This is a genomic window from Carnobacterium sp. ISL-102 (genome assembly GCF_018612935.1).
Classification (GTDB): domain Bacteria; phylum Bacillota; class Bacilli; order Lactobacillales; family Carnobacteriaceae; genus Carnobacterium_B; species Carnobacterium_B alterfunditum.
The window spans coordinates 55,263-112,933 of the sequence record NZ_JAGGRF010000006.1 but is presented as its reverse complement, the minus strand read 5'-3'; the positions used below and the strand labels follow the sequence as shown (position 1 = coordinate 112,933).

Annotated in this window: 57 protein-coding genes and 1 pseudogene (2 of these 58 cut by a window edge); 10 read left to right on the top strand and 48 right to left on the bottom strand. The window is 35.4% G+C overall.

The features are described from left to right. From J7E16_RS05995 to glgB, 6 genes are all read right to left on the bottom strand, one after another. Window positions 1–462, bottom strand: partial view of a glycoside hydrolase family 13 protein gene (locus tag J7E16_RS05995; RefSeq protein ID WP_214889867.1) — the beginning only. Its footprint begins 1,398 nt before the window's first position; only the first 462 of its 1,860 coding nucleotides appear in the window; the start codon lies at window positions 460–462; its stop codon lies beyond the left edge, outside the window. Between the two features lie 44 nt (window positions 463–506). After that, window positions 507–2,942, bottom strand: coding sequence for a glycogen/starch/alpha-glucan phosphorylase (locus J7E16_RS05990; protein ID WP_214889865.1), 2,436 nt, complete (start codon window positions 2,940–2,942; stop codon window positions 507–509). A 122-nt stretch (window positions 2,943–3,064) separates the two neighbouring features. Beyond that, window positions 3,065–4,501 carry a glycogen synthase GlgA gene (gene glgA / locus J7E16_RS05985; protein WP_214889863.1) on the bottom strand — a complete coding sequence of 479 codons (1,437 nt, stop codon included), beginning with the start codon at window positions 4,499–4,501 and terminating at the stop codon, window positions 3,065–3,067. Between the two features lie 3 nt (window positions 4,502–4,504). Further along, the gene (gene glgD, locus J7E16_RS05980; protein ID WP_214889861.1) at window positions 4,505–5,677 is read right to left on the bottom strand and encodes a glucose-1-phosphate adenylyltransferase subunit GlgD; all 1,173 of its coding nucleotides are present in this window, start codon (window positions 5,675–5,677) and stop codon (window positions 4,505–4,507) included. Then, complete coding sequence (locus tag J7E16_RS05975) at window positions 5,667–6,815, bottom strand: glucose-1-phosphate adenylyltransferase (RefSeq protein WP_214889859.1); 1,149 nt, start codon at window positions 6,813–6,815, stop codon at window positions 5,667–5,669. Before J7E16_RS05975 ends, glgD begins: the two co-directional genes overlap by 11 nt. A 54-nt stretch (window positions 6,816–6,869) precedes the next feature. Beyond that, the gene (gene glgB / locus J7E16_RS05970) at window positions 6,870–8,789 is read right to left on the bottom strand and encodes a 1,4-alpha-glucan branching protein GlgB (RefSeq protein ID WP_214889856.1); all 1,920 of its coding nucleotides are present in this window, start codon (window positions 8,787–8,789) and stop codon (window positions 6,870–6,872) included. Window positions 8,790–9,409: 620 nt separating this feature from the next. Between glgB and J7E16_RS05965 the strand changes: the two genes are divergently transcribed. The 3 genes from J7E16_RS05965 to J7E16_RS05955 are packed head-to-tail and all read left to right on the top strand — an operon-like array spanning window position 9,410 to window position 11,603. Continuing rightward, window positions 9,410–10,015 carry an NfeD family protein gene (locus tag J7E16_RS05965; RefSeq protein WP_214889853.1) on the top strand — a complete coding sequence of 202 codons (606 nt, stop codon included), beginning with the start codon at window positions 9,410–9,412 and terminating at the stop codon, window positions 10,013–10,015. Further along, entirely contained in the window at window positions 10,012–11,013 is a 1,002-nt protein-coding gene (gene floA / locus J7E16_RS05960; protein WP_034545853.1) for a flotillin-like protein FloA, read from the top strand. The genes J7E16_RS05965 and floA overlap by 4 nt, the downstream gene beginning before the upstream one ends. After that, window positions 11,013–11,603, top strand: a complete 591-nt coding sequence (locus tag J7E16_RS05955) for a hypothetical protein (protein WP_214889850.1) — start codon at window positions 11,013–11,015, stop codon at window positions 11,601–11,603. The genes floA and J7E16_RS05955 overlap by 1 nt, the downstream gene beginning before the upstream one ends. A 207-nt stretch (window positions 11,604–11,810) precedes the next feature. Here J7E16_RS05955 and J7E16_RS05950 read toward each other — a convergent pair whose 3' ends face one another. Together J7E16_RS05950 and J7E16_RS05945 are read right to left on the bottom strand one after the other, a co-directional pair. Further along, on the bottom strand, window positions 11,811–13,568 hold the full coding sequence (locus J7E16_RS05950; RefSeq protein WP_214889848.1) for an ammonium transporter: 1,758 nt from the start codon (window positions 13,566–13,568) through the stop codon (window positions 11,811–11,813). A 145-nt stretch (window positions 13,569–13,713) separates the two neighbouring features. Then, window positions 13,714–14,613: an ROK family protein gene (locus tag J7E16_RS05945; RefSeq protein ID WP_214889845.1), complete on the bottom strand. Its 900-nt coding sequence runs from the start codon at window positions 14,611–14,613 to the stop codon at window positions 13,714–13,716. A gap of 331 nt (window positions 14,614–14,944) precedes the next feature. Here J7E16_RS05945 and J7E16_RS05940 point away from each other — a divergent pair, with 331 nt between their 5' ends. Continuing rightward, window positions 14,945–16,492 carry a M23 family metallopeptidase gene (locus tag J7E16_RS05940; RefSeq protein WP_214889843.1) on the top strand — a complete coding sequence of 516 codons (1,548 nt, stop codon included), beginning with the start codon at window positions 14,945–14,947 and terminating at the stop codon, window positions 16,490–16,492. Window positions 16,493–16,625: 133 nt separating this feature from the next. On the opposite strand, the gene J7E16_RS05935 is transcribed toward J7E16_RS05940, so the two are convergent. From J7E16_RS05935 to J7E16_RS05925, 3 genes are all read right to left on the bottom strand, one after another. Then, window positions 16,626–17,165, bottom strand: a complete 540-nt coding sequence (locus J7E16_RS05935; RefSeq protein ID WP_214889840.1) for an ECF transporter S component — start codon at window positions 17,163–17,165, stop codon at window positions 16,626–16,628. Beyond that, window positions 17,152–17,565, bottom strand: a complete 414-nt coding sequence (locus J7E16_RS05930) for a DUF4430 domain-containing protein (RefSeq protein WP_214889837.1) — start codon at window positions 17,563–17,565, stop codon at window positions 17,152–17,154. Before J7E16_RS05930 ends, J7E16_RS05935 begins: the two co-directional genes overlap by 14 nt. A 240-nt stretch (window positions 17,566–17,805) precedes the next feature. After that, the gene (locus tag J7E16_RS05925; protein ID WP_214889835.1) at window positions 17,806–18,459 is read right to left on the bottom strand and encodes a CAP domain-containing protein; all 654 of its coding nucleotides are present in this window, start codon (window positions 18,457–18,459) and stop codon (window positions 17,806–17,808) included. 604 nt (window positions 18,460–19,063) lie between these two features. Here J7E16_RS05925 and J7E16_RS05920 point away from each other — a divergent pair. Further along, entirely contained in the window at window positions 19,064–19,672 is a 609-nt protein-coding gene (locus tag J7E16_RS05920; RefSeq protein WP_214889832.1) for a DedA family protein, read from the top strand. A gap of 88 nt (window positions 19,673–19,760) precedes the next feature. On the opposite strand, the gene gcvPB is transcribed toward J7E16_RS05920, so the two are convergent. From gcvPB to gcvT, 4 genes are read right to left on the bottom strand one after another with little or no spacing between them, the layout of a single operon-like run. Further along, a complete protein-coding gene (gcvPB, locus tag J7E16_RS05915) occupies window positions 19,761–21,218 on the bottom strand; it encodes an aminomethyl-transferring glycine dehydrogenase subunit GcvPB (RefSeq protein ID WP_214889829.1) in 1,458 nt (485 codons plus the stop codon). After that, complete coding sequence (gcvPA, locus tag J7E16_RS05910; protein ID WP_285439378.1) at window positions 21,215–22,561, bottom strand: aminomethyl-transferring glycine dehydrogenase subunit GcvPA; 1,347 nt, start codon at window positions 22,559–22,561, stop codon at window positions 21,215–21,217. Before gcvPA ends, gcvPB begins: the two co-directional genes overlap by 4 nt. A 4-nt stretch (window positions 22,562–22,565) precedes the next feature. After that, window positions 22,566–22,964, bottom strand: a complete 399-nt coding sequence (gene gcvH, locus J7E16_RS05905) for a glycine cleavage system protein GcvH (RefSeq protein ID WP_214889821.1) — start codon at window positions 22,962–22,964, stop codon at window positions 22,566–22,568. 31 nt (window positions 22,965–22,995) lie between these two features. Then, window positions 22,996–24,117, bottom strand: a complete 1,122-nt coding sequence (gene gcvT / locus J7E16_RS05900; protein ID WP_214889819.1) for a glycine cleavage system aminomethyltransferase GcvT — start codon at window positions 24,115–24,117, stop codon at window positions 22,996–22,998. Between the two features lie 243 nt (window positions 24,118–24,360). Here gcvT and spxA point away from each other — a divergent pair, with 243 nt between their 5' ends. Then, window positions 24,361–24,765, top strand: coding sequence for a transcriptional regulator SpxA (gene spxA, locus J7E16_RS05895; RefSeq protein WP_214889817.1), 405 nt, complete (start codon window positions 24,361–24,363; stop codon window positions 24,763–24,765). Window positions 24,766–24,843: 78 nt separating this feature from the next. Here the strand turns inward: spxA and J7E16_RS05890 are convergent, their stop codons facing one another. Further along, window positions 24,844–26,166, bottom strand: coding sequence for an FAD-dependent oxidoreductase (locus tag J7E16_RS05890; RefSeq protein ID WP_214889815.1), 1,323 nt, complete (start codon window positions 26,164–26,166; stop codon window positions 24,844–24,846). A gap of 185 nt (window positions 26,167–26,351) precedes the next feature. Between J7E16_RS05890 and J7E16_RS05885 the strand changes: the two genes are divergently transcribed. Continuing rightward, window positions 26,352–27,158, top strand: a complete 807-nt coding sequence (locus tag J7E16_RS05885; protein WP_214889813.1) for a MurR/RpiR family transcriptional regulator — start codon at window positions 26,352–26,354, stop codon at window positions 27,156–27,158. Window positions 27,159–27,345: 187 nt separating this feature from the next. Here the strand turns inward: J7E16_RS05885 and J7E16_RS05880 are convergent, their stop codons facing one another. Continuing rightward, the gene (locus tag J7E16_RS05880; RefSeq protein ID WP_502756791.1) at window positions 27,346–28,038 is read right to left on the bottom strand and encodes an N-acetylmannosamine-6-phosphate 2-epimerase; all 693 of its coding nucleotides are present in this window, start codon (window positions 28,036–28,038) and stop codon (window positions 27,346–27,348) included. A gap of 179 nt (window positions 28,039–28,217) precedes the next feature. Continuing rightward, window positions 28,218–28,580: a YrhK family protein gene (locus tag J7E16_RS05875; RefSeq protein WP_214889807.1), complete on the bottom strand. Its 363-nt coding sequence runs from the start codon at window positions 28,578–28,580 to the stop codon at window positions 28,218–28,220. A 201-nt stretch (window positions 28,581–28,781) separates the two neighbouring features. Between J7E16_RS05875 and J7E16_RS05870 the strand changes: the two genes are divergently transcribed. Next, window positions 28,782–30,443: a peptide ABC transporter substrate-binding protein gene (locus tag J7E16_RS05870; RefSeq protein ID WP_214889803.1), complete on the top strand. Its 1,662-nt coding sequence runs from the start codon at window positions 28,782–28,784 to the stop codon at window positions 30,441–30,443. A 75-nt stretch (window positions 30,444–30,518) separates the two neighbouring features. Here J7E16_RS05870 and J7E16_RS05865 read toward each other — a convergent pair. The 3 genes and pseudogenes from J7E16_RS05865 to J7E16_RS05855 all read right to left on the bottom strand — a co-directional run. Further along, window positions 30,519–31,457 (bottom strand): annotated as a pseudogene (locus tag J7E16_RS05865) (dipeptidase); the annotation flags it as partial. Window positions 31,458–31,583: 126 nt separating this feature from the next. Then, the gene (locus J7E16_RS05860; RefSeq protein ID WP_353049866.1) at window positions 31,584–32,855 is read right to left on the bottom strand and encodes an MFS transporter; all 1,272 of its coding nucleotides are present in this window, start codon (window positions 32,853–32,855) and stop codon (window positions 31,584–31,586) included. Continuing rightward, window positions 32,855–34,147 carry an alkaline phosphatase family protein gene (locus tag J7E16_RS05855; RefSeq protein ID WP_214889797.1) on the bottom strand — a complete coding sequence of 431 codons (1,293 nt, stop codon included), beginning with the start codon at window positions 34,145–34,147 and terminating at the stop codon, window positions 32,855–32,857. Before J7E16_RS05855 ends, J7E16_RS05860 begins: the two co-directional genes overlap by 1 nt. Before the next feature lie 668 nt (window positions 34,148–34,815). On the opposite strand from J7E16_RS05855, the gene J7E16_RS05850 reads away from it, so the two are divergent. Beyond that, complete coding sequence (locus J7E16_RS05850; RefSeq protein WP_214889794.1) at window positions 34,816–35,241, top strand: hypothetical protein; 426 nt, start codon at window positions 34,816–34,818, stop codon at window positions 35,239–35,241. A 462-nt stretch (window positions 35,242–35,703) separates the two neighbouring features. On the opposite strand, the gene gloA is transcribed toward J7E16_RS05850, so the two are convergent. The 3 genes from gloA to J7E16_RS05835 all read right to left on the bottom strand — a co-directional run bounded on the left by gloA (window position 35,704) and on the right by J7E16_RS05835 (window position 37,095). Beyond that, the gene (gene gloA / locus J7E16_RS05845; protein ID WP_214889791.1) at window positions 35,704–36,084 is read right to left on the bottom strand and encodes a lactoylglutathione lyase; all 381 of its coding nucleotides are present in this window, start codon (window positions 36,082–36,084) and stop codon (window positions 35,704–35,706) included. A 76-nt stretch (window positions 36,085–36,160) separates the two neighbouring features. Next, a complete protein-coding gene (gloA2, locus tag J7E16_RS05840; protein ID WP_214889787.1) occupies window positions 36,161–36,541 on the bottom strand; it encodes an SMU1112c/YaeR family gloxylase I-like metalloprotein in 381 nt (126 codons plus the stop codon). A gap of 20 nt (window positions 36,542–36,561) precedes the next feature. Then, window positions 36,562–37,095: a GNAT family N-acetyltransferase gene (locus J7E16_RS05835; protein WP_214889784.1), complete on the bottom strand. Its 534-nt coding sequence runs from the start codon at window positions 37,093–37,095 to the stop codon at window positions 36,562–36,564. A gap of 625 nt (window positions 37,096–37,720) precedes the next feature. Here J7E16_RS05835 and J7E16_RS05830 point away from each other — a divergent pair. Beyond that, the gene (locus tag J7E16_RS05830) at window positions 37,721–37,963 is read left to right on the top strand and encodes a hypothetical protein (protein WP_214889781.1); all 243 of its coding nucleotides are present in this window, start codon (window positions 37,721–37,723) and stop codon (window positions 37,961–37,963) included. Window positions 37,964–38,152: 189 nt separating this feature from the next. Here J7E16_RS05830 and J7E16_RS05825 read toward each other — a convergent pair whose 3' ends face one another. From J7E16_RS05825 to J7E16_RS05710, 24 genes are all read right to left on the bottom strand, one after another. Further along, window positions 38,153–38,752 carry a hypothetical protein gene (locus tag J7E16_RS05825; protein WP_214889778.1) on the bottom strand — a complete coding sequence of 200 codons (600 nt, stop codon included), beginning with the start codon at window positions 38,750–38,752 and terminating at the stop codon, window positions 38,153–38,155. Next, window positions 38,739–39,173: a DUF6941 family protein gene (locus tag J7E16_RS05820; protein WP_214889775.1), complete on the bottom strand. Its 435-nt coding sequence runs from the start codon at window positions 39,171–39,173 to the stop codon at window positions 38,739–38,741. The genes J7E16_RS05825 and J7E16_RS05820 overlap by 14 nt, the downstream gene beginning before the upstream one ends. A gap of 117 nt (window positions 39,174–39,290) precedes the next feature. Beyond that, window positions 39,291–40,334, bottom strand: a complete 1,044-nt coding sequence (locus tag J7E16_RS05815; protein ID WP_214889772.1) for an N-acetylmuramoyl-L-alanine amidase — start codon at window positions 40,332–40,334, stop codon at window positions 39,291–39,293. 1 nt (window position 40,335) lies between these two features. After that, on the bottom strand, window positions 40,336–40,599 hold the full coding sequence (locus J7E16_RS05810) for a phage holin (RefSeq protein ID WP_214889769.1): 264 nt from the start codon (window positions 40,597–40,599) through the stop codon (window positions 40,336–40,338). Window positions 40,600–40,601: 2 nt separating this feature from the next. Then, window positions 40,602–40,853: a hemolysin XhlA family protein gene (locus J7E16_RS05805; RefSeq protein ID WP_214889767.1), complete on the bottom strand. Its 252-nt coding sequence runs from the start codon at window positions 40,851–40,853 to the stop codon at window positions 40,602–40,604. 96 nt (window positions 40,854–40,949) lie between these two features. After that, window positions 40,950–41,726 carry a hypothetical protein gene (locus J7E16_RS05800; protein WP_214889764.1) on the bottom strand — a complete coding sequence of 259 codons (777 nt, stop codon included), beginning with the start codon at window positions 41,724–41,726 and terminating at the stop codon, window positions 40,950–40,952. 110 nt (window positions 41,727–41,836) lie between these two features. Continuing rightward, entirely contained in the window at window positions 41,837–42,112 is a 276-nt protein-coding gene (locus J7E16_RS05795) for a hypothetical protein (protein ID WP_214889761.1), read from the bottom strand. A 1-nt stretch (window position 42,113) separates the two neighbouring features. Continuing rightward, window positions 42,114–42,587 carry a DUF1617 family protein gene (locus J7E16_RS05790; RefSeq protein ID WP_214889759.1) on the bottom strand — a complete coding sequence of 158 codons (474 nt, stop codon included), beginning with the start codon at window positions 42,585–42,587 and terminating at the stop codon, window positions 42,114–42,116. After that, on the bottom strand, window positions 42,584–46,330 hold the full coding sequence (locus tag J7E16_RS05785; RefSeq protein WP_214889757.1) for a phage tail spike protein: 3,747 nt from the start codon (window positions 46,328–46,330) through the stop codon (window positions 42,584–42,586). The genes J7E16_RS05790 and J7E16_RS05785 overlap by 4 nt, the downstream gene beginning before the upstream one ends. Continuing rightward, window positions 46,327–47,070, bottom strand: coding sequence for a hypothetical protein (locus J7E16_RS05780; RefSeq protein WP_214889756.1), 744 nt, complete (start codon window positions 47,068–47,070; stop codon window positions 46,327–46,329). The genes J7E16_RS05785 and J7E16_RS05780 overlap by 4 nt, the downstream gene beginning before the upstream one ends. Further along, window positions 47,067–51,065 carry a phage tail tape measure protein gene (locus J7E16_RS05775; RefSeq protein ID WP_214889754.1) on the bottom strand — a complete coding sequence of 1,333 codons (3,999 nt, stop codon included), beginning with the start codon at window positions 51,063–51,065 and terminating at the stop codon, window positions 47,067–47,069. Before J7E16_RS05775 ends, J7E16_RS05780 begins: the two co-directional genes overlap by 4 nt. A gap of 18 nt (window positions 51,066–51,083) precedes the next feature. After that, window positions 51,084–51,251 carry a hypothetical protein gene (locus J7E16_RS05770; protein WP_214889752.1) on the bottom strand — a complete coding sequence of 56 codons (168 nt, stop codon included), beginning with the start codon at window positions 51,249–51,251 and terminating at the stop codon, window positions 51,084–51,086. A gap of 23 nt (window positions 51,252–51,274) precedes the next feature. Next, window positions 51,275–51,592, bottom strand: a complete 318-nt coding sequence (gene gpG / locus J7E16_RS05765) for a phage tail assembly chaperone G (protein WP_214889749.1) — start codon at window positions 51,590–51,592, stop codon at window positions 51,275–51,277. Between the two features lie 73 nt (window positions 51,593–51,665). Next, window positions 51,666–52,229, bottom strand: a complete 564-nt coding sequence (locus tag J7E16_RS05760; protein ID WP_214889747.1) for a major tail protein — start codon at window positions 52,227–52,229, stop codon at window positions 51,666–51,668. Between the two features lie 21 nt (window positions 52,230–52,250). After that, a complete protein-coding gene (locus J7E16_RS05755; protein WP_214889745.1) occupies window positions 52,251–52,673 on the bottom strand; it encodes a hypothetical protein in 423 nt (140 codons plus the stop codon). Further along, the gene (locus J7E16_RS05750; RefSeq protein WP_214889743.1) at window positions 52,673–53,038 is read right to left on the bottom strand and encodes an HK97-gp10 family putative phage morphogenesis protein; all 366 of its coding nucleotides are present in this window, start codon (window positions 53,036–53,038) and stop codon (window positions 52,673–52,675) included. Before J7E16_RS05750 ends, J7E16_RS05755 begins: the two co-directional genes overlap by 1 nt. Next, complete coding sequence (locus J7E16_RS05745) at window positions 53,035–53,382, bottom strand: phage head closure protein (protein WP_214889741.1); 348 nt, start codon at window positions 53,380–53,382, stop codon at window positions 53,035–53,037. The genes J7E16_RS05750 and J7E16_RS05745 overlap by 4 nt, the downstream gene beginning before the upstream one ends. Then, window positions 53,369–53,692, bottom strand: coding sequence for a head-tail connector protein (locus J7E16_RS05740; protein WP_214889738.1), 324 nt, complete (start codon window positions 53,690–53,692; stop codon window positions 53,369–53,371). The genes J7E16_RS05745 and J7E16_RS05740 overlap by 14 nt, the downstream gene beginning before the upstream one ends. Before the next feature lie 3 nt (window positions 53,693–53,695). Continuing rightward, on the bottom strand, window positions 53,696–53,818 hold the full coding sequence (locus tag J7E16_RS05735) for a HeH/LEM domain-containing protein (protein WP_214889735.1): 123 nt from the start codon (window positions 53,816–53,818) through the stop codon (window positions 53,696–53,698). Window positions 53,819–53,835: 17 nt separating this feature from the next. Beyond that, window positions 53,836–55,032, bottom strand: coding sequence for a phage major capsid protein (locus J7E16_RS05730; protein ID WP_214889732.1), 1,197 nt, complete (start codon window positions 55,030–55,032; stop codon window positions 53,836–53,838). Window positions 55,033–55,088: 56 nt separating this feature from the next. Then, the gene (locus J7E16_RS05725) at window positions 55,089–55,787 is read right to left on the bottom strand and encodes a head maturation protease, ClpP-related (protein ID WP_214889729.1); all 699 of its coding nucleotides are present in this window, start codon (window positions 55,785–55,787) and stop codon (window positions 55,089–55,091) included. Then, window positions 55,774–56,988, bottom strand: a complete 1,215-nt coding sequence (locus J7E16_RS05720; RefSeq protein ID WP_214889725.1) for a phage portal protein — start codon at window positions 56,986–56,988, stop codon at window positions 55,774–55,776. The genes J7E16_RS05725 and J7E16_RS05720 overlap by 14 nt, the downstream gene beginning before the upstream one ends. A 171-nt stretch (window positions 56,989–57,159) precedes the next feature. Then, window positions 57,160–57,357, bottom strand: a complete 198-nt coding sequence (locus tag J7E16_RS05715; protein WP_214889722.1) for a hypothetical protein — start codon at window positions 57,355–57,357, stop codon at window positions 57,160–57,162. 11 nt (window positions 57,358–57,368) lie between these two features. Next, window positions 57,369–57,671, bottom strand: partial view of a terminase large subunit gene (locus J7E16_RS05710; protein ID WP_214889879.1) — the 3' end only. It continues 1,380 nt past the right edge of the window; 303 of the gene's 1,683 nt are visible here — the last part of the coding sequence; its start codon lies beyond the right edge, outside the window; the stop codon is at window positions 57,369–57,371.

Here is a 57,671-nt window from a genome sequence, read left to right as displayed (position 1 = left end):
GTCCTCATTGCCATTGCAGAAACGATCAACAAAAATATGATAGGCTACTCCCTCGCGATACCATTTAGGCGAAGGATCTTCGTAAAGATAACTGGTTAATTGATAAGGTTTCACTTGGTGTTCATCTTCGTAAATTTGTCCTTCTCCACCCTTGAATCGTTTATTATTTCCATAATAAACGATTCTTGTTTGGTGTTCTTTTTGAAGCGTTAGTTTAAAGAAATAATAATACAATCCTTGACCTTCTGTTAATTGAATCGTTACTTGGTGTTGAGAGGGTCCGTCTGAACGCATTTTGACTTCGAATGTATCTCCAAAATCTTTTTGTACGACAAGACATACTGGTTCAACGACCGGGCATTCGCAAGTAAGAGTAAAGGTTACTTCTTCATTGACCGATACAGCTCCAAAAGGTTTTTTGTATTCTGTTAACCAAGAATTGTAATAAATCGTTTCCGTCATTTTGTTTCCTCAGTTCTATTGTAGTTCCAGTTTCTCATTTGACTTTAGACTGGCTGATTTCCTTTAAAAAAAACTTTATCTTTTGTAGGTCTCTCTTTAACATTCCATATTTCCTCTGCATAGCGCATGATCGTAAAGTCCGCTGAAAATGGTCCGGAGCTTGCGATATTGATCAACGCTTTTTGATTCCACAAAGGTTTATCTTGATATAAGATATCTGCTCTTTCTTGCGCTGCAACAAAACTTTCAAAATCTTGCAAGACATAGTATTCATCGTTGTATTGAACCAAAGAGTCATAGATCACTCTGCCTTCTACTTCGATATCGGGAATAGTACCATTTATCAGACACTCCAATATTCTATTTAAACGTGGGTTATTTTTTAGGACTGTCTTAGAAGAATAATGTCCTTCTCTATTCATTCGATTCACTTCATCGTTTGTCATCCCAAACAAGAAAATGTTGTCTTCCCCAACTAGATCCTTGATCTCAATATTTGCACCATCTAAGGTTGCCATGGTCAAGGCACCATTCAGCATCAATTTCATATTGCTTGTTCCAGAAGCTTCTTTACCTGCTAATGATATTTGTTCGCTAATATCTGCAGCTGGGATGATCAACTCTGCCAACGAGACTCCATAATTTTCGACAAAAACGATTTTTATTTTATTTCCTACATCTGGATCATTGTTTACCAATTCAGCTAATGCATTGATAAATTTTATGATTTGTTTTGCATAAATATAACTAGGTGCTGCTTTGGCCCCAAAAATAAAGACTCTTGGCTGTAATTCTAGTTTAGGATCATCTTTGATTTTCAAATAACGATCCAAAATATGCAGTGCATTTAACAATTGGCGTTTATAAGCATGTAATCTTTTGATTTGTACATCAAATAAAGCTGTAGGGTCAAGTTCGATGGCATATTTTTCTTTCGCATATGCTGCAAATCGTTTTTTATTTTCCAGCTTTATATCGGACAACAGGTTAAGCGTTTCTTCGTCTTTTGAGTAAGCTTTAAATTGTCTTAGTTCTGCTGGACTTGTCTTCCATTCTTTACCGATTTTAGCGTCAATCAACTGTGTCAGCTTTTCATTAGCCAAATGCAGCCACCTTCGTTGCGTGATACCATTTGTTTTATTGTTGAATTTAGAGGGATACATTTCATAAAAATCATGCAGTATTTCTTCTTTCAAAATATCTGTGTGCAGCTGGGCAACACCATTTACACTGTGGCTTCCGATGATAGCTAAGTTGGCCATTTTGATATTGCCATCTGAAATAATTGTTGTCCTATAAGTCAGTTCTTCTCCATATAGAGGGATTTTTTTATCTATATGACGTTGATTGATAGCCTCAATAATTTGATAAATACGCGGAATCAACTCTTGTACCATATGAACGGGCCATTTTTCCATCGCTTCTTGCATAATGGTGTGATTGGTATAACTAATTGATTTCTTTGTGATATCCCATGCTTTTTCCCAACTCAATCCTTCTTCATCTAGCAATATACGCATCAATTCAGGAATACATAAAGCTGGGTGTGTATCATTTACATGAATGGCAATTTTATTAGGAAACTCACTCCATGGCAACTGTTGCTTTTTGAAAAAACGAATAATGCTTTGGATCCCTGCAGATGTAAAGAAATACTCTTGGCGCAATCGAAGCAGCTGTCCTTCATAGTTGGAATCATCCGGGTAAAGGACTTCAGTAATTTGATTCACTACTTCTCTTTCAGCGCTTGTTTTGAAGTTTATTTCTTCCTCAGGAGGAATCTCGGCCGACCATAAGCGAAGATTATTAACGACATCATTTTCGTAACCGATCATTCCTGTATCGTACGGTACAGCAAGAATATTTTGAGTGTTCGAATAAATAGGGCGCAACTTATTCTCCCCATCTTCTTTCAAGTAAACTTCACCACCAAAACGAATCATAACGGCTTTGTTTTCTTTTCTAACTTCCCAAATATTCCCGTTACGTAGCCAGTTATCAGGCAGCTCAACTTGGTACCCGTCTACAAATCTTTGTTGAAACAGCCCATAACGGTAGCGAATACCATTTCCATTTCCAGGTATAGCAAGGGAAGCAATTGAATCCATAAAGCAAGAGGCCAACCTTCCTAGACCTCCATTACCTAAAGCAGGATCTACTTCTGATTGAACGATTGCATCAAAATCTAAGCCCATTTCAGCGATTCCGTCTCGAACGGTATCTAAAATACCTAAATTCAATAAGTTGCTTTTCAACATACGTCCCGGTAAAAATTCCATGGAAAAATAGTAGACTTGCTTAACTTGTTCGTCTACATAAAGTTGATTCGTCCGGTTCCAATTATCAGAAGAATAAAATTTTATAAAATTTGCTAAAGCGGCATATTGTTGCTCTGAAGATGAATCTTTTATATTTGAAGCATGCAAGCTTTCAAATACTTTCTTAAATTCTTTTTTAAATTTATTAGTCGTTAATGTCATTTTTTTCTCCCCGTATTCTTCTTTGATTTAAATTAAAAGCAATCACGCTATGCGGCAAAAGAAACTCCAACAGCCAAAATAAGAATAGTTGCCTATCATTATGTGCCCGTCGAAGTTCTCCTTTATGCTTTAAGTACTGCTGTATAGACTCGTATATATTCCTTAGTTGACTTTTCCCAACTAAAATCTTTTGCCATAGCTTGCTCTACCAATGACATCCATACCTTTGGTTCATCGTAGTACACAGTTAATGCACGATCAATGGTTTCAACCATTACAGATGAACGGAAATCATAAAAGCTGAACCCTGTTCCCTCACCTGTTAGCGGATTGAAAGGTTCTACAGTATCTTTTAATCCGCCCGTTTCATGGACGATCGGTAGTGTACCATAGCGAAGAGAGTTCAATTGAGAAAGTCCACAAGGTTCAAAGGCAGAAGGCATAATAAATAGATCGCTCCCAGCATAAATATGCTGAGCTAAGGCCACATCAAAGTCAACGATAACTTTGAAATTTTCCGGGTATTTCCATGTGAAATACTTGAAACTATCTTCATATTCTTTTTCTCCTGTACCTAATATGAGAATTTGAATATTACGGTGCATTAATTCTTCTACCTGCTCTCTTAATAAATCACAGCCTTTTTGAGTAGTCAATCGACTAACCATTGACATCAAAGCAATCTCCTTATTTACAGGCAAGCCAACTCGTTCTTGCAAAGCTATTTTATTAAGTGCTTTTCCTGCTAATTTTTTAGCAGAGAAATGTGCTGGAATCAAATCATCTGTTTCAGGATCAAAGACATCATAATCGATCCCATTTAAAATACCACTTAATTTATAGTTGTTATATCGCAATACACCATCTAAATTTTCACCAAATTGAGGTGTTTGTATTTCTTGTGCGTAAGTTGGACTAACCGTTGTGACTTGATCCGCATAAAAAATACCACCTTTCAAGCAATTGATTTGGTCATAATATTTCAAACCATGATCATGAACGGCATTGTATCCAATACCATATAAATCAGATAACACGAATTGATCATAGATTCCTTGAAATTGTAAATTATGGATCGTTAAAATTGTTTTGATTGATTGATAACTGTCTATCCACTGGTATTTATCTTTTAGTAGAACTGGGATAATCGAAGTATGCCAATCATTTACATGCAATACATCTGGAACGAATGCTATTTTTTCTAACATTTCACAAATTGCTTGCGCGAAAAAAGCAAACCGTTCGCCATCATCTTCAAAACCATAAATACTTGGACGGTCAAAGTAGTAAAGATTGTCAACAAAGTAATAGACAACGTTATCTTTTTCTAGTTTTTTAATGCCACAGTATTGACTTCTCCAGCCAACTTTCACTTCAAACTGAATAACATCTTCTAATTGATCTTTATATTTTTGAGGCATGGTGCTGTACAGGGGTAATACCACGCGTACATCTACACCTTGTTTCTTTAACTCTTTTGGCAAAGCACCTGCGACATCACCTAATCCACCGGTCTTAAAAAAGGGAGCACATTCTGCCGCAGCAAATAATACTTTCATTTCTCAAATCCCCTTTTCAACAGTGATTTCACGGTCTTTTTCAATTACCAATGGATTTTTTTTGGTCCCTTTTAATTTAACTCCTGGACCAATTTTTACGCCCTTATCTAAAATAACGTAATCTAATTCTGCCCCTTCAGCAATTTTACTGCCTTGCATGATCAAGGAATGTCTGACGACTGCTGTTTTTTCAATGGTCACTTTACGGAAAACGATTGAGTCCTCAACTATGCCATCTATTACACAGTCACTGGCGAACTGAGAATTAGTAATGTCAGCTTCTTTTGAATAATAAGTTGGTGCTCCATTTTTCACTTTTGTAATAACCGGTTGGCTACGATAGAATAATGCATTGTAATTATCTTCGTCAAGTAGATCCATATTGGCTTCGTAATAGCTTGAAATTGTTTCAATATTTTTCAAATAGCCAGTGTACTCATAGCCATGTACAGTATTTTCTTTCAAACTATGTTTAATTAAAACGTTGATATCTCCTTTTATTCTATTATTTGCTGCTTCGGTTGTTAATTCGATAAATTTATCCGTTCTCATGATTGCAATTCCCATTCCGATAGCCAATTTTGTCTCTTTTTTTGGAATTTCGCGTGCAGGAAGTAAATCAGCTAATTTACTTTCTCCTTCTATTTCAAAAGATAAACAATTAGCAATCGACTCCGGTAAACAAAATTCTCTTGTAACATTTTTATAGACCACAGTAATATCAGCTTCGTTTGCGATATGGCTTCTTAAAACAGCCTTTAAATCTACATTGCAAAGCATTTTACTGCCCATAACAACAACATACCCTTTTTTAGAATGTTGAACAAAATCAATCTGATCTTGGTAATAGCTGCTGATTTGGTCTGGTTCTAATTTTTCTAAAGCTTCTTTGAATTCAGCTCCTGAGTGAATGAACAATCCGCCGCCAACTGTCGACTCCATCCCCCAAGGATATCCACTTCGTACATGATCCAATAAAGCTCTGGCACTACCTCTTACAAATAGTGCAACCGAATTGACCTCTGCACTATACAAACTGGAAAGAGGAAAATCAATCAGCCTATAACGTGAGCCAAATGGCAATGCCGCTACTGCTCTTCTCTTTGTTAAGGGCATTAATTTTGACTCTGATTCATCTAGATTCACTACTGCGCATAACTGTTCATTAGTCTTCATCTTTTAACCCTCCTACCTCTTCTGCATAGCCGACAACAGTAATATTTTTTTCGTCTCCGATAAGTTGCGCTCCATCATGGATTTTTGCATTTTCTCCAATAATGGCACAATTAATAGTTACGTTCTCGCCTATCGTCACATTGGCCATGATCAAACTATCTTTAATAGTAGAATTTTTACCTATTTTAACGTTGGGTGATACAATTGAATGCTTGACTTCACCTGCAACATAACAGCCATCTGCAATCATAGAATCCGAAACATTGGAGGTTTTAGTTAAAAATTGCGGTGGAGCAGAATAATTTCGTGTGTAGATTCTCCATGAAGAATCTCTTATATTCAATGCATGATTTGGATCTAAAAATTCCATATTTGCTTCCCAAAGACTTTCAATCGTTCCTACATCTTTCCAATAGTCTTTGAATGCATATGCAAATACATTTTCGCTGTTTCTCAAATATGCTGGAATAACATCTTTTCCGAAATCTTCCATCGTCCGATTTTTAGCATAATTATCAATAAGATACCTTTTTAGCATTGGCCAATCAAAAATGTAGATTCCCATTGAAGCTAAATTACTTTTAGGTTCTGCAGGTTTTTCTTCAAATTCAATAATTCGATCTGTCTGATCTGTATTCATGATCCCAAAGCGTGGGGCTTCTTCGAGTGGAACTGGAATAACGCCTACTGTTAAAGCTGCCTTTTTTTCTTTATGAAATTCGATCATATTTTGATAATCCATTTTATAAATATGGTCTCCAGATAGTACTAATAAGTATTCAGGTTCATAGCGGTTAATAAAATCGATATTTTGATAAATTGCATGTGCCGTTCCATTAAACCATTTTTCGCCATCGACACTTGAATAAGGTTGTAAAATAGTCGCACCACCGTCGTGTGTATTTAGCCCCCAGTTTTCCCCATTTCCAACATGCGTATTCAATTCAAGTGGCTGATATTGAGTCACTACGCCGACATTTTTGATACCAGAATTAGCACAATTACTTAACGCAAAATCAATGATCCTATACTTACCACCAAAAGGGACAGCTGGTTTAGCTATATCTCTGGTCAACTTTCCAAGCCTTGTTCCTTGTCCTCCTGCTAAAATCATAGCTAATGTCTCTATTTTTTTCATTATACTATCGGAAGAATCGTCTTGCCATCCTTCCTCTACCCTCCTTTTTATCGTTTAATTTTTTGGCACTCCAAAAATTCTTTTTGGTCTTAAAATCAAAACGCTCATTGCCGGTACAATCAATTCAATTGTATAGTCTTGTTGGTCGGTGGTTTCTTTTACCGTTTTTAAAGGACCTTGATCCTCAACCCAGACTCCGCCGTACTCACTCATTTCAGTATTTAAACATTCTTCATATAACCCTTCAAATGGTACTCCGACCTTATACCCTTTACGCTCAACTGGAACAAAATTACAAATGACGACTACGAAGTCACGCGGTTTTTTCCCTTTACGTATGAACGTTAAAACTGTTTCAGCATCATCTACATCCAAGATTTGGATCCCTTCTGCTTGGTGATCTACTTCCCACAATGCTCGTTCTGTTTTGTATATTTGATTTAAAGACTCCATAAAATGTAAGTGTTTGGCATTCATCTCATCATCCAAACTTCGCCATTCTAATCCTTCATGAATACGCCACTCTAAGAATTGACCAAAATCGTTTCCCATAAAATTAAGTTTCTTCCCTGGATGAACCATCATGTAAGCTTCTAGTGTGCGTAAACTGGCGAATTGATTGTACCGATCACCTGGCATTTTATGCATCAATGATTTCTTACCATGAACAACTTCATCATGAGAAAACGGTAAAATAAAGTTTTCATTGAATGTGTACATAAAAGAAAAGGTAATTAAATTAAAATTATTTTTTCGGAATAATGGATCCATTTCAAAAAATTTCAATGTGTCATTCATCCAACCCATGTTCCATTTGTAATTAAAACCCAACCCTCCCATGTGAACCGGTTTCGTGACTTTTGACCATGCCGTACTTTCTTCAGCGATCATCAATAAGTCTGGATGCCGTTCAAATACTTTTTTATTTAGTTTTTTTATAAACTCAACGCCTACTTTGTTGTGGTTGCTGCCATCTTCATTAGGTGTCCATTCCCCAATATCGTAATCTAGATACAACATACTGGATACGGCATCCACCCTTAAACCGTCTAAATGGAATTGTTCGATCCAATAAAGAGCATTAGAAATCAGAAAGCTCTGAACCTGATTTTTCCCTAAATCAAAGTTCATTGTGCCCCAGCGATTATTTTCTGCTTTATTCTTATCTGCATACTCATATTGCGGTGTTCCGTCAAAATAGACCATCCCATAATCATTGCGGTTAAAGTGACCTGGAACCCAATCCATCAATACTCCGATATTTGCAAGGTGAGCCGCTTCAACAAAATCTTGAAACTCTTCCATTGTGCCAAATTTTGAAGATAATGCATAGTAACCTGTCAATTGGTATCCCCAAGATGCATCTAAGGGATGTTCCATCAGAGGCATGAATTCAATGTGCGTGTAACCCATTTTTTTTACATAAGGAATTAATTCGTCTTTTAATTCAGGAATGGTGTACCAGATACCATCTTCGTGGTGTTTCCATGAGCTGAGGTGTACTTCATAGATATTGAGCGGGCGTTCATAAATAGAAAAGCGTTTTTTATTTGCCGTCCATAAACCATCTTTCCATTTTTTTTTCGGCAAATCTTTTACGATTGAAGCATCATTAGGTCTGACTTCAAATTCTAGCGCATAAGGATCAATTTTTAATTTTACCGTTCCATCAGATCGTTCTATCCGGTATTTATAACATTGTCCTTCCACAGCCTGCTCACTGAACACTGTCCAACAACCTGTCTTGCCTATTCTTTCCATTTCAATTCCTATATGCCAATCTGAAAAATCTCCTACTAAACCAACATTCTTTGCATTAGGAGCCCACACAGTAAAACGAAAACCAACTTTCCCTTCATAATTTTCCTGTTTACATCCCATAATTAAATAACTATCGAAATGCTCTCCTGTATTAAATAAATACAGCTCTTCTTCAAGATCATCTTTTATTTTTTCATTTATTGATTGATTCATCACTTGGTTCACTCCCAACTAAAAAGTTATGCACTTAAAAAAAAGCCATCATTCTATCATCTTATTTTCATTCTACAACGTAATGGCTTAATAATCGACTTAAATTTTCGTTTTTTAAAATTTAAATGTTATTTAATTATATCTGTAGTATACCACTAAAAAAAGACAGCGCTTACTTTTTTATTAAAATATCTTTTTCAAATAAAAAAAAAGATGAAAATTAAATAATTTTTATCTTTTTTCAGAATAAAAACACTTAATTGTTTTTATTTTTTATTGTTTGAACTTCTTTATTATTTGTTGATACACTGAGTGACCAACAAAAAATCAGCTAAATCAATTCAATTTTTATAGCAAGTCTTATAATTTATAATTTTTTTATCAATAACAATTAGATGGTTTGAAATTACCTAAAAAAAGGCTTATGTGTTATCAGAATAATTAATTTTAGTTGGTTTTTTTGTTTCTTTAGAATATATTTTACTAAATCACTAAAAAAGCTAGCAAATTTGGGCTTAGAAGTGCGTAATGGTCTTACAAATGGTAAAATAGAAGTAGCTAAGATCAACTCATCCTTAGTTTAGATAAACAAAGCAACTTACATTAAGGAGGTGAATATATTGGAAATACTATTATTAACTGTTGGCTTTATTGGTTTAGTGATAGCGGCACTAACGCCTCAATCTACTCTAGGAGGACTTTTGGCATTAGCAAGTTTTGGAGGTTATTTTTATTTAAATAGTCTCGAAAATTGGGTTCCAATTATTATTTTTATTTTAGGAATTTGTTTGCTTATCTTTGAAGTTTTTGTACCAGATTTTGGCGTAGCAGGTATCATTGGTTTTCTTTTAATTATTGGCGGTATTTATTTAACCAATGATAATTTTGGATTAGCGTTACGTGATTTAAGTATTGCAGTGGTGGCTTCTTCATTCTTAGTCATCATGCTTGTACGAAGAGGCTATTCGCTAGCTCATTTAGAAAAAATTGTTCTTAGAAATAATTTGGACAAAAAAAGTGGTTTTTCAAGCAACTTTGATGCTTCAGGTTATTTAGGAAAAACTGGAAAAACGACTACACCTCTTAGACCATCTGGGAAAGTACGATTTGAAGATGCAGAACTAGATGTTATTAGCACTGGTGAACACATAGATGCTGACGTTGTAGTTGTGGTTACAAAAGTAGAAGGTTATAAAATTATTGTTAGGAGAGTGGATCAAACATGACAACAGTTACAGATATCACAACAAATTGGATAGGATTTTTATTCATAGCTATTATCGTTATCATCGTTATCAGCTTATTTTTCCGTTTTGTCCCCGTTGGATTATGGGTCACAGCGTATTTTTCAGGAGTTAAAGTCAGTATAGGAACACTTGTAGGAATGCGACTAAGACGAGTAGCTCCACAAGATATCATCCGTCCGTTGATCAAAGCCACAAAAGCTGGTTTAGATATTGATATCAACGAATTAGAAGCCCATTATTTAGCCGGCGGTGACATCAATCAAGTAATTGACGCTTTGATTGCTGCACAACGTGCAAACATTGATTTAGTTTTTAAACAAGCTGCTGCGATCGATTTAGCTGGTAGAAATGTTTTTGAAGCTGTCCAAGTCAGCGTTAATCCAAAGGTTATTGAAACACCTGTCATCGCTGCTATGGCAATGAACGGTATCGAAGTTAAAGCACGTGCTAAAGTAACTGTTCGTGCAAATATCGAACGCTTAGTTGGTGGTGCTGGTGAAGAAACAATCATCGCTCGTGTTGGTGAAGGTATCGTAACTACTGTTGGTAGTGCAGCAAAACATACAGATGTTTTAGAAAATCCAGACTCTATCTCAAAAATGGTTCTAAAAAAAGGATTAGACTCTGGTACTGCTTTTGAAATTCTTTCAATTGATATCGCTGATATCGATGTCGGCCGTAATATTGGTGCCAGCTTACAAATGGAACAAGCTCAAGCCGATAAAAATATTGCACAAGCTAAAGCTGAAGAAAGACGTTCAATGGCGATTGCTCAAGAACAAGAAATGATAGCTGAAGTTCAAAAAATGCGAGCTCGCGTTGTAGAAGCTGAAGCTGAAGTACCTTTAGCCTTAGCAGAAGCGTTCAGATCTGGTAATATAGGTGTAATGGATTATTACAACATGAAAAATATTAATGCCGATACTAAAATGAGAAACTCTATTTCTGGTTCTACAGAGAGAGAAAGTGATGAATAATGGATCCATTATTAACCCTTATTATTTTATTTCTTGTAGGGACTACACTCTTTTCTTTTATCGCAACTATTTATCGTTTCTTCATTTCATTAGTTGTAAACTCGTCTCCTCCGAGAAGTAATCAAAGACAAGGTTCTCAAAGATCAGATTTAAAAAATAGAGAGTCTGTTTCCTTAAAGGATGTTTTTTATGCTAATGAAGCAACCAGACAAAGTTCCAGAAAGAACTCGGCTGTTGATCCTTCACAAAAAAGAAATCAGCAGACACGTTCAAATCAATTGTCCAGTCGTGCGCAGCAAGACGCAGCACGTAGAAGAGCCGAAAATTTGCAGCAAAATCTAAAAAGACAGCCTGAGAATGATCGTTATTCTTCCGCTTCTTATAAAAATGCCCCTAGACAGGAAGCTACTCAAACACAACTTAGGGGAAAAGATTTGACTACTTTAGTCCCGATTGAAAAAGTAACTTCTACAAAAAAGGTTGCTAAACAGTCTAAAACTAAAAAAAATCAGTTTCAAAGAGACTTTGTAAAAGGAATGATCTACAAACAAATTTTAGATGAACCTCGTAGCTTAAGAAAAAATAAATAAACCATCAAGAAAGTTCCTTAACTGGAACTTTCTTGATGGTTTTTTATTTTACGTTAAATAGTGTGAATAGTTCAAATGGCCATTAATTGCCCACATTTCTTCCATTCAAGCTACAAGCAACTTTTTCCCTCTAGAAATTTCGAGTGATAAATTCAATTAATTTATCACTCCTAAAAATTATAAGCCCGTTTTTTAAGGACTAGTTCCCTACTTTATCTTTTCTTCATCGTACTCTAGTGCCTTAAATCCTTGAACTCCAGAACTTACTCGAACAACATTTTCAACATTGTAAACGAAGATTTTTCCATCACCAACTGTTCCGGTGTACAAAGCTTGTCTAGCAGTTTCAATAATTAAGGGAACAGGAATTTTGCTCACAACTATTTCTAATCGAATTTTTGGCAATAGATTGGCTTCTATTTCTACCCCTCTGTAATAAGCAGTTTGCCCCTTTTGCATGCCATATCCTTGTACTTTTGTTACTGTCATGCCTGTAATACCAATAGTATTTAAAGCTTTTTTCAAATCTTCAAATTTAGTCTCATTCGTTATGATATCTACTTTCATTAATGTAGTATCTTCCTCTTCTTTAGGTGCATCAGATGCACTAGCATGAACGGACCGCTGTTGAAATTCAACAGTTGGATTGCTAGTAGGAATAGAATCCATACCTGCAAAAGCTAAGCCAGTTCCTTCATTTTCAAATTTCACCCCTTGAAATACAGGTTTTTGTCCAAAAGGAACCGTAACGAAGTCTCCGTAACTCGATTCTAAACCATGCTCAGAAATATCCATACCAACAATTTCTTCTTCTGGGGCTACCCGTAATCCAATAGTTCTATCAACAAGTTTAAACGTAATGATCATAGTTACAGATACCCAAATAATTACTGAGACTACCCCTAATATTTGAATGCCTAAGAGATTAAAACCACCACCATAAAATAAACCTTCGTCAGTTGCAAAAATTCCCACTAAAATGGTCCCTAAAGCGCCAGATATCCCATGAACTCCAAATGCTCCAACCGGATCGTCAATTTTAGCTTTCTTTTCAACAAATTCGATTCCATAAACTACAGCAATAGCAGAAAGGGCCCCAATAGCTACAGCTCCAAAAGGTGAAACAATTGCACATCCTGCAGTAATTCCTACTAAACCAGCTAATGAGCCATTTAGCGTCATAGAAATGTCCGGTTTTCCATATTTCGTCCACGTTATTATCATAGCCGCCAATGTAGCAGTCGCTGCTGATAAATTCGTGTTTAAAAGAATCTTTCCTATAAGAGTCAACGATTCATCTCCGGTCGCTGAAACCGTTGAAGCTCCATTAAATCCAAACCAAGCAAACCAAAGAATGAAAACCCCTAAGGCTCCTAACGTTAAACTATGACCTGGGATCGCTTTTACTTTTCCTTCTTTATCATATTTTCCAATTCTTGCTCCAACAATCTTCGCTCCAATTAAAGCTGTTACTCCTCCGACCATATGAACAGCCGTTGAACCAGCAAAATCGACAAACCCCAATTGGGCTAACCATCCTCCACCCCAAATCCAATGTCCAGAAATAGGATAAACAATAGTAGATATAATCAAAGTATAAACTAAGTATGCGCTAAATTTTGTTCTTTCCGCCATCGCTCCAGAGACAATCGTGGCAGCAGTTGCTGCAAAAACCGTTTGGAACATTAAAAATACGTATCCTGGTATTGTTGTATCGTAATTCCCTTGTATAAACAAATCAGGTGTTCCAATTAGACCTGCTATACTGGGACCAAACATTATCCCAAACCCAATGATCCAATACATTAGAGAACCGAGTACAAAGTCCATTAAATTTTTCATAATGATATTACCTGCATTTTTTGCTCTAGTGAAGCCTGTCTCAACCATTGCAAAACCAGCTTGCATAAAAAAGACTAAAACAGTTCCTACGATTACCCATAGCGTGTCCACAGATGAAAACATATTGTTGCCTCCTTTTTATTATGTTATAAAATCTAACATTTAAAAAAGAGTCAAACAAGCAATTCACTTTAAAAAGTAAAAATAACTTAAAAAACCTAACAATTCATGTTATGTTTTCTAACACGAATTGCTGGTTTTTTTGTTTTTACTCTTCATTTAGTTTGTAATTGTACAACGCTCCGATAATATTCCCTTTATTTCCAAATTTACTTTCCATGATGGTTGGCATCACAAAAAGATTTTCTCCTAATTCCTCTTCATATACTTTTGTTACATTTTTATTGATCAGTTGAATCAATAATGGATTCCCACTGATTCCACCACTGATAATGATTCTTTCTGAATCTAAAATCATCTGCAGATTAAACAATTGAATAGCTAGTGTATAGCAATACTCATTTAAGCAAATTGCCGCTTTTTTATTGCCAGCTTCAATCAATTCATACATCATATACCCATCCACAGACGCTAACGGAACATTACATTGATCAGCTATCTTTTGAAACAATTTTTTTATGCCATTTTGGAAGCCAAACATATAATCAGCATCCTTGCTTCTAGCAGCATTCGTTTTAATAAAAGAAAATTCTCCTGCTGAATAATGGTGACCCTTCAGTAATTCTCCATTTACAATTATTCCTCCCCCAATGCCGGTTCCTAGATTAAGCATGATGCCTTGTTGAATATTTTTTAAATTCCCTTTCCATAATTCACCAAGCGTAGCTGCTTTCCCATCATTTTCTACATGGATAGTCGTTTGACATCTTGTTTCTAACATTTCAACCATATTCATTTTTTTAATGTACTTTAACGATCCGCCATGGACCGCATAACCCGTTTTGGAATGTATGATCCCAGGCATACTAACAGCCATACCTTCAATTTGATCAGCATATTCATCGTAAATATCTCCCATCATATCTAAAAAAAGGGTTAATGATTCCATAGGTGTTTCCTTAGTTCTAATGGTCCCTAATTCACCATCGTCATCTATTAATCCATAATTTGTTTCTGTTCCTCCAATATCAATGCCTAAATAAACCATTATTTTCCCTCCTTTATATGCAATACTGTTTATTCAATAGTTTTAGTCTACCACTATTGCTTAATGAATAGAACGTTTACATTGGCAGCTATTTAACAAATAGTGTTGGTATTTCAAAAAGAAATTTCTTCTAGAATCAGTGTTTCACTAAATCTACCAGCACTAAACGTGATAAATTCACATTAACTATCTTTCGCTTTATTTCATTAAACAATCGTTATGTAATACTATTCTATCTTTTTGTCACACAACTAACATCATATTTGCTTCTTAACTATGCTATACTTTTTGAGTACGTAAAAAAGCAAGAGAATCCTATGGGGGTAGACAATTGAAAAAGAGAGTAGTAACAGGAATTATGGCTACGATGATATTTGCTAGTCCATTTTTGCCAACTATCGCTCAAGCGGATACTTTGGAAGAAATGGAACAACAAAAAAACGAACTTGATTCACAATCATCAGAACTTAATAATAAAATTGAAAAACAAGATAGCACTTTAAATGATTTAGAATCAGAAAAAAGTATTTTAGAATCTGACATTACCACTTTGCAGACTCAAATTGACGAAACGGTATTAAAATTACATGATCAAGAACAGAAATTAGAAGAGTCTAAAGCAAAAGTTGAACAATTAAAAAAAGAAATTGAACTACTAAGAGAATTAATTGATCAACGGACAGGTAAGCTTGAAAATCAAGCTCGCTCTGTACAGACTGATGGCAATGCTTCTAATTTAATAGGTCTTCTTATAACTGCTGAAAGTTTTACAGATTTAGTAGGCCGTATAGGTGTCGTCAACCAATTGGTTACTGCTAATAAAGATATTGTTACCGAACAAGCAACTGATCAAAAAGCTTTAGAAACTAATGAAGTAAAAGCGCAAGCTGAAAAAGTGGCTATTGAAGACACAAAAAATGACATTGAATTATCAAAAAATAATTTAGTCGCTCAAAAAGCTGAAATGGATGATAAAATTGTCCAAGTTGCTATCCAATACGATATGACTGAAGAAGAAAAAAATACTTTTGTTAAAGAGCAACAAGTGATTGCTACTCAAACAAGCACATTATCTGAAACTATGCAAAAAGAACGTCAACGAATTATTGAAGAAGAACAAGCAAGACAATTAGCTGTTCAGGAAGCTGCTGAAGCAGCCGCTGTTAAAGCCGCTGCTGCTGAAGAAGCTAGGTTAGTTGCTGTAGCATCTCAAGAAAAAGCTGAACAAGAAGAAACCGCTAGACAAGAAAGAACTGCTGAACAAGAAGAAGCTGCTAAAAAAGCACAAACTGCTAAAAAAGAAGCTGAACAGGCTGCCGAACAAAAAGCAACAATTGCCAGTTCTTATATTAAGAAATCAACTAGCACTAATAAGTCTACTAGCTCTACTAAGTCTAGCAGTACAACTAGTTCAAATTCTTCAAGTAACACTAGTCCTTCAACACAACCAACTGTTACACAAAAACCAAAACCAGAACCTGTATCACCCTCATCTAATTCCGATTTTATTCGGCCTAGTGGTGGTTATATGACTTCTGCATATGGTTATCGTGTCCACCCTATTACGGGTGATTATAAATTACACGGCGGTACTGACTTTGGTGGCGGCGGAGCAATCGTTGCTTCTAAAAGTGGTTCAGTAGTCATTGCTGGATACCATTCAGATTGGGGTTACTATGTGAAGATCGACCACGGAAACGGATTACAAACACTTTATGCCCACATGGTTGCTGGAAGTTTACTTGTTACCCCAGGACAACAGGTCTCTCAAGGACAACAAATCGGTACAATGGGAACAACTGGCTCTTCCACTGGCGTACATTTACACTTTGAAATGTACAAAAACGGAAGCCGGGTCGACCCAGCGTCTTATTTATAAAATTAATACTTGTATAAAAAAAGACAGATCATTCATTTAAATGAATGATCTGTCTTTTTTGGTTCTGTCCATAAGTCATTTGACAACTGGTATTGGTGCAAAACATCGAATGGTCAATGAATTGCAGCTGCTTTTATTTATCATAGTACCTGCCAATAAATTTTCTTAATAGCGGAAATAAAATCGGTGCTAGTATCAGATAAAACCCGATATTTCCTGCCGCATGCAAGGTGTCAAAAGGAATTCCAGAAGCGTAATACACTAAAAAATTTTGAATGCCAAAAAATGGCGCTTGTACTAACGAAATTAAAAAACCATACAAATACCCTGTAAATCCGGCATATAAGAGCATGAATCCAAAAGGAATCTTGTTGAAAAAAGGTTTGATGAGCAATCCCGTAACCAAAACGATTCCACAAAATGAAACGACTTGAGCAATCGTCCATACACCCATTCCAAGCGTTATATTGGATAGGATAATCGACAATACAGCTACGATCAACCCATCCATTATTCCTAATGTTAGTGTTAAAATAATTAAGATAACCGTTACAGGTTGGATATTTGGTAAAAATTGAAGCAACTGCCGGCTGACTTGACAGAGTGCTGTCATAAAGGCAAGTAAGGTGATTCTTTGAATGGATAGTTTTCCATTCAGCTTATTTCCAAGCATTTAAAAACCACTTCACTTGATCTCCATCTTCCACTTCATATTCAGCTGCTCCCACAGTTGCCTCTTCATTGTTCACCTCATACATCCAATATTTCTCTGCTTCTTCGTCTTGCTCTATCCCTTCAATAGAAACAATAAAGCCCTCTTCTTCAACCACTTTATACTGTTCACTCAATAAATCTAATACTGTAGTCCCCGCTTCTACTTCCAATTCTTTTGTTTTGCCTTCAATTTCTTCTTCATCCTGCTCCAATGAAATAGCGACAGAAAGCATTTCTTTCGTTTGACTTTCAACTAAGCTGTTGCTTTCTGAAGAAACGGCTTCCTGCGTGCCCATATCCCCACAAGCTGCCAAACTAAGAGCTGTTACTAAAATAAGTCCAAATTTAAAAATTTTCATTCTAGTCATTCCTCCATCAATTATAATCCTATGATTTTTACCAGATTCTCTGTTTATAAAATTGCACAAAAATAATTCCTTTACAAATATTTTCATTCCTTAAACCACTATATATCAGTTCTCTTTATTTTTCAACCACAACATGTTGTGGTTGAAAAATAAAAATGAATCAAGTCAATTGACTCGATCCATTTTTTTCCTATTCAGATTGATCATTCTAAACCATACCTGTTATTTGAATCATCGTGGTGTTCCAAATAGCTGGACAACATAAAGATTTTCTCCATTATAATGGACTCCAATACCTACCTCTTCAAAATCCTTCTTCACCATATTTTCATAATGACCTGGACTCTCTTTTAGTCCCTTAAACAACCATTCAGCCATCTCTTTTTCAGCCAGGTAATAAGTTCCCATTGCCAGGTTCTCTCCTGCTAACTGATACGAGTAATCTACATCAGGTTCTTCTAAAACTGTAAAAGTAGCTCTGCCGTCCGGACGCGTATGAGAAAAGGATTCTTCTGTTTCAATTGCTCGAATATTAGCTGCTTTTTTCAATTGATCATTAGAACTGACTGGTGAAACACCCACTTCTTTTCTCAAATTATTCAAAAGTTCTAAGACCCGGTTCTCCACGACTGCAACATCAATTTCATCTGTATCCGTTAAATCATTCGTACTGATAATTGTTGAACTTTCGCTCGTCGCTTGTTCTTGTTCGCTAGTATTTGGAGCTTCTTCTACAATTACCCTTTCGTTACTTGGCAATTTATCCATAACTTGAGAAATAGTATCACTAATTTTTGTTCCTTCTAGAATTGTCGAACTTCCAAGCCAGTAGCCAAAACTAATCAATATGACCAACATTAAACTATATGAGAAAAATTTTCTCATCCCATCAAACCTTTCTGTTACTTTATCTGCCTTACTACATGTAGTATACCAAAAATTATTAGATACAAATATAAGCTGAAAGGAAAACGTTCGTTCTATTTCTATTTTTAATATATTGACCCTTATTTTCTTACGTTTAATTAGGATCTATTTGGAAAATTAATAACTATTATGAATTCATTGAACTAAGGCTTGTTACGCTTACTCAAATCACTTACTCCGTCTGAGTTTGTCGAACTAAGGCTTGTTGCACTTACTCAAATCACTTACTACTTCTGAGTTTGTCGAACTAAGGCTTGTTGCACTTACTCAACTGACAGACTACTTCTGAGTTCGTTGAATTAAGCCTTGTTGTGCTTACTCAAATGACAGACTACTTTGAATCGGCAATGGTGCCCAATCGTAACTTAGTATGATAAACTCAGAAAACTTAAAAAGGCCTTTATCTATAGTCGCTTTTTTAAGTTTAATGGAATAATTTTAAACCACTTCTTAAGCAATTGTTATGTTTTTTATAAAAATAAGCCTTTTGAATCAAAAATAGTTCATTATCGTGTATAGTAATATTAGAAACTATACACACAAAGTATATGAGGAGATTTATATGGAAGCTTGGATTCAAGGGGTTATGGAACAATTTGGATATGTAGGTGTGTTTTTACTTATTATGGTGGAGAACTTATTTCCCCCTATTCCTTCTGAAGTTATTCTAACGTTTGGCGGTTTTATGACGACCAGTACGGACTTATCCATTTGGGGCGTTGTTTTAGCTTCGACACTTGGTTCTGTGGTTGGGGCGATCATTCTTTACGGAGTAGGTTCATTGTTAGATGTGGAACGTTTAGAAAAAATTGTGGATCGTTGGGGTCATATTTTAAGATTGACACGTGCTGATATTCATAAAGCTGATAATTGGTTTGATAAATACGGTATTTGGACAGTATTCTTTTGTCGTTTTGTGCCATTGATCCGAAGTCTGATCTCGCTGCCAGCAGGGATGTCAAATATGAATTTTGGCCTTTTCGTATTTTTCACCACATTAGGTTCACTTATTTGGAATACCGTTCTTATTTACTTAGGAGCTGCCGTTGGCTCACAATGGGAAGTTATTGTTCATTACATGGATATTTATTCTACTATTGCCTACGCTGTAATTGCTATTGTAATGATCGCGTTCATCGCTTGGTTTATCAAAAGCAATAAAAAAAAATAAGGCTTGATTATTGAATAATGTTCATCAGAATGGACTTTAGACAAGAATAAAACCACCTCCAATTATTTTGAAGGTGGTCTTATTCTTGTTATTTTGTATACTTAACAATCAATTGTCTAGCGGCCTTCACTTCATCTAAACGCCTTACAGAAGTCGTATGCGGGGCATTTAAAACTACTTCAGGTGTTTCTTCTACTTCTTTAGCTATCTGGATCAGTACATCAGCAAATGCATCTAGTGTTTCTTTGGTTTCCGTTTCCGTTGGTTCGATCATCATTGATTCATCGACGATCAGCGGGAAATAAACGGTTGGAGCATAATAGCCAAAATCTAGGATCCGTTTTGCAATATTCGTTGTTGGGACGCCTAGTTTTTTCTGTCTTGAACCAGATAAAACAAATTCATGCTTACTGTATTGGGTATAAGGAGTCGCATAATACGGTTCTAATTTCTTACGTAGGTAATTAGCATGCACTACCGCACTTTCAGATACTTGGCGTAAACCTTTTGGCCCCATCGTCCGTATATATGTGTAGGCACGAACATTGACCCCAAAGTTTCCATAATAGCCTTTTACTCGGCCAATCGAATCAGGATAGTCTGTATTTAGAACATACTGATCTTTTTGTTTCTCGATTCGAGGTACCGGCAAATAAGGAATCAAAAATTCCTTGACGCCTACTGGACCGGAACCTGGTCCTCCACCGCCATGTGGTGTGCTGAAGGATTTGTGTAAATTTAAATGAACAATATCAAAGCCCATCATTCCTGGTGTTGTCTGACCTAAAATAGCATTTAAATTTGCGCCGTCATAATAAACCAGACCGCCTGCTTGATGAACGATTTCGGCCATTTCGACGATGTCTTTTTCAAAAATACCCAATGTATTTGGATTAGTCAACATTAGGCCAGCCGTATCCTCGCCCACCTGTTTTTTTAATTCGATTAAATCAACTGTTCCATTTGAATTAGAAGGGATTTCAACTACATCAAACCCAGCAGCATGCGCACTAGCAGGATTGGTCCCATGAGCAGAGTCTGGTACTAAAACTTTTGTTCTACTCGTCCTATGGCCATTTTTAGTGTGATAAGCTTTCATCATCATCAACCCAGTCCATTCTCCCTGAGCACCGGCAGCCGGTTGCAGGGTAATAGCATCCATTCCTGATATGACCTGCAAATCTTCTTGCAATTCATACAATAGTTCAAAAGCTCCTTGAACTGTCTCGATTGGTTGAAATGGATGAATCGCAGCAAATCCAGCATAACGTGCTACATCTTCGTTGATTTTTGGATTATACTTCATCGTACATGACCCCAGTGGATAAAAGCCATTATCCACACCAAAATTTTTAGCTGATAAAGACGTATAATGACGCATCAACTGCGGTTCTGATACTTCAGGTAATTCAGCCGGTTCTTCACGAATCAACTGTTTAGGAAACTTAGTTGTTAATTCAACTGGAGGAACATCACTTTCAGGCAGACTGAACGCTGTACGTCCGGGTTGACTTATTTCAAAAATCAAATCATTGTACTCTGTCATCTGTTCATTCCCTCCAGTGCTTCAATAAATCGATCTATTTCTTCTTTTGTTCGTTGTTCTGTAACAGCTAACAATACTGTATTCTCCATACCATAATCAGGCTCCATATCGTAGCCTCCAATAAAACCTTTTTGAAGCAAGCGTTGGTTGATTTCTTTTATCGGTCTATTAAGTTGTACGACAAATTCATTGAAAAACGGCGCTTCATTTTTCAATGAATAACCTTTACTTTCCAATTTTTTCGCCATATAATCAGCTTTTTCAATATTGAGTTGGGCCATCTTTTTTATGCCTTCTTTACCTAAAGCAGACATGAATACAGATGAAGCTAGCGCATTTAAAGCTTGATTAGAACTCATATAAGAAGTTGCTTTTTCACGACGAATATGTTGTTCTCTTGCTTGGAGAGTCAAGACAAAACCGCGCTTACCTTCTGTATCTGTTGTTTGTCCCACGATGCGTCCTGGAATCTTACGGATATATTTCTTCTTGACTGCAAAATAACCACAGTGCGGTCCGCCAAAGTTCATCGCTAACCCCATCGGCTGCATATCTCCTACTACAATATCCGCTCCTAGCTTCCCTGGCGACTCTAATAACGCTAACGCTAAAGGATTTGCCATCACGATCAGTAAAGCTTTCTTTGCTGCAGTAAGTTCTCTGATTGCCGCTAAATCCTCAACTGAACCAAAAAAATTAGGGTATTGGATGATAACGGCTGCCGTTTCATTATCTATTTGTTCTTCTAGTAAAGTTAGATCCGTGCTGTCAGTTGTTAAATCAAGTTCTTCAACTTGGTATCCATGACCATTTGCAACCGTTTGGAGAACTTGTCTTCCTTGAGGGTGAACAGCTTTAGAGATAAGGATTTTGGAACGTTTTGTTGTTCCAACAGCTAAATTTGCTGCTTCACCAAGCGAAGTAAAGCCATCATATAAAGAAGAATTTGCTGCATCCATTCCGGTCAATTCGCAGACCATCGTTTGGAACTCAAATAAAGCCTGAAGTTCACCTTGGCTAGCTTCTGCTTGATAAGGAGTGTAGGCCGTGTAAAATTCAGAACGCGAAATAACATGATCAATTACGCTTGGAATGTAGTGGTCGTATGTGCCAGCTCCTAAAAACAGCGTTTGGTCATGCGCTGTAGCATTTCTAGCTGCTAAGCGCCTCATTTTTTTTGTTAAAGTTGATTCATCGATAGCTTGTGATATCGGCAAATCTTCTGTTAATCTGATTTCAGCTGGAATATCTGAGAACAATTCATCAACTGAGCTGATTTTTAAAGCATCCAACATCTCTTTTTGGTCTTGTTCAGTATCCGGAAGGTATCTAAATTTGTCCAATCGCTTATGCCTCCTCTTCAGCTGCCAATTCAGCAATATAAGTTTTATACTGTTCATCAGTTAATAATCCCTGTAATTCGATAGGATTTTCTAATTGTATCTCAGCAAACCATCCTTCATCAAAAGGAGAAGCATTGACTAACTCTGGGCCATCTTCCAATTCTTCGTTAACTGCTATAATAATTCCGGTAACCGGTGAAAAAATTTCTGAAGCTGATTTAATGGACTCAACAGTCCCTATTTCACCGCCGACTGAAACCTCTGCATCCACTTCTGGTACTTCTACATATACAACATCTCCAAGTTGTTTTACAGCATACTCAGTGATTCCGATACGCACTAGATTTTCGCCTAATGGCAATATCCATTCATGGTCTTTACTATATAATCTGTCCTCTGTCATCATTAAAACACTCCTCATCTTTAAGTATCTATTATAATTTATTTTTTGATCCTCTTTTATAGAACGGGGTTTGCACAATTACTGCGTCTACCAGTTTATTGCGTATCTCAACTTTCACATTTGTGCCGACGTCGCTTCCAGTTGTAGTCAAGAGAGCTAGTGCGATGCTATCGCCTAGTGTCGGAGATTTTGTTCCTGAAGTGACCACTCCGATTTCTGAACCATTCTCAGCAAAAACCTTGTATCCGTGTCGCGCAATTCCTTTTCCAACTAGTTTAAGCCCTTTTATCTTCTTATCTACTCCACTTTTTAGTTGAGCTGTCAAAGCAGCTTTTCCAATAAAGTCAGCTTCTTTTTTAGTCTTAACAGCAAAGCCAATGCCTCCTTGGAGTGGCGAGATATCGTCTGAAAGTTCATTCCCATACAACGAAAGACTCGCTTCCAAGCGCAACGTGTCTCGGGCACCCAGTCCGCAAGGCTGCAAACCCTCTTCTGCCCCTGCTTCAAGCAGTAAATGCCATAATTTTTCAGTTTCTCCCGCTTCCAAATACAATTCAAAACCGTCTTCTCCAGTGTAGCCTGTACGAGAAATCAATACAGGAGAAAGGTTTTTTAATTCTATATGCTGGACGAAGTGAAACGGCTTCAGTTTGCTTAAGTCATTATTTGCTAATTTTTGTAGAATTCTTTCAGCATGAGGACCCTGGAGAGCCAACAAGCCAATCTCTTCAGATTTATTTTCTAATACCACATCACCAGTTAACTGTTTTTCCATCCATTGAAATACTCTATCGCTATTTGAAGCATTAGGTGTAACTAAATAATTTTTTTCATCTAGTTTAAAAATAATCAGATCATCTATTGTACCGCCGTTTTCATTAACGATAGCATTATATTGTGCTTGACCAATTTTCATTTTTGAAACATCATTCGTCAATAAATAGTTCAGAAATGCTTCAGAATCATTTCCCTTTACAAGGATCTCTCCCATATGAGAAACATCAAATAATCCAGCATATGTACGTACATTTTGATGTTCATCTATAATACTTGAAAACTGAATAGGCAAAGCCCAGCCTCCAAAATCCATTAATTTTACATTGTTTTCTTTATAATAATTGAACAACGGTGTTTGTTTCAATTCTTCCCCCATTTTATACCCCCCAATCATTCATGATATGGAACAAATAAATTTACTGCTGTTAACGCTATTAATTGCTTTAATACGTTTAATCTACCACTTTTACAAACTCTTTCATAGACTATAATCCATTTTTTTCCAGTAAGCATTATAATTGCTTTTTATAGTCGTTTCTTTTAAACTTCCTATTGAAAACGATTACGTTTATTGATATACTGTACTACTATTTAATGAACACAAGAAGGAGGGGTCCACATGATCACATTGTATTCATCTGCTAGTTGTACTTCTTGTCGCAAAGCCCATTCATGGTTAGAAGAACATAACATCCCCTTTACTGAAAAAAATGTATTTACTGAAAAGATAACGGACCAAGAACTGAAAGCTATTTTGCAACTAACGGAAAACGGAACAAATGAAATCATCTCACAACGTTCGCAAGCCTTTAGAGATTTAAATATTGCTATAGACGATATGCCTTTAGGAGAAGTATTGAAATTGATCCAGCAACATCCAGGAATCTTGCGTCGTCCTATTCTTATAGATGATAAAAGGTTATTAGTCGGCTTTAACGAAGAAGACATCCGCTGCTTTTTACCAAGAGACATCCGCAAACTAGAACTTTCAAAATTACACGATCAATTGCCGGTCAACTTCTAATGATAAACCGTTTTATAATTGATCACATATGTAAAAGACCATTACTTGCTAGTTAAGCAAATAATGGTCTTTTTAGTCTTACATATCAAATAAGCTGTTAAAAATCTCTGACATAACCGGATGATTCACGACTTGATCTCTAAGGTAAGTGTAAGGGATCTGATTATCCATCGCCATCTTGACTTGATTGACTAATTCATGAGCTTGATCTCCAAAAAGAGTAACCCCTAAAATCTCATGTGTTTCCTTGTTGACAACTGCTTTATACAACCCTCTCGTATCATTGATAATATCTGAACGAGTCGTTCCACCTACATAAGCAATATTGGTCAGCACTTGATACCCTTGTTTTTTTGCTTCTGATTCGGTCAATCCGACACGAGCAAATGAGGGCTCAATAAAAATAGCATAAGGCACATGTTGACGCTCAGAAAGTTTACGATCTCTTTTACCCAGTACATGATCAGCGATCAATTTAGCATCATTGATCGTGATATAAGTGAATTGATAGCCTCCTCTAACATCCCCTAAGGCAAAAACATGTTCAACGGCCGTTTCAAAATAGTCATTTACTTGGATCCCACCTTTTTCATCCAAAATAATATCTGTCTGTTCTAGCTTTAAACATGCAGTATTGGGTTTGCGTCCAGTAGCTACCAAAACAGCATCAAATAGAAATTCTCCATCATTTTCTGTTTCAAGTCTGACTTGATTTTTTTCATTTGAGACTTTAGTTGCTCTTGCATGCAGCTTGATCGTAATCTCTTTATCTTCTAAAACGTGTTGAACAGCTTCTGCTACCTCACGTTCTTCTTTTGGCATAAATTGTTCACCCGTTTCAAAAAGAGTGACTTTTGAACCAAACATCGCATAGATCGAAGCAAATTCTAACCCGATATTTCCTGCCCCGATAATACCTAATTTTTTGGGCATTTCCGGCAATGTTTGAAGTTCTGTGCTGTTATAAATTCCTTTTGTTTCTTTTAGTCCTTCAATCGGTGGGTAGTTGCTTTCTGAACCGGTATCAATAAAGATATACTCTGCCTCAAGTTCTTCCATCCTATCGCCTAAATCGACCGTTATCACATGATTGGATTTAAATGAACCTGTTCCGGTATATAAATCGACCCATTCATTTTTTTGCATACTAGTAAACTCTGTATTTCGATTTCTTTGGGTAACGTCATTTTTGCGTTTTAATGCCGCTGCATATCCCTTTTTTTCACGAGCATCATGTTCTAAAATTTTGGTAGGTATACAACCGATGTTTACGCAAGATCCGCCATACATCAACTCATTTTTTTCAATCAAAGCCACTTTCCATTTCTTTGCTGTCAGCTTAGTTGCTATGGTACGAGCACCCTGACCAAATCCAATAATAATCGCATCATACTTTTTCAAAATAACACCATCCCCTTCTGAATTTAATTGAAATCGTTTTCTAGGTATACCTTCAGTATACCATTTAGATACCTTAAGAAAGAATAATCAGCTTACGATTTTTTTACGAATCTATCAATTTTTTTGTAAACAATTGTGATAAATGGTATCATTTTAAAAAAACTTAGAGGCAGGTTTTATTACTTATGACAAACAATCTCGATCTTTCTAATCGCATCAATCAAAATTATCCACTCTTATCAAAAAAAGAGAAGCAAGTGGCTGAATTTATACTTGAACATAAAAATGATGTTGAGTCTTGGAATATTAAAGACCTTTCACGCTTAACGGAAACCTCAAATGCTACTATTTCACGTTTTTGTGCAAAATTAACTTATCGAAACTTCAGTGAATTCAAGTCGTTTGTCATTCAAGAATTAGGCAGTACACCTCCTCCACTGCAAGTACCCGTAAAAATTGCCAGTTACTACACACAGTTGATTCATTCGGCATCCCAATTAATTAAAACAAAACAGATCAATGATTTTGTGGAAGCAATTCATCTTTCCAGTAAAATTTTGATTTGCGGCGTTGGCAATTCGGGATTGAGCGCTATGGAAATGAAATACCGCTTAGTCAGAATGGGATTGATCGTTGACGTAGTGACCGATCCGCATATGATGTTGATGGATGCTGTATTATTAAAAAAATATGATTTAATGATAGCTATTTCAAATTATGGTAAAACACCAGCTATTATTGATGCCTGTACTATCGCAAAAAAAGAACAAGCTACCGTTTTTGTGATCACCAATCAAAATCACACCCCTTTAACAAACATCGCAGATCAAGTACTATTTGCTTCTGACAGAACATCCATTCCAGGTGATCAATTTATTAACAGTCAATTATCGATTCATTTTATCTTAGACGTATTGTGCTATGTCTTGTTAGAAAATAAATCTTATAAGGAAAATCGAAAAAAAACTTTAGCTGCTTTAGACTTACGTTAAAATATTGGTAGGGTTTCAACGCAAGTTATTCTAGTTTAAAAAAGGTTGGCTTGTAGAAATCAGTTACTAGCTGAAATACGCAGTCTTCCAACCTTCAATTTAGAAAAATTATAGATCACATTAAAACAAAAAAAGCTGGTAAGAGAGTGCTGATCACACTTTCTTACTAGCTTTTTAATTCACCTTTTCATTTTACTTCTTTCATTTTCCCAACAAATTCAGCAGTGATCAATTGAGGACGAGTGATTGCACTCCCTACTACAATAGAATGAACACCAAGCTCCTTACATCTTTTAGCTTTCTCAGGTGTATCAATATGACCCTCAGCAATTACTGGGATGTCAACGGACGTTAGAATCGTTTTCAAGCGTCCAAAATCATTGTCTGCAATATTATCGCCTTTGGATTCTTTCGTGTATCCCATTAAAGTAGTAGATACACAATCAAATCCTAACCTTTCTGCTTCGATCGCTTCGTCAATCGTTGCTGTGTCAGCCATTAATAGAATCGAAGGGTAATTTGTACGAATGGCTTTCACGAATGACTCGAGCGTTTCTCCATTAGGTCTGGCCCGATCAGTAGCATCTAGTGCTATCATATCGCATTTAGATTCAGCTAATTCATCGATTTCTTTCATCGTTGCCGTAATAAAAATTTCTGAATCGTCGTAGTCTCTTTTTACAATTCCAATAACCGGTAAATCAGTATTTTTCTTGATTTCAATAATATCTTCTTTTGAATTCGATCGGATGCCTTTTGCTCCACCTTCTTCAGCAGCAATTGCCATTCTCCCCATGATATAAGAGCTATGCAAGGGCTCATTATCTAAGGCTTGGCAAGAAACAATTAGTTCTGCTTTAACTTTATCTAATATATTCATTTTATTCATCTCCTAACATTTCTTCAATTTCCTTCTTTATAATAGACACCTGCTAGACCATTTGTACTATTCAGTCTGTGGCACTCACCTTCTATTATTCTTTATCCAAATTTTACTTAATCAGATTACTTTTCTTTTATTCCCATTCTTGATCCTTATCTTAACCATAATATTTTTCATTAGTATTCACTATCTTCTTCTTGGTCTTCAATATCATCTTTTTGTTGCTCAGCTTCTTGCTCTTCTTTTCTTACTTGTTTTGCATCATTATAAATAAAGACATTATGAAAAATCCTTAAAATTGGTCGGGCAGTTAGAAAAAAGCCACCTACTAAAGAAAAATAAATTCCATAAATATCGGGAATAGGCGTTAATATTGCTAAACTTCCGATCATATAAAAGACACCTGTCAGAATATCATTCGTTAATGAGATAAGAGTATAACGATTCTGAAAATACAATCGAAACCGGCCAGTTTTGATCTCAATATCTTCTTCCTTATCAGGAACAACATCATGTTTTTTTCGCTCAATTTTTGGCATATTAATTTATCCCCACCTTTTCATGCCCTTATGATAAGTAGTATACAAAATTACTTATTTACTTTCAAAAGAAAGGTATCAGAGTACAACTTTATTAAAAAACACCTACTTAAAAATGAGAACTTGCATGTTTTCTATTCTAAGATTAAACTTGATAAGTTGAAAAATAAGTCATCTTAGATGATCTTTGGAGGAATCAGTGTGAATACAAAAAAACTATCGTTAAGTTTAGCCTTTTTTAGCCTAACCTTATTATTAAGTGCCTGCCGCTCTGTAGAAGAAACTGCTGCGGACAAGAAAGATGCACAAGAAGAGGTTCTTGCTTCTGAACAAGTCATGCACTTAACTGTAGAAAGTGAATTGGCAACAACCGACAGCGTTTTAGTAGCTGAAAATATTACTTTTGCTGGTGTCAATCAATTTATAGAGGGACTCTATCGTTTAGATGAAAATAACGAGCCCATACCTGCCTTAGCTGAAAGCGAAGATATCTCAAAAGACGGCTTAACGTATACCTTTCACTTAAGAGATGATGCTACATGGTCGAATGGCGAACCCGTTACTGCACATGATTTTGTGTTTTCATGGCGTCGAAGTGTTGATCCAACCTCTGGTGCAGCTTATGCGTACTTATTTGAAGATATAAAACATGCTTCTGATATTATGGCTGAAGAACTGCCGCTCGAAGAACTCGGAGTTAAAGCATTAGATGACTCTACGTTAGAAGTTACACTAGAAACACCGATTGCTTACTTCCCTTCTCTTATGTCATTTGTTTCATTCTTTCCACAAAATGAGGCTTTTGTAAAAGATACTGGTGATCAGTACGGAACGAGCAGTGAAACCACTCTTACAAACGGCCCTTTCTTATTGTCCGAATGGGATAATGGACTGGATGAAAGCTGGACTTATGAAAAAAATCCAACTTATTGGGATGCAGATAATGTTCATTTAACCAAAATCACGAACCAAGTGATCAAAGAGGTATCCACTGGTGTAAATTTATTTGAAAAAGGCACTGTCGATAATGCCTTATTATCTGGCGAATACGCAAAACAATTTCAACAAGATCCTAGCTATACGGTTGAATATTTTTCAAGAACCAACTACTTAGAAGTCAATCAAACAGATAACCCTTATTTAAAGAATGAAAGCCTCAGAAAGGCATTTGCACTAGCTGTTGATCGCGAAGAGTTGACTTCTATAATCTTAAATAACGGCTCTCTACCGATTACTGGATTGGTTCCAGATCATTTTGTTAAAAATTCTGAATCAGGTACAGAATTTGCTGAAGAAGCTGGCGAATTTTATACTTATGATCTACCTAAAGCGCAAAAATTAATCGAAGAAGCTAAAGCCGAACTTGGCGTAGAAACGATTGAACTGGAATTACTTGGAGATGATGATGAAACAAGCAAGCGTGTCATGGAATACTTGCAAGGAGAATTACAAAATAATTTAAACGGTATCGAAATTAAGTTATTGAATGTCCCATTCAACGCACGTTTAGCTAAAGCTGCAGCAGGCGATTTTGATTTAATCTCTTCTGGTTGGAGTGGATATGTGTCTGACCCAATAATCATGCTAGATGTTCTTTATAGTACGTCTTCTTATAATAATGGCGGATATTCTAATAAAAAAGTCGATCAATTGATCGATGATGCAAAAGGAATTCACGCGAACGAGCCGCTTTTAAGATGGAAAGATATGTTGGAAGCACATCAAATTGCTGTAGACGATGCTGCTCTGATCCCCTTGTACCAAAAAGGAGAAGCTATGTTGCGAAACCCAAAGATCAAAGGTATCCACATCAATTCAGTTGGAGCCAGATACAGCTACAAAAATTCCTATATTATTGAATAATCTGTCTTGCTAATTTATTCAGATGTATGTCCATCAAAAAAGTTCACCAGTGTTCATAAACGCTGGTGAACTTTTCTATTGTGGTAAATGATCCATAAAATTTTGAAAAGCAAATCCTTCAACTTCTTCTACAGTGAATTTTTTAAGCAAAGCTTGGATAAGATTTTGGGTTTCTCCGGTATGTGACAAACCTTCGATATGCGTGCTGATCCCATCAAAATCCGATCCAAAACCAATCGTACGAACAGCATTTAGTTTAACTAACCGTTCAATATGAGGAACCAAATCATTTATAGTCACCGTTTTGTCTTTGCCATCTTCAACAGTAAATGTTGGATTAAAGATGACATGGATCATAGCATCGCGTTCAATCATCGCTTTGATCTGCTCATCATTTAAATTTCGCATATGGCTGCAAAGAGAAAGCACATTTGAATGAGTAGCTATGGGATAGCTCGCACATTTCATGACGTCCCAAAACCCTTTAACACTTAAATGAGAAACATCTGTAAAGACCTTACGTTCATTTAATCGTTTAACGATTTCAAATCCAAAAGTCGTTAATCCACCACCTCTTGGTTCTCCAACTCCATCCGCTGCAAGGTTGGCTGGATTCCAAGTCAGCCCTACTGATAGTACTCCTGCATCTAATAGGTGTTCTAACTTGCTTAAATCATTTCCAATAGAGGATACCCCTTCTAGAGTCAAAAATGACCCTATTTCGCCTTCTTTTAACTCTTGGATTTCTGGCCATTTTTTTATTTGTTTCATTTCAAGATTTTTACTAAGAACCTCTTTCTGATAATAGTTGATTTGTTCTAAAACAGCTGCAAATTGTTTATCCGAAGGAAGGTCCGGTTCGATAAAAATCGCAAAGGCTTGGACTTTTACTTGTCCTTCCTTTAACCGTTCAAGATTTACATCTAGCTGATTTGAATCTTTAAAATTTAACGGCTCTTGGCTTTTTTGCATCTTATAAAGGACGTCACAATGCAGATCAATGCTATTCAAATTCGTTCCTACTTTCTGCTTCTACGCACTTATTTTCTATTTTTTCTCATCATACTGCAATAATCGCAGAAGTGCAACCGTAAAAAAGAGACATAAACGGCTATTCTAGCTGTCTCTGTCTCCTTTCATTTAGCCTATCTTCTTTTCACGAGCTGGTTCTTCAACAAAATAAAGGACAGATCCTCCTATAATAAAGAGAATAATTAAAGCAAACACTCCGTTCAAGGAATTTTCCGTCGTTTGGGAGATGATACCAACTAAGAAAGGACCAACAACGGCTGCAAATTTACCAAAAATATTGTAAAAGCCAAAAAATTCATTTGCATGTTGCTTAGGAATCAACTGTCCAAATAACGAACGGCTAAGCGCTTGGATCCCGCCTTGAGCGGTTCCAACAAGCACTGCTAATGTAATGAAGGTCAATAATGAATCTAGCGTCAAAGCATAAATACAAATGAAGGTATACGTAATGATTCCAACATAAATCATCTTTTTGTTGCCGAATCGACCAGCCAAGATTCCATATATGATAGAAGAAGGGAAAGCGACAAATTGGCTCACCATCATTACCACGATCAAATCATTAGCTGCAAGTCCAATATCTGAACCAATAGCGGTCGCCATTTGGAAGATCGTACCCACGCCATCAATGTAAAAGAAATACGCAATCAAAAACAAAAAGACATTGCGGTACTGACGAACCTTATTAATGGTTTCCCATAACCTTAAGAAACTATTTTTAATGATATGCGGTTGTTTTTCAATATAGGTTTTTTGTTCGACATTTTTCCAATATGGAATCGTAAAGACTAGCCACCACAGCGCCGTTGCTACAAATCCGCCTTTGATAAGAGCGCTTTGCGAAATGGGAAGAATACCGGTTAATTGAAAAAAAATAAAAATGACAAATGGGATCGAACTGCCAATATAGCCCCAACCATATCCGGCACTGGATACACGATCCATCCGATTTAAAGTTGTAGAATCGACTAATGAAGCATCGTAAAAGATATTTGCTGCGCCATAACCAATCGAAGAAACAGCATAGAGAATCAATAATAATAACCAATTTTCATTTGGAATAAATGCAAAACTAAGTGTTGCAATAATTCCCAGGCCTGTTGCTAAAGTGAACATCGGATTGCGATAACCTTTGTAATCCGCAACTGCTCCTAAAATGGGCGCTAATAATGATACAACCAAAGTCCCAATTGCGTTTGCATAGCCTAAATAAGCCGTAGAGTTTACTGCACTAACGCCTGACCCTTCGGAAACAGCCTTGAAAAACAAGGGAAAAACAGCTGTCGTTACCATGATCGAGTAGGCCGAGTTAGCCCAATCTTGCAAAATCCAACTCTTTTCAGACAGTGTATACTTAAATCGCTCTTTTTGGATTTCCACTATTGGCACCCCTCTTGCTCAAATAAAATTTCCAACACTTCTCCATCAACTTCTGTCGGGAATTCAAGTCCTATCGCATGTAAAAAGGTAGGTCCTTCATCGATCAATCGAGCTGACGGTATGCAGGCATTGGCGTTGATCCCAGGACCTGAAATAAATAAAGTCGTTTCATAACTCTCTTTTTTAGGACTATATCCATGTACTCCTTTATGAAATGCTGACTTTCCATCTACCCCAATCTCTTCTAAAAATGGTCCATCACTTCCACTGACAAAATAGTACCCTCTCTTTGCTTCGACTAAAAAACTACAGGTATCGTCAGCTCCTAAACTAGCTGCTTCTTCTTGAGTATAAATAGTCTCAATTTGTTCAGGATACCGTTCTAAAATATTTTTTACATCAGCCAATTTCACTTCAGGTTTTGTATAGATATAACACGAGCCATCTGCTCCCTTAGCCAATACATCCCATTCTTGAATTGTTCCGTCCTTGTTTTCACTTAACCAGCCTTGCGTTTTGAACAGTTGGTTCAACCTCACAACGGTATGGGCGTCTAGCTGATAATGATCTCCAAATACTGCTAATACAGTCTCTTCAAAAATCCCTTTTTCTTTCATCGCTGTGATAATTTGATTTAAGTGTTCGTCCATTTGTTTAATAGCTGCCCTTGTTTCTTTAGTATCCACACCGAATCGATGTCTCGTGCTGTCTAGATCAACTAAATGTATTGCCATTAAATCAGGGTTCTTAGAATGGATCGTATCGACGACCCCAGCAGTTAAGAAATGATCCAATGCTGGCTGTTTGATACCTTTACGTATTTTACCGAATTTACGTTCTAGATCAAAAATAAATTTTGGTGATGAGGACCATAATGTAATAAGGCTCTGTGATTGCCAAGGTCGGTTAGCAAAAACTTCCGCAAAATTATAGTTTATAACTCTGCTTCGACCCGTAACGGGCCATAGAAAAGAAGCAATCGAGTACCCGGCTTCATGAGCAATATCAAATAGGGTGGGAACTTTAATATCTTTTGCGTACCAGTGCCAATCAGGTGATTTTCTTTCAGGTTGTATATATGTATTATTCGTAATGCCGTGTTTTCTAGGGTAAACTCCTGTTACAATAGTTGTATGGGCCATATAGGTCAATGACGGATATATCGATTCTACTTTCTCTACTAAAGCACTGCGATCCAATAAGTATTTAAAGGTTGGCAGTGTACGGGCGTATGCTAAATCTTTTGCCCCAAAAGCATCTAAAGAAATGATATACAAACGTTGCTTCTTCAATTAGTATTCCTCCTTACCTCTGTATTATCCCACAAGCCTACTTTTTGAGAAAGTTAATTTTCATTATTTCTATTTTATTCACCAAATGGTGTTAGTGTCTCAACAGAAATTGCTTTTAGAATGAATCCATTTTTGTACAGATCAATAGTAACACTTGAAAAATACCTACTCCTAATTCTCCAAAAATTACAAATAATTGATTCACCTAATCGTTCAATTCTAAAAATCACAGACTATATTTTCCTATTTTTTTGCAAAAAAAAAAAGCACTGATAAAATCAGTGCTTTTTCCGACAATATTCATTTGCATGAATAGGTCCCATGAATTCCACAAAACAGAGGGGTCCAAGCACCTGCATCTTGCAGTTGTACCTAAGTACGGTTGTGCCCTGTCTAAAGTTCCAATCACTTGTCGCCGCAGCGAAATGACCGAAGTCACCTGATTGGAGGTCAACTCATCGCATGTATGTACTTTACCATGTATATTCATCAAGCACAAGGAGTTTTCCTACTATTCATTCTTTTTTTCTAAATTAGCTAAGAACTTCTTTATCATTTTTCATGCTTATCATTGGTACTAACTCTTTAGCTGTTCTATAATGGGGTTGATTCAATAGAAGAGTTTTTCCTCATTACTAGGCAAGACTTTAACTTAAGGAGGCCTTTTTATGAAAGAAGACGTTATCGTAAATTATTTGGATCGTCATGGTCTAGAAGCAAAAACAGGTAGCACTATTTTGGTTGAAAGAAAAACCCGGAATCGAAAATGGTACGCTACTTTATTAGGTAAGAATGAGACTGAAAAAATTTACCTGAATTTTGGTAAAAAAGAATTCGTTATTTTGCCGCTTGTTCAAGATTCTATGGCCCTTATTGAAGGTGACTATGCCCAAGTTCCTTTACTCGAAGTTAAATCAATCTATTTCAAAAAACAACCTAACCATTATACTCTGATAATCCAATACAATGATGCTACTGCTGACGATGATCGCATTAAAAAATACAAAGTACCTAAAGAAGTTGCTGATTCTCCATGGCACAAACAAAATCTAGCTAATCTGATTGAACGCTTTGGTTTAAAAGAACCTAAGTAAGAATGAGGCTGGGACATAACCAGCCTAGAATAAGAAAAAGTGTCTGTTTATCAGTTTCCTGATAAACAGACACTTTTTTTGTTGTATATCGATTGTTTGAAAAATGGTGTTAGTGTTTTAAAAGAAATTTCTTATGGAATAACGGATTTGCTTGTGGAGAGCCATGGAAACGCCTGAAGCCTAAAAAGCAAGTCTTCCAGGCTTCCAAGCCTCAAACAAAGCTTAATCGCTAAAGCGCTAAGGCTTTGTAATTCGCATTGGATTCTTTACACGGCTACAAGCAACTCCTATTCCGACAGAAATTTCAAGTAAGTGATCAAACTAAACTACTGACACCGAAAATTATAGAACTTACATATCCGAATCATAAATAGAGTAGTACGTTTAGTTACGTAGATTTTTCAATAACAAAAGTTATATGATTCTTTTTTGAATCCTTATAATCGTTACAAAAAACTTGCCTTAATTTTGGATAACTTCGATTTTATAACCATCAGGATCCGTTATAAAAAAGAAAGCAGCTGCGTTATTTGGAAGGCCTTTTAAATCTGTAACTTCATAGCCACTTGCTTTGTACTCTTTTTGAGTTGCTCCTAAATCATCCACACCGATTGCACAATGGCCGTAACCATTGCCAAGTGTATATGATTCTTCTTGATCATAGTTATACGTTAATTCTAATTCATAGTCGTCGTTGTCTAATGCAAGATAAACTAGTGTGAATTTAGATTCTGGAAAATCTAACCGACGTGCTTCTTTAAAGCCTAATACACTTGTATAAAATTCTACCGATTTTCCTAAATCCTTCACTCGAACACAAGTATGCAACATTTTTTTTACCATTATTTAATCATCCTCTCGTTTCATCAGTTCGTACTTCTCTATCTTAATACAATTCTATTTAGACTTCAAAAATTATTCATTCATGTAGCTCTAGCGGCAACCCATCTGGATCCTTAAAAAAAGTGAATTTCCCGCCTGTATATTCATCTATTCGCACCGGCTCTGTTTCAATGCCTTTTTGATTCAACAGTCGGATAGCTTCATCAAAATCATCGACATAAAAACACAAGTGTCTTAACCCAGCTGCTTCAGGTTGCGTAGGTCGTTTTGTTGGATTTGGGAAAGAAAATAATTCAATTTCACTTTCTCCTAATTTTAAATCTAGCTTATAAGAATCTCGTTCTGACCGATAGTTTTCGCGTATGATTTCTAAACCTAAGACCTCAGTATAAAATTCTTTTGATTTTTGATAGTCAGATGCAATAATTGCAACATGATGGATTTTTTTTATATTCATCAGACATTCCCCCCATTGTTTTAGATATCACGGACCATTTCAATACTTGTAAAATCCGAGCTCTCATTATCACTGTTATCGTGTATTCGCTTAAAACCAAGAGCTTCATAGAATAGAAAACTCTCTTTATTCGATTTAAATAAACTGGCCAACTGGGTATGGTTGCCTAATAACTGCTGCATTTGTGTTAAGTGATCGACTAGACGCTTTCCGATTCTTTCTCTTAAATAATCTGGATCAATATACAAATCAGAAATTTTTGCTACCTTAGAATCAACAATGCCTCCACCAATTACGCCAATTACTTTTTCATCTAGTCGAGCAACGATCCACCCACTCCATTTAGAGGATACATTTTCAATTTCCTTTAGAATTCTTTCAGGATAATAATATTCTTCAACCCTTTTTTGTACTTTTTGCTTATCCTTTACTGCTGATGCACGAGTATACCCTTCGACACAAATAGCAACAATTTGATCAAGATCTTCAATTGTTGCTAATTCAATACAGATTTCTTCAGAGTTTAGCTTTTCTTTTCTTTTAACCTGTTCCATCCTTTTTCTCCTTTAGTTTAGGTTGCCAATAAAGCACCTAGCTATATTTTCTTATTTCCTTTAAATTAGCATTAAATTCTTTACTTGTCACTAGCCTAACGACTAAGATCAACACTAATTTTCACTATACTAACTTGATCCACAAGCTCACTGAATTTATTTTTTCAATCAATTGATTTTATTATTTTTAATTGCAAAAAAAAGAAGCCATGCTTATGACTAAAATCACCTAAGCAAATCTCCTTTTATTATACAGTAAAAAATATTTTATGCGGCCGAGAAGACTCGAACTTCCACGGGAGATCCTCCCACCAGCCCCTCAAGCTGATTTATTAGTTTTTATAGGCCTTAATTCAGCTTTAATACCTGTAAATTGTTGGTTTAATAAGGTTTAAGATTTATTGAAAAGGAATAAGAATGATTAACATTTATTTTTAGTCGTAACTTTGTCGTAACTTTTTTTAAAAAGTCCGGGCGGGCTTATTTTTTTTATTATAAATTTATGCTTTAATAATAGGCAACTTTAAACCTTAGTGAGTGGGAGAATAAAATAATTATAACATATTTAAATTATTTAAATTAATCTGCGTATATTATAAGCATCACGTTTAAAGGAGAATCTTGAATGAAAGCATTTATAGAATTTTTACCACCAGATACAAGTATAAGTTGTTTTAGACATGAAGGGTTGAAAATAGAGGCATTTAGATCCGTTATTAAATTGCCGTATGTAATTGTTAGTTATGAAAATGAATCAACTAGCTACCCTTGCGATACTATTGATGACGCGCGGCATCTTGCTGATTGCTTAATCAATGAATATTTAGATAAGGTGAAATCTGTTGAAGAATTTTTTGAAGAAATGTAAGTATATCTTTTACTATCACTTTTGTGGGAGTTTTTTATTCTGTTCACTTTATGAGATTGACAGCCAACCTACTCTATTGGGCCAATTATGGGATTATAAAGGTAGGAGACTGCCGTTTAAGAAAGTTACGTGTTAACGAAAAAAACCTATCCTCAACTGAGTGATAGGTTTTTTTATAGTATTTAAATTCTAAACGAATCTCCATTCAAGATAAGCAATTAACAGTCCAAATAATATAACTGCACCACTACCTACTTTAACTAATAATCCGTTCACCTTATTGTTAACGTACTCCTCAGTAGGCAAGTTATCAATTTTAATATTAATATCATTTATAATTCCTTTAATTTCTAAGAAGTTATCTTTGATACTAGTTTTCACATCACTAATATCATCAGATACATTGTTTATCTTAACAGTGACAGTACCGAGTTTAGCCTCTATTGTTTCTTTTATATTATCTAAATCTCTTTGTCTTACATCGTCTTCTTTTGGCACTAGACCCATCCCCTCTTCATCTATGAGATAACTTTCAACAACGTTTGTACTTCTGTTGATCAGTTTATCGTTTATTTTGACGTTTTGATTAGAGTATATAGCTGAAACAGGTTCTTGAATATTCGAGTAAGTGTTCACAACATTCGAAAAATTAAACGCTGTAAAAAAAACGGTAGCTTTTACAATGTTTTTTAATAGATTTTTTGATTCATTCTGCTCTATGAGGTAATTAAATGTTCTATTTGTTGTTAGATGATGAAATTCTTCAATTCTGATACTATTTGTTTCCATCTATAGTACCTGGAACAGTTAAGTCTTCATTACCAATTACTTTAAATTTATGAATTGTCGTTTCGCCATTTAGTATGAAATGAACTTCAAACATACCATTATGCTTAAATGGAACATTTTTTAAATCTAAGTTAAAATTGAAATTATCTGAAACTATATTTGGTAAATTAAGAGTATTCTCATTTGTAGTATACAGTGTCTCGTCTTTTTCAGGATCAAATATTTTTATCGTCATTTTATGTTCTTTTGAAAAATCGATACCCGTTGTAATTACCATAATCGCTAGTGATAAGCCAGTTGGTACAAAAGGAACTCTCATTACCAATGCTGGGTTAACTACTTTAGTCATTTGTGATTGCCCCACTTGATGAATTTCCATATCTTCTGATACAATAATTTGAACAGTCACTTCGTTACTCATATTTATTCCTCCTAAAAACTTCTCACATACAATATACCATTGATTTTATATTTTAAATAGATAAAAAGCAAAAAAATAACCCTACCTCGTAATTGAGATAGGGTTTTGTTGTGTCTATTAAAGTAATTGATTTACTCGTTTTTGAACTTCATTGTAATTGTAACCGGCCTTTTCAATGTTTTTCTTTCTATCTGTACCATTACCAAACTTACCAGCTATAACTTCTTTTGCAACGGTATCGACAGACTTTTTAACTACAGCCTTACCGTTGATAATGTTCATAACCGCATTATAATTAGATCCTAGCGATTTCTTGCGTGCATCACCGTTTCCATGTTTACCCGCTAATGTTTCTGCAACTAGTTGCTGAACAGTCTTAGCAGGAGCTTTAACAACTTTCTTTGTAGCAAGTAATTGATTAACTTTTGCTTGAACTACATCGAATTGAGAACCTAGTACTTTTTTACGTGCATCACCAGAACCATAAACACCATTGATTGTTTCTTTAGCTAGTTGATCAACAGACTTGGTAACTACTGGTTTAGCAACTGAAACAGCTTTAACAGCTATTACCGGTTTAATAGCAACTACTTCACTACTTACTTTTCCAACTAATGCAATGACAAAATCTTTAGCAATAGCATCTATATTTTTAACCATTGCATCAGAATCTTTCTTGTTTGTGCCAAAACCTAGTTCAACTAAACGGTAGTTAATACCACCTGTTTTAGCTCTGTTGCAGTTTCCTAAATTATCACGTCCACTTATACCAGAATTACCCTTGTGTGTGTAGCGGACACCTATGTGCTTTTTGACTACATCTCGAATAGCTAAATCGAATTTATCAGGAGCATAATCAGCATGAACAATTACATGACCACCACTAGCAGAACCGTCGTTACTTGCATCATAATGCATTTCAACAACAATAGTATCTTTACCGTATTTTTTAGCCAAAGCTACTAAATCTTTATAATCATATACATTATGTTCACTGAATAAAATCACGTTGCTATTTGCTGGAAGAAACTTCTTAACTGCTTTGAAAAAATCTTGTTCATAATACTTATGTTCACCTTTGTTGATATATCCTAAAGCTCCTGGATCAAATGAACCGTTTCTGTTTCTACCATGCCCTGCGAATAATAAAATTTTAGTCATATTACTTATCCTCCTCTTTCAATTCGTTCGTTACTTTATTTCCTTCTTGCGCAGCTATTGTAACTGGTGTATCTTTCCATGTAGCAAATACTGAAATCAGAATAGTCAAGATAGTTGAAACTCCTTCATAGATTGATTCATCTGGATAAGGTACTAACTGAAAGTTGAAAATAGATACTGACACTTGGTTAGCTAGTATGACAAACAACCCGATAAGTCTTACCCACGTTCCTGTTGGAATACCTTTTATATTTAGTTTATTCATTGTCAAAAACCTCCATTATTTAGTAGATACATAAACATTCCTATTGCAAAAGATATGATAAACCCCCATACCCATTTGTTATTTGCTTTAATCTCAATGATATCTTTTTCAACTTCTTTGACTGCTGTCATTGCTAAATCAGACTTTCTGTCTGCTGATTCGGCTGTTTCTCGTGTAGCTTTTATATCGTCCACTTTAACCTCGATACGTGCCAATCGGTCAATCATTTCATGTTCAAAAATATTTTCTGGCATGTTTCACTCTCCTTTTATCAATATAAAAAGAGCAACCATTTCTGGCCACTCTTAGTCATTATAAAAAGGCAGCCAATTTCTTGACTACCTTCGTTTTTATTCTGCTATTAGTTCATTATCTTCAGTAATCGGATATCTTTTTATAAGCTTATCGTTATTCTTTACTATATAATAGTGCAACAAAAAAGAACAATAGACAATTATCAACGCTATAAATATCAATCTAGTTTTGATATCAATAGTTGACACCTGATTTGTGTTCCAAATTTTAGTTACCATCCAAATAAATGTTGTTATAACTATAAATATTTGAAATCTTTTAACTTTCTTATTACTTTGATAAATCCATGATTTCCTTTTTGTTTTCACATTATCTAGCTTAGCAGTTATTTCCTTATTAATAATATCATTAGCATTAATAAACTTACATGAAACACCCTTTCGTAATACTAACAATTTATTTTTGTCAACTCTTCTAACTATCTTCCACTCAATATTTTCATCTTTATCTTTGAAATAATAATTTTCTTTAAAAGAAAAAACTTGAATAAGAAAAAGAAATAAAGGGTATACAGCTACAACCATCAAAAATACAAGTATATAACTAAGACAAAAAAGAATAAGCTTTTCAAGAAAATCCATATCCTTAATGCTATCATCAAATAACATTACAGCAAAAAAAAATGTTGAATAAAATAAGCTAAACAGGCAGATACGTGATAAATGAATAGCAATTTTTTTTGAATCTGTTAGAATTGCTTTTTCAACTTTAGTTATATTAAAAGTATCAATTCCCATTTTTAAAAAGATTAAAACAGATGGTACCAATGCGATGTAACTTATTTTTGGTAAATAATTAATTATAGATTCCATTAACTCACTCCAATATATATTGTTAACAATAATATCGGAATAATTTAAAAAAACTTAATTTTTTTTATAAACTAATAAGTATCCATTTCTGGTCACTCTTCTCTTTAGACTTATTCAACTACAGTACGTTCAATTGTTTCTTTAATAACTTCATATTTAAACAATTTACCAAACAATGCAGCTAATTGAGTTTGAAGACTAGCAATGGATTGTACTTTTTCCAAGTCTTCTTCTTTAAATTTAGTTGCCGTATTAATATCACCTGAAGAGGTTAAGGTATTGTTGTATTCGTTGTAGAACATAGCCTCTTGGGGAGCAGTACTACCCTCTACTGTATTTGTTTGAATTAAAATATACTTGATTTGATTCCCTACTATTCCATTCATATCATTTTTCCTCCTCTTTCATATCTTCATTACCTTCAAAAGCGTTTTCTAACAATTCCATCAGTGTTTCAAAATCTTCATCTCGCAAATTATCTTTACCAGTAAATTCATCTTTTTCTAGAGCATCCAAAAAGGACTTGATTTTGGATTCATGTTCTACCAAATCAATTCCTATAATTTCTTCATTCAACTCTTTTGTTTGCTCATTTGCTTTATTTTTGACTGCTTGATCGTCTTTGTATTTATCCAACCATACGAGATTGCCATTGTTTTCAGCAAAGGTACCATCTTCTTCTTTTTTGAAATAGTCAGAACGAATCTCGTTTAAATCTTCTATATGTTCCTCGTTCTTTGCTTTCAACACTTTTTGCAATTTGCCTTTTCCGCGACGTGGTTTTCTGCCTTGTACAACTATGTTTTCTAGCGCTTGATAGACTGGTATGACTTCTTTATTCTGTAATTTGATTGTTTTCATGCTGCACTCTCCATTTTTTGTATTTTAAGTTCTAATTCTGTCACTTTATTTTTTAATTGTTGCATTTCTGAGAAAGCACGACTTGCAAGTGTGTTATTAGCATTAACACTGTTTCCTATCGATATAACTTTTTGGTCTAATTCTTGTATCCCTTTAATTGCTAGACTGACCATCTTGTACTGATCAACACCGGCTGGCATTCCTGCGTTATAAACTGCAATCGCTGGACTATCTTCTGCTATAAATCCTAAAGATAGGTAGTCAACTCCTCTAGCAAGATCATCTTTACGGTTATACGTTACTACTTTTAGTTGACTCAATTCATTTAAAGCATTGCCTGTATAATCATTTATATTTGTTTTAGAATCACGACTAGATCCTTGTATAAATTGTGATGCACGAATGGGCCATAGAGTAGGATTTGCACTGCCATTACCGATTCTTAATTCACCCGTTCCAGAAGGCATAATATAAATTGTTTGATTCCCTGCTAAGACACTAATTTGACTAACTTCCATCTGGATCCCGCGACCGTCTGTAGTGGTTGTTCTAAATTTACCAGAATTGATTCTTCCTAGCTGTCCATTATAGGCATAATCGGCTATATCTAGAGAGCCACCATTTGGATGGCGCAAACTTAATTGAGTACCATTCATTTCTAAACGTGAATTGGTTCCACCATCTGGGTTCGCTAATTGCAAATAAGCTATCTTGTCGTTACCTGGTCCAGTCGTTAAAGCTAAGGCACTATTTAGGCGAGCACCTGAACCTGTAGTGGGTTTGATCTCTAATCCTTCAGATGTTTGTGTTATTCCACGAATAACGCCATACCATTGAAACTCTAAGCCATCGGAATAAAGCTTAGTTGTCCAACCGTTACTTGAATTAGCTATTTGCATGCCTAAAGCGTTAATGGTTCCTGTTTTTGTACCACTAACTGTTGTAATAGAACCGGCATTTAATGTTGTTGAAAGTGCACCAGATACAGAGGTTAAACCAGCTGCATTGACAGATAAGCTAGTGTTTGCTTTATTCCAATTTGATTGAATGAAGTCTGTTGTATTGCCAACTAAACTAGATACATTAATGTTAATCGCGTTAAAGTTAGCAAAGTTAGCTGTTCCACCATTTAATTTATCCACTGTTAGCGAAGTAATCGCCGCACTAGGTATAAAAGCACTGCCAGAGAAAATGACTGAAGCGGCATCTAAATAAAGCTTGCCTGATTGGATAAGAATGTTGTTGGATTGGATGTTTATTTGAGAGATTAAATCAGCTTTAGCAACTTTCAAATTAATCGAGCTATCTAATTGTGTCATTTTAGTAGTATAAGTTGATGATTCCACTTTAGTAGTAATTTGATTGGCTAATTGAGTGACTTGTGTTTGGTTTGCTTTTGTTCCAACAGTTGTTTGAATACCATCAACAGTAGCATTTAAAGTTGTGAATTGCTCAAGTGTAGCCATATCTTCTGGAGCAGGTGACCAGTCTGTAGTTTTATTACCAATTTCCATTTTAACGTTTTTAACACTTGGTATTCTGCCATTGCCATAAGCTTGTCCATAAAAAGCTAACAATGATTGAGTTAAAGATAAATTACTATTTGTAGGTATAAATGTTATCGAATATCTTTTGTATTCTGTAGTAGCATAAATCACATGTGAACCTATGCCATGTCTAGAACCGCTTCCGTTTTGAGCATATACATTAATATTTCCAGCAACTGCTGTTTTTAAATCAAAAGATATAACATAAGAAATCAATCCGTTCTTGTCAATAATCGAAGCCATATCCCAATTATGCGAGTTAATAAATTCTCTTGAACCAGTTACTTCTTTTTCCGAATTTTTGAAATAATTTCTTCCACCAATTTCAAGATTACTTAAATCAGTACTAACCTTGGTAATATCCAACTGCAACCCGCTAGAGGTAGTATTCAACTGAGTTTGATTCACATAGTTTTTAGCAGCAACTAAACTGTCAACTTGTGTTGAAGTCAATCTAGCATTAATAGCCTGTGCATTGATTGAGATGTCATTCGTATGTTGATTGACTGTCTGGTTTATCGTATCTACTAAAGTTTTATCCGCTTTATAGATTAAAGCATCAGCATTAGCTTGAATCAGCAAACTTTGACTATCTACTTTGCTAGATATTGTATCAACCCTGCTACTATCCGCCTTAAAAGTAACAGATTGTTCTAAATCATTAACCAATAAAGAAAAACTTTCAGTGGTAGAAATAGCGGTGTCTGCTTTATTCAAGGCTGAAATGGCGTTATTATAAGCTGATTGAGCTGTACTAGCTGTGGTTAGTGCGTCTGATTTAACCTGAGCAACATCTAGCTTGATAAATCCTGCATCGGCGATTGCTTGGTCTGCTTTTGTTACTGCATCGTTTGCTGATTGGGTGACAGCAGCTATTTCATCTGTATGTTGTTCAACTTCTTTAGCCACTTTATCCAAATCTTCTGAGTCACTAATCTTTTGCCAGTAAGCACCATCAAATCGATACATGATGGTAAACTCACCGTTTGGTTTAAACCACAAATCGTTTATACTCGCTATTAACGGTGTTGCGGATCCGTAGTTGATTCTATTTTTACCATCAGCACTTATAGACAAGTAATTTAATTCTTTTTTTACTTCATTCAATTGGTACTGTGTATCTTTTTTAACATCATCCATCAATGTATTTCTAATGCTTCCGACTTCTAAAGAGACATTCTTTTCTCGATACGAATCAAATACCAACTTATTTACTTTTGCAGTAATTAAGATATCAAAAACTTTGTGATAAACCGTAACTGTATCAAATAATAAAATCTTTTCTAGCTGTTTGAACTTATCACTGTATTCACTAGTTGAAAATAAATCCTCTATTTGAATATCCATCGTCACAGAAGGTTTATCAATATCTATATTTTCAGTAAAATATTGTTTAGCTTTTGCATTCAAAGTTGTTAAGTCAGTAACCTCTTCATCACTCGAATAATCAACCTCTCGAATGAAAGGTATTGGGTAATTATTAATGTACTGACTATCTACAAAACTGCCTTCAATTGTTACCGGGTCTTTTGCTCCTTCTGGAGTATACGTAAAGTGAGGTAAAATCCTTGTGACCATTCCTTTTACTGAAAAATTAGCAACTAGTCCGTTAAGATTCTTACCATATCTAATCGTGGCCACGTTATCTTTTCCACGTCTTTTGAGCAATGAGATAACTTGGTTCCCACGTTTGATTTCACCACCCCAGTATTGCAGCAGAGAGCCTTCTTCGCCAGAAATACAGTTAAGAGGATTCCTTCGTATCCATTCCGTACTGCTTTTAGTGGTAATGTCTGAGTAGAAATCATACGTTGTTGGATAGATTAAATTGCTTTTCATTCTATTTAGAATCTGTTGTGGTATTTCGTTGTTACCGATCACTTTCCGAACCATGTTCCCTTGTAAATCTGTAATAGTTTTACTCGTCGCATAAATCGTTGCCGACATTCCAATAGTATCTTTTTCAATTTCATAGATCCTAAAGATATGTGCTTCATCTTCTGAGTTTGGTTTTGCTTTGATAAACATAAACTCTTCAATGGAATTAAAATAGCGACCATTGGTTGGGTATTCTAGCACCAAACCAAAGTCGCCGTTTCCTTCTTCTGTTACTTCTACAAAAGTTAGTTCTCCAAGAGATCCTATGCCTCTATGATAAAAATCTGTTTCATTTGCTTTATATAGAATAGGTGTCATCTAGTTCTCCACCTCGGTTCTATTTCTACTTGCGTAACATTTCCAACCCATGAAATAGTATTGGCTCTTGGTTTAAATACTGGAAAATCTAAAGAATACATTTTACTATTTTCATTCGTCAGTACATTACTTTTAAACTTATAACACTCTTCTATTTCTGAATCTATTTCAATAAACTCAACAATGTTTTTTAACACAACATCTACGTTATTGACTCTTAAAGTCACGTCACCTGTTGCTGTTAATTTAATATACGGCACTGAATCATATTTCAACGGATTGCTAACCGTTCCAGAACTAGTCAATATAAACGTACTAACATTCCTTAGTTTTTTAAACGGCTTGTAGCTTAATTGAACATCATAGGGATCAGAAAAACCATATGCTCTTGTACCGTAAAAATCTGGACCAGAAGTAGTGATGACTTGATACTCATATTTGCTATCCCAATAAGGTACAAAAGATTGGTACGTTCCAGTGTCAAAAGCCAATCCAACAATCGTTTGATTTTCTTCCGTTTCATCTTGGCTAGAACCCTTGACGAATGCAGTCAATTCAAACAATCCATTTTCATAGGAATCTTCATCAGTAATCAAATCACCGCTTCTTCCAGGAATTGGTTTCATTATAATCTTTCTTCTTGGTTTAGTAATTTTGGGCCTAGTCTGAATAAAACTTTTTAATTCTTCACTCGTTTTATTTCCGATAATAAAATGACCAGGACTTAACTCTGTACTCAAAGTGTCACCACCTCCCCTCTACTCATTTTTTTACGATCATTCTCATTTTTCATTGCTTGTTGGAATATTTTAGCCATTTTATTGATTGTGGATTTTGGCAATTCACCATTGGCTGTTAAATACAAATTGTACGTATCACCCTCGATTTTCGTTGTTGCTGAGGACGATTCTCGCACCGTTTCAATATTATTTGAAGGTCCTTGTCTGTTGCTAGCATTTCTTGTTTGATCACTTAACATGCTCATTGTGCTCATAATTTTTGTGTCAGCAATATCTGTCCCATTTGCAAATCTTGGTATGTCAGATTTGAATTTTTCAACTGAAGGCCATACTTTTGTTCCTTTTGGTAAATCGTATAAGGTCCAATCATTTGGTGAAACACCAAAATCACCTTGTGGAGTTAACCATGGTTCATTTTTACCGCCATCACCTAGCCATACTTCACCACCGATGTGTGATTTCGTTCCTTTAGCTAATCTTGGACCACCTAATACACTCTTTTGAATTGTTTGATAACTAGTGATTTGTTCTCTAATTGTTTTAATAGTGACAGTCTTACCCTTAACACCATCAATGGATCTCTGTGCATTACTGGCTGTGGTACTAGCGTTTGTTTTAACAAGTATATCTTTAGGAACCCAATCTTTACCATTCCAGTTAGTAGCAGCTTGAATACCTTCTAAAGCTTTTTGTGTTGAATTGCTGGAAACTACCATACGTTTTTGTTCTGGAGTTAATGAATCCCATTGTCCTGTTGCTATCAAAGCTTGTTTTGCAGTCGCTCCTGCATTAGTTGTCATAATCATTTCTTGTTGGGTTGGACTTAAATTATTCCAAACTCCTGTGTCCATCAACGCTTGTTGAAGTGTTTCAGGTGTATTTGTATTCAAGATTGCCATTTTATCTTCGTATGACATACCTTCCCAATCATAGTTAGATTGTAAGAAAGCTGTAGCAGTTTCTCCTGCATTAGTTTCAACGTCTGCGAATTGGGTGGGAAAATCCATTTCCCACCACTGGCCATTTGCCATTAATGCATCTTGTATTTTTTCTTTGGCATTAGTGTCCAATTCAGCATTCTTCATTATGAATTGAAGTTGTTTCCAGCCTTCTTCTGATTCACTAGCATCAGTAATTACTTTGTCAAGGTTTGTAACAACTTCACCTGTTTTATCATCAAGAATCATTTCATTCCAAGAGTTATTTGCTTTTCTAACTTCTTCAGAAGCGTCTTGCGATGATTTAGCCATGTACTTGTTTGATTGTTCCATTTTCTGATTTGCCAAATCAATTCTAGCTTGTATTTCATCATAGTTCAGTCCTAAATCGGAAAGAATTTTCTTTTGAATCTCTAACGGTACATCGCCTTGTGCTTCCCAAACCTTGATGTATTCAGCACCAATATCAGATAATTCACTTAATTCGGCAGTATTTAGAGCGGACATAGCATCATTGTATTCTGACCTACCCAATACACCACTAGTTAATTGTTCTTCCAATAATTTGGCTTGTTCATTATAACCTTCTTGAATAGCTGTTGTTTCTTCAGATAACATTTGCTTACGTTGCATTAATTGTTCAGCAGAGAATGTTTTTAAATCTTCAGCCATTACAGACTGAACATTACGTTGTTCCTCAGCACTTAAATTAAGAGACTCACTTCTAATTTTTGCCAGTCTTGCATGATAATTTTCAATAACAGTAATTTCACCGTCAGTAATTTCCCTATTTTCAGCAAGTGCATTCTCATAAATACCAGTTATGGCTGACTGAATTTCATCTACTTCGGCAATTAATTTTGTTTGTTCTTCTACACCAGCAGTCATTGATTCTGCAACTATCTTTTGTACTGATTTAGGCAGCCCAGCTAACCCTTCTTCCGTTTCAGCAATTGTTGACTGGACGTCTTCTTTAATCCCTTCAGCCATTCCAGCATAAGCATCAATAGCTCTAGTTGTTCCTTCTTCAATATTGAATGCCATTAGATTGGTTGCAAGTCCTGCTTCATCAGACATAGTTTGAAATTCATCTAAAGCTTTATCAGCTTCTTCTCCAATATCAGAACCCCATTTTTGAGTCCTTTGACTAGCTTCTAAAGCATCTTCTCCCCAAACCTTCCAAGCAATTGTCCCTAAAGCAACAGCTCCACCTATAATTAATAATGCTGGAGCAATGGCTCCCAATCCAGCAACTAGTCCTGCAGAACTACCTGTTGCACCAACCATACCAGCGCTCAAGGTACTAGTAGTAGCTGTTGTTGCTCCTATTGCTGACGCACTTGCTGTAGCAGTACCACTAATAATTCCAAATTGTTTAGATAATTTACCTATTACAGATAACGTTGATCCACCTACGCTAATCGTTTTACCAAGAATACTGCTAACTGGTCCAATCGCTGCAGCTAACGCTATAGATTTCACAATCATTTGTTGTGTTTCTGGACTTGCTTCACTAAACTTGCTAGCTAACTCTCCTAACGTTTCAATCAATGGTTCCGCAGCTACTAAGCTTTCACTTAATGCATCTACAAAAGGTCCACCAAATTCAATAGCTACATCCGTCACTTGATTTCGAAGCATTTTAAGTTTAGATTCAGTTGTTTCGTATCTTTTGTTTGCTTCATCTGTTAAGGCAGTATTTTCACCAAACGCATCGTTAGATGTCTTAATTGCATCAGTAAATAGATCACTTGCATTTCCTGCACGTAAAAGTGAATCTCTTAAACGCACTTCTGATATTCCCATATTATCTAACAATTCAATTGCTGTTGTTCCTTTTTCTTCTGCGTTTCCTAGACCTTGTACAAACGATGCTATAGCACCAACTGCATCTTTTTCAAATGCAGTTTTAAATTCGCTTGCAGACATTCCAGCAATATTCGCAAAATTTTCTAAATCTTCTCCACCTTGGGATGCAGCCAGTTGCATGTTAACCATTACTTTACTAAATGCAGACCCACCTGCTTCGCTTTCTATACCGACAGAACTTAAAGCGGCTGAAAGTCCCAAAATGTCCGCTTCACTCATTCCAATTTGTGATCCTGCACCTGCTAGTCTAAGAGACATTGCGACAATTTCTGCTTCTGTTGTAGCATAATTATTTCCAAGTTCAACAATACTAGATCCAAGATTTGTGAACTTATCTTGAGACATTCCAGTAATATTAGCAAATCTAGCTAATGCTGTTGCTGCATCTGTTGCACCTAAGTTAGTTGATTCACCCATGTCTATCATGGTTTTAGAGAAAGCTAAAACATTTTCGGTTTGAATTCCTAATTGTCCAGCAGATTCAGCGACAGCAGAAATTTCAGAAGCACTTGCTGGTAACTCTTTGGACATTTCACGAATGCCTTCAGATAAATCTTTATAAGAAACTATTACATTTCCGTTTGCATCTACAACTTCATCAACAGTTTTTTTTACTCCTGTAAATGCACTTTCAAAATCAATGGCTGCTTTTACAGCTAGTGCAACACCACCAACTATTGGCAGGGTCACTCCTTTAGTCATTGAGCTACCGAAGCTAGATAAATTATCACCTACCTTTTTAGCTTTAGTACCGATTATATCTAAGTTGGTACCAACTTTAGTCCATTTAGAATCTTGTATGGCAATTTCTTTGCCTAAACTATTGTATTTACCAGTTAAAGAATCAACTTGACCAGCTGTTTTATTCATTGCTGATTCAGCTGAAAGAAGTTTAGTCTTTTGATCATCTGATGCTTTTGAAACATCACCAATTTCTTCTTTTAAATCATTGTATTTTTTCTTTTGTTTTTCTAATAACGCACTGTAACTATTTACACTTTTACCAGTTTGTTCATAAACTGATTTTAGTCCGTTGATACCTTTTCCGTTGTTTTTGAAAGACAATTCTTGTGCTTTTAATGCACTATCCAAAGAACGTATTTGAGTTTGCAACACCCTTGTACTCTGTTGGAAAGGATCAATATTTAATGAAGCTGTTGCTGCTATATGTCCTAAATCACTTGCCATTATTTACCTCCTTTCTATTTAGAATAGGAACGGAAAGGCCTTATCTAATGTTGTTAATTCTGGTTCTGATTTTGTCTCCTCTACATCAGAAATTTCAATCAATAAATTAATATCAGATAATGTCATTCCATATATTTCTGGAAGTTTATAACCACTTTTTGTTAAACTTTTGAGTAGTTTCTTCATACTCTGATAAGCTTCTAATGTGGTTATTGGTTTTCCTTTTTTTCTTCATCATTTTTACCGCCTAAGCACTCAATATATATATCTTCAGCTGCAGATTTATCTTTAATTTCTAATCCATTTATAAATTCTTCTACCGTAAATTGTTTTTCAAATACATCTGACATAAACTCGGCCCAATTTTTTTGATTCTCAGCAATATCTTCAATGTTTCGGTCTTCTTTTTTGAGATACTTTTCTTGTTTCAAACTAAATTGGAGGGCTAAAATATGCTCTTTAATAAAAAATTGTTTCTTATCGAATTTTTTTGTTTTTCCATTAATAATTAGTTTAATTTCTGCCATAGTTTCTATTCCCCCTGAAATATTAAGTAAAAAGGGTTAGTCAATTATGACTAACCCTTAAGCAATTTATTTATTATCCTTCTACTGAAGCAGTTGGAAATACCATAGTTTTGAACGCGTCAAGCTCAAACTCAGGATTATCTTCACGCCCAATATAAAGCATATCTCCATCTTCACTATCCCCGCGTGCAACGAATTGCCCGGTAGTTGAATCAGCAGTTGGAGCGGGTGCTCCAGTTTTCGTTGATAGAGAAGCACCTGGTACACTGAATTTCCCTTTTAACAAACCAAACCATACTGATTTACCATCATCCATACGTGTACGGAACATGCAGGCAATATCATTGGGAGTTAAATTTTTATTATATTTTTCTACTCCATTCTCTACAGTGATTCCGTAAAAATCAGTCCTAGCATCAGAAGTTAAATCGTAAATACCTAACTCCAATGATAGATCTGTAATACCACCTGAAACAACTACATAAGGACCATCATCTGCCATGATTGTTACTAGCTCGTTAGTAATATTAATATTTGCAGTTTCTAATCCAGTCGCTTTTTTAGTAGCTCCTTCAATTACATCATCTACTATTTTCCCATATTCGAACGCACTCAAACCAAATTTAACTTTTCCCATTATTTATACCTCTTTCTATTTTTAGTTTTCTAAATCAAAATTAAAGACCCTATACTTCCTCACGTTCATAATGAGGTCAATATCAGGGTCTTTATATCTATCTGAGTCGTAATGACTATGATTATTTCCTTTCATAATCCTGTCTATTAATCGTTTAATTTTTAAAGAGTCGCTAGCACTTTTACACCAAAAATCTATCTGAATTGTTTGATTTTCCGCTATGTTTTCATCATCCATAAATAAAGCAGGATCCTCATCAATTGGATTTATTCTTATAAATGGAGCAACTTCTTTTTTTATAAAAATATCTGGAATAGTATACGTAAAAATTCCTTGTTTAATGACATTAGTTGAATCGATTTTTTTTCCTCTAATTTCATCCATTGCCAAGTTTAATTCTTCGTTATCAACTAAAAATCGATAAGCTCTTGCTTCTGCTAACATTATAATTTCAACCCCTTTATAATGCTGTCTTCATAGATCTTTAACACTTCTGTTGTTGATTGTTTGATTGTTTTTTCAACAAAATTTTGTGGCCTTTGATAGACCGTTCCTGTATTTGGGTATTTAACACGGAAACCAACACTTCTCTTGAATCCTATATCCTTTTCAATCAATCCTTGATTAGCACCTTTAAATCCTGTAACTATTACACTTGAAGAAAGTACGCCTGTTTCTTCAGGCGTATTTTCTTTTAGATTTTTCGCAAATAATTCTGCGCCATCATTTACTGCTTTTCGTGCGGCCCTCTTATTTTGAACTTCTAGTTTTAACAAGTTAGAAAGCAATTCATTTGTACCAGTAGTCATTCTGTCATCACCGCGCTTATCATTGAAAAGTCTTTTTTCATGTAATCTGTTTCAACATCAATGATTTGGTAAGTGTCTCCTCTAAAATCAATTAACATACTAGTATCAACTGTTTCCTTTTGCCTATAACGAATATTGAAGCTTATTGTTCTCTTACGTTTTTGAATACCTTCTCCAAATTCTTGACTGCTCCGACTTTTAAACTCTTTTACAGTTGCTTTTTGAACTTCTGCCCAACAGCTAAATAAATCGGTGCGTTTATTGTCTATTGTTTCCCCGTCATCATTTTGACCAGGAGTCTCTTTAAAAATTGTGATACGCTCGTTCATATTAGTAGTTCTCACTAATGCCACCAACTTCCACTACGTCGTTCTTGTACCTCAGCTGATGAATAATGTTAAGAACTCCATTTGCTAATGGATAACGATCTGTATCAGATGTAATTCCTCGGTGCTCATATTCTTCTTTAACTTGTTTTTTTACGGCAAGCCTGAATCTAGGATCATCACTATAAGTTACAGGGTCTGAACCAGTTTCAATGGCATCGGATATTTGCAACTTTACAACTTCCAAGAATTCTATTATCAAATCATCTTCAAAATTTTGGTCGATTTTGCAATAAAGCTTTATCGATTGGAGTTCATCCATAACCATCCATTATCCCTCCAATAAGGAAACGAGAGTCGCTTTGTTGTCCGTAGACTTGTAAGCAATCCCTCGTTCATCTAACTTTTCTTTTAATTGCAAGACAGTCAGGCTGTTATAGTCTACTGTCGCCACATTGTTTAGTGGCGCTATTACTCCCCCACTGGAGCAGTATATGTTAAGAAGAAACCAGCATTTTCATCAGCAACTTTCACATCAAACCGTGTAACAGCTTGTAAATATTGTCCGTAAATTTCATTGTCTGCCCAACGCAATCCTAAGTTTTTACGATCAGCGAATAAAATAGCTCTCTTCATGTCTCCAACCCAGGCATGAGCAGTTCCTTCAGCGCCAAATGCCAAGTCATTAACAACAAATAATGTTTTTCCGCTGAATACTTTACCTGTTGGGCTGATGATTGAATCTTGCAGCATATAACGTCCATTAGAATCTTTTACAGTATCCATGTATTGGTAGAAAGATTGAGAAACAACATAAGCAATGTTATAAGCAGGGTCTAAAGCAACGTTTTGAATTGCTTTCAAATCATCTAATCCAATTACTGTTTTTGGAGCAAAAGTTTTCATCACCGTTGCAACTGCATCGTTTGTTGTATTTAATTTGATTTCCTCAGAATGTTCTTTTACGATAGCAACCAAATCTACATCTGCATCATCAATTGATTCTTGTGATAAAGGAATAGCACCACGATAAGTTAATACAGACCAATCAACATCATCAAACTCAGGTTTAGCTAAAGCCGGATTTTTTTCTAATTCAGCGACGCTGACCATTTTTGTTGTAGCTTTTTTCAGTACTGGGTATGATCCTTTACCTTTTTTAGCAGGAATCACGCGAGTGAATTGTTTTAAATCTACAACAGTGTTAACTTCTTTTGTTGGTGTGTATAAAATATCATCTGATGTGATAGAAGTTGTATTAGTTTTCTTTACACCATCAGCAGTTGGCACAATTTCATTTCTGATAACGTTATAAGGAACTACAATTTCATCTTTCCCTTCAATTTTCAGACCCTTAACATCTTGTCCTTTTGAACGGATGAAGTTATTAACTGCATCACGGTAATCAATTTCTTCATCATTTTTCACTGGTTTTGATTTTCCTGAAGCTTCAACTGTGTTAGTTTCTAAAACTGATTGATAAAGATCTAGTTCAGATTCTAATTGAGCAAAGGTAGACTTATTTTCTTCACGTTTATTTTTGATATCTTTTGCAGCTTCCAAATCATTTCCTTCTAATTTAGCTTTGATTTCCTCAGCTTGTGTGTTGATGTTTACTGTTAAACCTTCCATTTTTGCTTGAATTTCTTTAATTTTTTCATTGAACATTTATTGTTCCTCCTAATTTTGGGTATAAAAATAGACATTCGATTTTATCGAAGGCCTTATTTCAAACTATTTTGAATTTCTTCTAGCAATAATTCATTCTTCATCTGATTTATCGCTTCTAAATTGTCATTTGGTTTTTCTTCTTTTTCTTTAGCCATGATAGTACGAATTTTTGCAATAGTTCCACTTGATAAAAGTCCGCTGCCTACACTGGCAACTAATTGCATTGAATCTTCTTGGAACATTATTTCATCTGCAAATCCTTTTTCTACTGCAGATTTTGCATCCATTGTAGTCTCTTTATCCATTAAATCAGTCAGTTCTTCTTCTGATAATTTTGTTTTATCCATATATGCATTCCTTATTGCTTTGTTTGCTGCAATAATTGATTCTGCCGCACTACCCATATCTCTATGATCCCCTACTGCAAGTCTTTGTCCATTATGGATCATTATTCTTGCTGTTGGTGAGATTTTAATTTTATTTGCAGCCATAATAATAACTGAAGCTGCACTTGCCGCCATTCCAACAACTTTAGCTGTCACTTCACCTTCATACTCTCTAAGTGCAGTATAAATTTCACTTCCAGCATCTACTATTCCACCTGGTGAATTAATAATTAATTCTATTTCTTCTCCATTTATCGGGATATTATCGGTGATGTCTTTGGGACATGTTGCTTCTATCTCAAACCAGTCGTACATACTTTTTTGACTGTTATCGATAATAGGACCTTTCACATTAATCTTTACCACTATTTTCATCACCACCTTTCAATGATCCTTTGTGTGACTGGTTATCTTGGTATTCTTCTGCTTTATCTGACCAAACATAGTTCAAACTGGCTTTTCTTCTAGTCATATTTAGATCGTCAGATTTAGCTTTGCCTAATTCGCTTAAGCTTTCGTTACCATCATAGATACCTCCATTATAAAGTCTCACAATATCCTCTACAGAAAGACCAGTTACAGAACGAGTATCAAATATAAGCTGAAATATCTTTCTATCTGAATCTGTAAAGCACTTCAATGCTATCTCACTTGTGATTGCGTCAAAATAATATGGTAAATCATTTTTAATATAGTCTTCGTTCAATTGCTTAACAGATTGATTAGGACTGTTGACAGCTAACTTATAAGCTGGTATCCGCAAACATTTAGCGATTTGAGCAGTTGAATAATTGTTAGAGTTGATTAACTGTAAAACATTTGTATCAATTTCTAAAGGCGTGTAGTCTATCGTGTCATCTAAAACAATAGGACTTCCTCCAGTAGCATTTTCCCTTGTGTAATCAAACTCTTCTCGTGCTTTTTTACGTGCTTCTTTACCTAATTGAGCGCCTTTCAACTTTAAAATACCGCTAGAAAAACCACTCTTAAAGAACCTAGTAAGTGTATCTACACCAGATTCTTGCAATGCAATTTCTTCTCCTAGTGACAGAAGTGGTGATCGACCACTAATTGTATCGTGAGTAAAAAACTTCCAATGAATAACATCTTCTTCTTTACACTGTATAGTTTTACCTGTTATAGAATCTGTGAACGTATAAAGCAGTGTGTGATTTTCAAATTCTTCTACCATTGTTTCCGATGGCCTATAAAAAATATATTGTAGTACTTTTCCAGAAATCGGATTACGTAATATTCTAGAATATGAATTACCAGTCAAAATTGTATTTATAGTCATTGCAAATTTCCAAGAACGTGCTGTAGCATTCGAAGTAGATCTTACGTTTAGCAGATAATTTATATCTTCATCAGGAATAAAATTCCCTTCAAAATCTTTTTTGATAATTGGAAATCGCGCTATATCTCCTGCGATAATTGAAACAGCAGTTAATACATCACTATTTTTTAGTGCGGTCAAACCAACATACTGCGGTTGTGTATTACCAGCAAACACTGATTCAATGTAATCGTCATAGCTTACTGTACTAAGAGATTTAAAATATGCCATATCTTATCTTCTCCCCCCTTTCTAGGTCGTTTTAATCATCGTGATGCATCAATCAACTTGCTTATTAACACTAGAGAAGTACCTAATGCCAAATATCCTGATATTTCACTATACAAAAAAGCCGCTACCACAATAAATGCGACACCGACAAATAAAAATATTGTATGGATGTTAAGAAGAAGAAATTTCAAGATGCTTTTCACTTTTTTCAACAACCTCAAAACTCCTTTCAATAACCAATACTTTTTGAATACCAGTTTTTTCTTGTGATTCTGTGCGAATAGAATCTTTTGTTTCCTTTTTCATTGGAGCAACATCTACAGCACATACCAATAATTCAAGACTTTCAATATATGTTAAATTGAACATTTAATTGCCTCCTAAAAACCAAAGTCATCACTCATGACGTAATCATCATCAATGGTGTAGTTGTTTAACAACGTATAACAGATAGCAAATGCATCAAGCAAAGCATCTATAGGATCAATCTTATTGCTGTTTTTATCCTTATCAATTCTTAATCCATTATTATCTGATTTAGTGACCGCATTGTTAATTGCTGCAGTCAATAATTCATTGCCGTTATGTTTCATTTTCCCATTCATAACATCGTCTCTTAGTTGTTTTGTAGGCATGGATAAAGTCATTGTTCCTTGACGTACTTCTGCCATTGGCCATTCTGG

What these genes read in the sequence shown, in the direction of transcription:
- J7E16_RS05990 (WP_214889865.1), bottom strand. Translation starts at nt 2,942, where the DNA reads ATGACATTAACGACTAATAAATTTAAAAAAGAATTTAAGAAAGTATTT.
- glgA (WP_214889863.1), bottom strand. Translation starts at nt 4,501, where the DNA reads ATGAAAGTATTATTTGCTGCGGCAGAATGTGCTCCCTTTTTTAAGACC.
- glgD (WP_214889861.1), bottom strand. Translation starts at nt 5,677, where the DNA reads ATGAAGACTAATGAACAGTTATGCGCAGTAGTGAATCTAGATGAATCA.
- J7E16_RS05975 (WP_214889859.1), bottom strand. Translation starts at nt 6,815, where the DNA reads ATGAAAAAAATAGAGACATTAGCTATGATTTTAGCAGGAGGACAAGGA.
- glgB (WP_214889856.1), bottom strand. Translation starts at nt 8,789, where the DNA reads ATGAATCAATCAATAAATGAAAAAATAAAAGATGATCTTGAAGAAGAG.
- floA (WP_034545853.1), top strand. Translation starts at nt 10,012, where the DNA reads ATGACAACAGTTACAGATATCACAACAAATTGGATAGGATTTTTATTC.
- J7E16_RS05955 (WP_214889850.1), top strand. Translation starts at nt 11,013, where the DNA reads ATGGATCCATTATTAACCCTTATTATTTTATTTCTTGTAGGGACTACA.
- J7E16_RS05950 (WP_214889848.1), bottom strand. Translation starts at nt 13,568, where the DNA reads ATGTTTTCATCTGTGGACACGCTATGGGTAATCGTAGGAACTGTTTTA.
- J7E16_RS05945 (WP_214889845.1), bottom strand. Translation starts at nt 14,613, where the DNA reads ATGGTTTATTTAGGCATTGATATTGGAGGAACAGAAACAAATTATGGA.
- J7E16_RS05935 (WP_214889840.1), bottom strand. Translation starts at nt 17,165, where the DNA reads ATGCTTGGAAATAAGCTGAATGGAAAACTATCCATTCAAAGAATCACC.
- J7E16_RS05930 (WP_214889837.1), bottom strand. Translation starts at nt 17,565, where the DNA reads ATGAAAATTTTTAAATTTGGACTTATTTTAGTAACAGCTCTTAGTTTG.
- J7E16_RS05925 (WP_214889835.1), bottom strand. Translation starts at nt 18,459, where the DNA reads ATGAGAAAATTTTTCTCATATAGTTTAATGTTGGTCATATTGATTAGT.
- J7E16_RS05920 (WP_214889832.1), top strand. Translation starts at nt 19,064, where the DNA reads ATGGAAGCTTGGATTCAAGGGGTTATGGAACAATTTGGATATGTAGGT.
- gcvPB (WP_214889829.1), bottom strand. Translation starts at nt 21,218, where the DNA reads ATGACAGAGTACAATGATTTGATTTTTGAAATAAGTCAACCCGGACGT.
- gcvH (WP_214889821.1), bottom strand. Translation starts at nt 22,964, where the DNA reads ATGACAGAGGACAGATTATATAGTAAAGACCATGAATGGATATTGCCA.
- gcvT (WP_214889819.1), bottom strand. Translation starts at nt 24,117, where the DNA reads ATGGGGGAAGAATTGAAACAAACACCGTTGTTCAATTATTATAAAGAA.
- spxA (WP_214889817.1), top strand. Translation starts at nt 24,361, where the DNA reads ATGATCACATTGTATTCATCTGCTAGTTGTACTTCTTGTCGCAAAGCC.
- J7E16_RS05885 (WP_214889813.1), top strand. Translation starts at nt 26,352, where the DNA reads ATGACAAACAATCTCGATCTTTCTAATCGCATCAATCAAAATTATCCA.
- J7E16_RS05880 (WP_502756791.1), bottom strand. Translation starts at nt 28,038, where the DNA reads ATGAATATATTAGATAAAGTTAAAGCAGAACTAATTGTTTCTTGCCAA.
- J7E16_RS05875 (WP_214889807.1), bottom strand. Translation starts at nt 28,580, where the DNA reads ATGCCAAAAATTGAGCGAAAAAAACATGATGTTGTTCCTGATAAGGAA.
- J7E16_RS05850 (WP_214889794.1), top strand. Translation starts at nt 34,816, where the DNA reads ATGAAAGAAGACGTTATCGTAAATTATTTGGATCGTCATGGTCTAGAA.
- gloA (WP_214889791.1), bottom strand. Translation starts at nt 36,084, where the DNA reads ATGGTAAAAAAAATGTTGCATACTTGTGTTCGAGTGAAGGATTTAGGA.
- gloA2 (WP_214889787.1), bottom strand. Translation starts at nt 36,541, where the DNA reads ATGAATATAAAAAAAATCCATCATGTTGCAATTATTGCATCTGACTAT.
- J7E16_RS05835 (WP_214889784.1), bottom strand. Translation starts at nt 37,095, where the DNA reads ATGGAACAGGTTAAAAGAAAAGAAAAGCTAAACTCTGAAGAAATCTGT.
- J7E16_RS05830 (WP_214889781.1), top strand. Translation starts at nt 37,721, where the DNA reads ATGAAAGCATTTATAGAATTTTTACCACCAGATACAAGTATAAGTTGT.
- J7E16_RS05825 (WP_214889778.1), bottom strand. Translation starts at nt 38,752, where the DNA reads ATGGAAACAAATAGTATCAGAATTGAAGAATTTCATCATCTAACAACA.
- J7E16_RS05820 (WP_214889775.1), bottom strand. Translation starts at nt 39,173, where the DNA reads ATGAGTAACGAAGTGACTGTTCAAATTATTGTATCAGAAGATATGGAA.
- J7E16_RS05815 (WP_214889772.1), bottom strand. Translation starts at nt 40,334, where the DNA reads ATGACTAAAATTTTATTATTCGCAGGGCATGGTAGAAACAGAAACGGT.
- J7E16_RS05810 (WP_214889769.1), bottom strand. Translation starts at nt 40,599, where the DNA reads ATGAATAAACTAAATATAAAAGGTATTCCAACAGGAACGTGGGTAAGA.
- J7E16_RS05805 (WP_214889767.1), bottom strand. Translation starts at nt 40,853, where the DNA reads ATGCCAGAAAATATTTTTGAACATGAAATGATTGACCGATTGGCACGT.
- J7E16_RS05800 (WP_214889764.1), bottom strand. Translation starts at nt 41,726, where the DNA reads ATGGAATCTATAATTAATTATTTACCAAAAATAAGTTACATCGCATTG.
- J7E16_RS05795 (WP_214889761.1), bottom strand. Translation starts at nt 42,112, where the DNA reads ATGAATGGAATAGTAGGGAATCAAATCAAGTATATTTTAATTCAAACA.
- J7E16_RS05790 (WP_214889759.1), bottom strand. Translation starts at nt 42,587, where the DNA reads ATGAAAACAATCAAATTACAGAATAAAGAAGTCATACCAGTCTATCAA.
- J7E16_RS05785 (WP_214889757.1), bottom strand. Translation starts at nt 46,330, where the DNA reads ATGACACCTATTCTATATAAAGCAAATGAAACAGATTTTTATCATAGA.
- J7E16_RS05775 (WP_214889754.1), bottom strand. Translation starts at nt 51,065, where the DNA reads ATGGCAAGTGATTTAGGACATATAGCAGCAACAGCTTCATTAAATATT.
- J7E16_RS05770 (WP_214889752.1), bottom strand. Translation starts at nt 51,251, where the DNA reads ATGAAGAAACTACTCAAAAGTTTAACAAAAAGTGGTTATAAACTTCCA.
- gpG (WP_214889749.1), bottom strand. Translation starts at nt 51,592, where the DNA reads ATGGCAGAAATTAAACTAATTATTAATGGAAAAACAAAAAAATTCGAT.
- J7E16_RS05760 (WP_214889747.1), bottom strand. Translation starts at nt 52,229, where the DNA reads ATGGGAAAAGTTAAATTTGGTTTGAGTGCGTTCGAATATGGGAAAATA.
- J7E16_RS05755 (WP_214889745.1), bottom strand. Translation starts at nt 52,673, where the DNA reads ATGTTAGCAGAAGCAAGAGCTTATCGATTTTTAGTTGATAACGAAGAA.
- J7E16_RS05750 (WP_214889743.1), bottom strand. Translation starts at nt 53,038, where the DNA reads ATGACTACTGGTACAAATGAATTGCTTTCTAACTTGTTAAAACTAGAA.
- J7E16_RS05740 (WP_214889738.1), bottom strand. Translation starts at nt 53,692, where the DNA reads ATGGTTATGGATGAACTCCAATCGATAAAGCTTTATTGCAAAATCGAC.
- J7E16_RS05730 (WP_214889732.1), bottom strand. Translation starts at nt 55,032, where the DNA reads ATGTTCAATGAAAAAATTAAAGAAATTCAAGCAAAAATGGAAGGTTTA.
- J7E16_RS05720 (WP_214889725.1), bottom strand. Translation starts at nt 56,988, where the DNA reads ATGGCATATTTTAAATCTCTTAGTACAGTAAGCTATGACGATTACATT.
- J7E16_RS05715 (WP_214889722.1), bottom strand. Translation starts at nt 57,357, where the DNA reads ATGTTCAATTTAACATATATTGAAAGTCTTGAATTATTGGTATGTGCT.